At 47.8% G+C, this 57,671-nt stretch carries 53 protein-coding genes and 1 tRNA gene (1 of these 54 running past the window's edge); 38 read left to right on the forward strand and 16 right to left on the reverse strand.

What is annotated here, in order from left to right; all coding sequences use genetic code 11:
- Nucleotides 1–90 precede the first annotated feature (90 nt).
- The 3 genes from PUN32_RS05265 to map form a co-directional block, all read right to left on the reverse strand.
- Nucleotides 91–477 carry a DUF3461 family protein gene (locus PUN32_RS05265; RefSeq protein WP_274722117.1) on the reverse strand — a complete coding sequence of 129 codons (387 nt, stop codon included), beginning with the start codon at nt 475–477 and terminating at the stop codon, nt 91–93.
- 193 nt (nt 478–670) lie between these two features.
- Nucleotides 671–3,301, reverse strand: a complete 2,631-nt coding sequence (gene glnD, locus PUN32_RS05270; RefSeq protein WP_274722118.1) for a bifunctional uridylyltransferase/uridylyl-removing protein GlnD — start codon at nt 3,299–3,301, stop codon at nt 671–673.
- Nucleotides 3,302–3,405: 104 nt separating this feature from the next.
- The gene (map, locus tag PUN32_RS05275) at nt 3,406–4,248 is read right to left on the reverse strand and encodes a type I methionyl aminopeptidase (RefSeq protein ID WP_274722119.1); all 843 of its coding nucleotides are present in this window, start codon (nt 4,246–4,248) and stop codon (nt 3,406–3,408) included.
- 364 nt (nt 4,249–4,612) lie between these two features.
- Here map and rpsB point away from each other — a divergent pair, with 364 nt between their 5' ends.
- The 20 genes from rpsB to PUN32_RS05375 all read left to right on the forward strand — a co-directional run bounded on the left by rpsB (nt 4,613) and on the right by PUN32_RS05375 (nt 27,193).
- Complete coding sequence (rpsB, locus tag PUN32_RS05280; RefSeq protein WP_166013482.1) at nt 4,613–5,341, forward strand: 30S ribosomal protein S2; 729 nt, start codon at nt 4,613–4,615, stop codon at nt 5,339–5,341.
- Nucleotides 5,342–5,493: 152 nt separating this feature from the next.
- Nucleotides 5,494–6,336 carry a translation elongation factor Ts gene (tsf, locus tag PUN32_RS05285; RefSeq protein WP_274722120.1) on the forward strand — a complete coding sequence of 281 codons (843 nt, stop codon included), beginning with the start codon at nt 5,494–5,496 and terminating at the stop codon, nt 6,334–6,336.
- 184 nt (nt 6,337–6,520) lie between these two features.
- Entirely contained in the window at nt 6,521–7,252 is a 732-nt protein-coding gene (gene pyrH, locus PUN32_RS05290; protein WP_274722121.1) for a UMP kinase, read from the forward strand.
- A 53-nt stretch (nt 7,253–7,305) separates the two neighbouring features.
- The gene (gene frr / locus PUN32_RS05295) at nt 7,306–7,863 is read left to right on the forward strand and encodes a ribosome recycling factor (protein WP_166013479.1); all 558 of its coding nucleotides are present in this window, start codon (nt 7,306–7,308) and stop codon (nt 7,861–7,863) included.
- A 91-nt stretch (nt 7,864–7,954) separates the two neighbouring features.
- On the forward strand, nt 7,955–8,707 hold the full coding sequence (gene uppS, locus PUN32_RS05300; RefSeq protein ID WP_274722122.1) for a polyprenyl diphosphate synthase: 753 nt from the start codon (nt 7,955–7,957) through the stop codon (nt 8,705–8,707).
- Between the two features lie 17 nt (nt 8,708–8,724).
- Nucleotides 8,725–9,567 (forward strand): phosphatidate cytidylyltransferase, encoded by an 843-nt coding sequence (locus PUN32_RS05305; protein ID WP_274722123.1) that lies wholly within the window; start codon nt 8,725–8,727, stop codon nt 9,565–9,567.
- A 48-nt stretch (nt 9,568–9,615) separates the two neighbouring features.
- Complete coding sequence (gene ispC, locus PUN32_RS05310) at nt 9,616–10,824, forward strand: 1-deoxy-D-xylulose-5-phosphate reductoisomerase (RefSeq protein ID WP_274722124.1); 1,209 nt, start codon at nt 9,616–9,618, stop codon at nt 10,822–10,824.
- Nucleotides 10,821–12,179, forward strand: a complete 1,359-nt coding sequence (rseP, locus tag PUN32_RS05315; RefSeq protein ID WP_274722125.1) for a sigma E protease regulator RseP — start codon at nt 10,821–10,823, stop codon at nt 12,177–12,179. The genes ispC and rseP overlap by 4 nt, the downstream gene beginning before the upstream one ends.
- A 48-nt stretch (nt 12,180–12,227) precedes the next feature.
- On the forward strand, nt 12,228–14,642 hold the full coding sequence (gene bamA, locus PUN32_RS05320; protein WP_274722126.1) for an outer membrane protein assembly factor BamA: 2,415 nt from the start codon (nt 12,228–12,230) through the stop codon (nt 14,640–14,642).
- A 14-nt stretch (nt 14,643–14,656) separates the two neighbouring features.
- Nucleotides 14,657–15,166, forward strand: coding sequence for an OmpH family outer membrane protein (locus PUN32_RS05325; RefSeq protein WP_274722127.1), 510 nt, complete (start codon nt 14,657–14,659; stop codon nt 15,164–15,166).
- A gap of 9 nt (nt 15,167–15,175) precedes the next feature.
- A complete protein-coding gene (lpxD, locus tag PUN32_RS05330) occupies nt 15,176–16,228 on the forward strand; it encodes a UDP-3-O-(3-hydroxymyristoyl)glucosamine N-acyltransferase (protein WP_274722329.1) in 1,053 nt (350 codons plus the stop codon).
- Between the two features lie 108 nt (nt 16,229–16,336).
- Entirely contained in the window at nt 16,337–16,768 is a 432-nt protein-coding gene (gene fabZ / locus PUN32_RS05335; protein ID WP_206212105.1) for a 3-hydroxyacyl-ACP dehydratase FabZ, read from the forward strand.
- A gap of 1 nt (nt 16,769) precedes the next feature.
- Nucleotides 16,770–17,558, forward strand: a complete 789-nt coding sequence (gene lpxA, locus PUN32_RS05340) for an acyl-ACP--UDP-N-acetylglucosamine O-acyltransferase (protein ID WP_274722128.1) — start codon at nt 16,770–16,772, stop codon at nt 17,556–17,558.
- A gap of 160 nt (nt 17,559–17,718) precedes the next feature.
- Complete coding sequence (gene lpxB, locus PUN32_RS05345; RefSeq protein WP_274722129.1) at nt 17,719–18,867, forward strand: lipid-A-disaccharide synthase; 1,149 nt, start codon at nt 17,719–17,721, stop codon at nt 18,865–18,867.
- A 15-nt stretch (nt 18,868–18,882) separates the two neighbouring features.
- The gene (gene rnhB, locus PUN32_RS05350) at nt 18,883–19,503 is read left to right on the forward strand and encodes a ribonuclease HII (protein ID WP_274722130.1); all 621 of its coding nucleotides are present in this window, start codon (nt 18,883–18,885) and stop codon (nt 19,501–19,503) included.
- Between the two features lie 198 nt (nt 19,504–19,701).
- Nucleotides 19,702–23,181: a DNA polymerase III subunit alpha gene (dnaE, locus tag PUN32_RS05355; RefSeq protein WP_274722131.1), complete on the forward strand. Its 3,480-nt coding sequence runs from the start codon at nt 19,702–19,704 to the stop codon at nt 23,179–23,181.
- Nucleotides 23,182–23,235: 54 nt separating this feature from the next.
- Entirely contained in the window at nt 23,236–24,195 is a 960-nt protein-coding gene (gene accA / locus PUN32_RS05360; protein ID WP_166013468.1) for an acetyl-CoA carboxylase carboxyl transferase subunit alpha, read from the forward strand.
- A gap of 117 nt (nt 24,196–24,312) precedes the next feature.
- Nucleotides 24,313–25,620, forward strand: a complete 1,308-nt coding sequence (tilS, locus tag PUN32_RS05365) for a tRNA lysidine(34) synthetase TilS (RefSeq protein ID WP_274722132.1) — start codon at nt 24,313–24,315, stop codon at nt 25,618–25,620.
- Nucleotides 25,621–25,792: 172 nt separating this feature from the next.
- Complete coding sequence (glnB, locus tag PUN32_RS05370) at nt 25,793–26,131, forward strand: nitrogen regulatory protein P-II (protein WP_000717796.1); 339 nt, start codon at nt 25,793–25,795, stop codon at nt 26,129–26,131.
- 192 nt (nt 26,132–26,323) lie between these two features.
- Entirely contained in the window at nt 26,324–27,193 is an 870-nt protein-coding gene (locus PUN32_RS05375; RefSeq protein ID WP_274722133.1) for an endonuclease/exonuclease/phosphatase family protein, read from the forward strand.
- Here PUN32_RS05375 and PUN32_RS05380 read toward each other — a convergent pair.
- A complete protein-coding gene (locus PUN32_RS05380) occupies nt 27,190–28,779 on the reverse strand; it encodes a LysM peptidoglycan-binding domain-containing protein (protein WP_274722134.1) in 1,590 nt (529 codons plus the stop codon). The genes PUN32_RS05375 and PUN32_RS05380 overlap by 4 nt on opposite strands.
- 70 nt (nt 28,780–28,849) lie before the next feature.
- Nucleotides 28,850–29,626, reverse strand: a complete 777-nt coding sequence (gloB, locus tag PUN32_RS05385; protein WP_274722135.1) for a hydroxyacylglutathione hydrolase — start codon at nt 29,624–29,626, stop codon at nt 28,850–28,852.
- Nucleotides 29,627–29,662: 36 nt separating this feature from the next.
- Between gloB and PUN32_RS05390 the strand changes: the two genes are divergently transcribed.
- Nucleotides 29,663–30,400, forward strand: coding sequence for a methyltransferase domain-containing protein (locus tag PUN32_RS05390; protein ID WP_274722136.1), 738 nt, complete (start codon nt 29,663–29,665; stop codon nt 30,398–30,400).
- Nucleotides 30,401–30,450: 50 nt separating this feature from the next.
- Here PUN32_RS05390 and rnhA read toward each other — a convergent pair whose 3' ends face one another.
- The gene (rnhA, locus tag PUN32_RS05395; RefSeq protein WP_274722137.1) at nt 30,451–30,921 is read right to left on the reverse strand and encodes a ribonuclease HI; all 471 of its coding nucleotides are present in this window, start codon (nt 30,919–30,921) and stop codon (nt 30,451–30,453) included.
- 56 nt (nt 30,922–30,977) lie between these two features.
- On the opposite strand from rnhA, the gene dnaQ reads away from it, so the two are divergent.
- The 4 genes from dnaQ to PUN32_RS05415 all read left to right on the forward strand — a co-directional run bounded on the left by dnaQ (nt 30,978) and on the right by PUN32_RS05415 (nt 34,730).
- Entirely contained in the window at nt 30,978–31,721 is a 744-nt protein-coding gene (gene dnaQ, locus PUN32_RS05400; protein WP_274722138.1) for a DNA polymerase III subunit epsilon, read from the forward strand.
- Between the two features lie 8 nt (nt 31,722–31,729).
- A complete protein-coding gene (locus PUN32_RS05405; protein ID WP_274722139.1) occupies nt 31,730–32,989 on the forward strand; it encodes a TIGR03503 family protein in 1,260 nt (419 codons plus the stop codon).
- A gap of 307 nt (nt 32,990–33,296) precedes the next feature.
- Nucleotides 33,297–33,872, forward strand: coding sequence for a D-sedoheptulose 7-phosphate isomerase (gene lpcA, locus PUN32_RS05410; RefSeq protein WP_166013459.1), 576 nt, complete (start codon nt 33,297–33,299; stop codon nt 33,870–33,872).
- Between the two features lie 78 nt (nt 33,873–33,950).
- Nucleotides 33,951–34,730 carry a class II glutamine amidotransferase gene (locus PUN32_RS05415; RefSeq protein WP_274722140.1) on the forward strand — a complete coding sequence of 260 codons (780 nt, stop codon included), beginning with the start codon at nt 33,951–33,953 and terminating at the stop codon, nt 34,728–34,730.
- A 132-nt stretch (nt 34,731–34,862) separates the two neighbouring features.
- Here PUN32_RS05415 and purN read toward each other — a convergent pair whose 3' ends face one another.
- Together purN and purM are read right to left on the reverse strand one after the other, a co-directional pair.
- Nucleotides 34,863–35,501: a phosphoribosylglycinamide formyltransferase gene (gene purN, locus PUN32_RS05420; RefSeq protein ID WP_274722141.1), complete on the reverse strand. Its 639-nt coding sequence runs from the start codon at nt 35,499–35,501 to the stop codon at nt 34,863–34,865.
- Nucleotides 35,502–35,503: 2 nt separating this feature from the next.
- Nucleotides 35,504–36,544 carry a phosphoribosylformylglycinamidine cyclo-ligase gene (gene purM, locus PUN32_RS05425; RefSeq protein WP_166013456.1) on the reverse strand — a complete coding sequence of 347 codons (1,041 nt, stop codon included), beginning with the start codon at nt 36,542–36,544 and terminating at the stop codon, nt 35,504–35,506.
- 166 nt (nt 36,545–36,710) lie between these two features.
- On the opposite strand from purM, the gene upp reads away from it, so the two are divergent.
- Complete coding sequence (upp, locus tag PUN32_RS05430) at nt 36,711–37,337, forward strand: uracil phosphoribosyltransferase (protein WP_166013455.1); 627 nt, start codon at nt 36,711–36,713, stop codon at nt 37,335–37,337.
- A gap of 110 nt (nt 37,338–37,447) precedes the next feature.
- Here the strand turns inward: upp and rluF are convergent, their stop codons facing one another.
- A complete protein-coding gene (gene rluF, locus PUN32_RS05435; protein ID WP_274722142.1) occupies nt 37,448–38,449 on the reverse strand; it encodes a 23S rRNA pseudouridine(2604) synthase RluF in 1,002 nt (333 codons plus the stop codon).
- 340 nt (nt 38,450–38,789) lie between these two features.
- Here rluF and PUN32_RS05440 point away from each other — a divergent pair.
- Nucleotides 38,790–38,866: transfer RNA gene (locus PUN32_RS05440), tRNA-Pro, on the forward strand.
- Nucleotides 38,867–39,619: 753 nt separating this feature from the next.
- Nucleotides 39,620–42,271, forward strand: a complete 2,652-nt coding sequence (locus PUN32_RS05445; RefSeq protein ID WP_274722143.1) for a beta-N-acetylhexosaminidase — start codon at nt 39,620–39,622, stop codon at nt 42,269–42,271.
- A 97-nt stretch (nt 42,272–42,368) separates the two neighbouring features.
- Here the strand turns inward: PUN32_RS05445 and PUN32_RS05450 are convergent, their stop codons facing one another.
- Both PUN32_RS05450 and PUN32_RS05455 read right to left on the reverse strand, forming a co-directional pair.
- Nucleotides 42,369–42,809, reverse strand: coding sequence for a DUF411 domain-containing protein (locus PUN32_RS05450; RefSeq protein ID WP_274722144.1), 441 nt, complete (start codon nt 42,807–42,809; stop codon nt 42,369–42,371).
- A gap of 8 nt (nt 42,810–42,817) precedes the next feature.
- A complete protein-coding gene (locus PUN32_RS05455) occupies nt 42,818–45,538 on the reverse strand; it encodes a heavy metal translocating P-type ATPase (protein WP_274722145.1) in 2,721 nt (906 codons plus the stop codon).
- Between the two features lie 200 nt (nt 45,539–45,738).
- Between PUN32_RS05455 and gltX the strand changes: the two genes are divergently transcribed.
- Together gltX and PUN32_RS05465 are read left to right on the forward strand one after the other, a co-directional pair.
- Nucleotides 45,739–47,166: a glutamate--tRNA ligase gene (gene gltX / locus PUN32_RS05460; protein WP_274722146.1), complete on the forward strand. Its 1,428-nt coding sequence runs from the start codon at nt 45,739–45,741 to the stop codon at nt 47,164–47,166.
- A gap of 287 nt (nt 47,167–47,453) precedes the next feature.
- Nucleotides 47,454–48,410, forward strand: a complete 957-nt coding sequence (locus PUN32_RS05465) for an OmpA family protein (protein ID WP_274722147.1) — start codon at nt 47,454–47,456, stop codon at nt 48,408–48,410.
- Between the two features lie 104 nt (nt 48,411–48,514).
- On the opposite strand, the gene PUN32_RS05470 is transcribed toward PUN32_RS05465, so the two are convergent.
- Together PUN32_RS05470 and PUN32_RS05475 are read right to left on the reverse strand one after the other, a co-directional pair.
- On the reverse strand, nt 48,515–49,021 hold the full coding sequence (locus PUN32_RS05470; protein ID WP_274722148.1) for a Fe3+-citrate ABC transporter substrate-binding protein: 507 nt from the start codon (nt 49,019–49,021) through the stop codon (nt 48,515–48,517).
- 245 nt (nt 49,022–49,266) lie between these two features.
- Nucleotides 49,267–50,400, reverse strand: coding sequence for a flagellar assembly protein FlgT (locus tag PUN32_RS05475; RefSeq protein WP_274722149.1), 1,134 nt, complete (start codon nt 50,398–50,400; stop codon nt 49,267–49,269).
- 158 nt (nt 50,401–50,558) lie between these two features.
- On the opposite strand from PUN32_RS05475, the gene PUN32_RS05480 reads away from it, so the two are divergent.
- Together PUN32_RS05480 and flgP are read left to right on the forward strand one after the other, a co-directional pair.
- Nucleotides 50,559–51,194 carry a FlgO family outer membrane protein gene (locus tag PUN32_RS05480; protein ID WP_166013447.1) on the forward strand — a complete coding sequence of 212 codons (636 nt, stop codon included), beginning with the start codon at nt 50,559–50,561 and terminating at the stop codon, nt 51,192–51,194.
- 10 nt (nt 51,195–51,204) lie between these two features.
- A complete protein-coding gene (flgP, locus tag PUN32_RS05485) occupies nt 51,205–51,639 on the forward strand; it encodes a flagellar assembly lipoprotein FlgP (RefSeq protein ID WP_166013446.1) in 435 nt (144 codons plus the stop codon).
- Between the two features lie 109 nt (nt 51,640–51,748).
- On the opposite strand, the gene PUN32_RS05490 is transcribed toward flgP, so the two are convergent.
- The 3 genes from PUN32_RS05490 to flgA form a co-directional block, all read right to left on the reverse strand.
- Entirely contained in the window at nt 51,749–52,174 is a 426-nt protein-coding gene (locus tag PUN32_RS05490; protein WP_274722150.1) for a flagella synthesis protein FlgN, read from the reverse strand.
- 123 nt (nt 52,175–52,297) lie between these two features.
- Nucleotides 52,298–52,621: a flagellar biosynthesis anti-sigma factor FlgM gene (gene flgM / locus PUN32_RS05495; protein WP_274722151.1), complete on the reverse strand. Its 324-nt coding sequence runs from the start codon at nt 52,619–52,621 to the stop codon at nt 52,298–52,300.
- Between the two features lie 128 nt (nt 52,622–52,749).
- Nucleotides 52,750–53,493 (reverse strand): flagellar basal body P-ring formation chaperone FlgA, encoded by a 744-nt coding sequence (gene flgA / locus PUN32_RS05500; protein ID WP_274722152.1) that lies wholly within the window; start codon nt 53,491–53,493, stop codon nt 52,750–52,752.
- Nucleotides 53,494–53,572: 79 nt separating this feature from the next.
- Here flgA and PUN32_RS05505 point away from each other — a divergent pair, with 79 nt between their 5' ends.
- The 6 genes from PUN32_RS05505 to flgE all read left to right on the forward strand — a co-directional run.
- On the forward strand, nt 53,573–54,499 hold the full coding sequence (locus PUN32_RS05505; RefSeq protein ID WP_274722153.1) for a chemotaxis protein CheV: 927 nt from the start codon (nt 53,573–53,575) through the stop codon (nt 54,497–54,499).
- A 13-nt stretch (nt 54,500–54,512) separates the two neighbouring features.
- Nucleotides 54,513–55,340, forward strand: a complete 828-nt coding sequence (locus PUN32_RS05510) for a protein-glutamate O-methyltransferase (RefSeq protein ID WP_274722154.1) — start codon at nt 54,513–54,515, stop codon at nt 55,338–55,340.
- Nucleotides 55,341–55,623: 283 nt separating this feature from the next.
- A complete protein-coding gene (flgB, locus tag PUN32_RS05515) occupies nt 55,624–56,019 on the forward strand; it encodes a flagellar basal body rod protein FlgB (RefSeq protein WP_166013440.1) in 396 nt (131 codons plus the stop codon).
- A gap of 4 nt (nt 56,020–56,023) precedes the next feature.
- Entirely contained in the window at nt 56,024–56,440 is a 417-nt protein-coding gene (flgC, locus tag PUN32_RS05520; RefSeq protein WP_274722155.1) for a flagellar basal body rod protein FlgC, read from the forward strand.
- Between the two features lie 17 nt (nt 56,441–56,457).
- Nucleotides 56,458–57,165: a flagellar hook assembly protein FlgD gene (flgD, locus tag PUN32_RS05525; RefSeq protein ID WP_166013438.1), complete on the forward strand. Its 708-nt coding sequence runs from the start codon at nt 56,458–56,460 to the stop codon at nt 57,163–57,165.
- A 32-nt stretch (nt 57,166–57,197) separates the two neighbouring features.
- Nucleotides 57,198–57,671 carry the beginning of a flagellar hook protein FlgE gene (gene flgE, locus PUN32_RS05530; RefSeq protein WP_274722156.1) on the forward strand. The gene runs 831 nt beyond the window's last position, so only the first 474 of its 1,305 coding nucleotides appear in the window; the start codon lies at nt 57,198–57,200; its stop codon lies beyond the right edge, outside the window.

Consider the following 57,671-nt stretch of genomic DNA (forward strand, 5'->3'; position numbering starts at 1 on the left):
ATTTCCTTCTTGGTCGAAAGATCTGATCGCAGAGCCAGCTTTTAGTTCCCGCCTATTTTTATCCCGAGTTCAGGTTAAGTAGCTTTTAATTTAATTGGCTAACTTTTGTAAATCGGCTTCAATTTCGGCAATTTTGTGGGTGACGACCTGTTCTAAATGGCGTAAGTCATTGAGGATTTTCTTTTTTAAATCAATGTCATTCATCACTTGTGGTGAAGTGATCTTGTTCAGTTCATCGATCACCAGCGTCAAATTTCGATTAATCTCCGTCACTTGTTTGTAGTGCTGAGGGTTACTATCGATCAGTAGTTTTTTGATCTGCCGTGGATATTTAAACTTAACACTTTTTGCAAATAACTCGCCTTTTTGCTTTTTAAAATAAATCTTTAACACATCAGCGTGAGCCTCTTGGCGCAGGGAATAGCGTTCAATTTGGCTCGGGTCATTGATACCCAAGCCAAGCAAATAGGGATACATAGGCGACCTCTTGGTTAACATCAAACGGCATTAACATTTCAACTTACGGCACTGCACCTGATCGGGTTTAGTCATGTGCTCCATTGACTCTAGCAGTCAGCGAACGAGATCAGTGGTTTAATCGTCAAGTTGTGCTCAAGATCGCATCCAAACTCCGCTCACGTGGTGATGGCGAAGCTTGGGCTGGCTCTTCTTACTGAGCACTCGGCGCTAAATGAGCCACATTGTTAAACAGCGTTTCGCGTAGTTGCTGCTCTTCTGCCTCATTGAGACGGGTGCCTTGTGAGTTAGTCAGAATAAATAAATCTTCCGCTCGCTCGCCAATGGTGGTGATTTTGGCCGCATGTAGGTCAAGATTGAGCTCGGCAAAGGTGGCGGCGACCGTGGCCAGTAATCCCGGAGTATCGAGTGCAACAAATTCGATTAAGGTGCGTTTTTTGCTTTTAGTCGGCAGAAAATCGACCTGAGTTTTGACTTTAAAGTGTTGTAAATTGCGCGGAATACGGCGTGTTTTTTGAGTGGTTGGGCGGCCATCTTCTAGCACATGCACGAGGTGGCGGATCAAGGCTTGTTGGCGTGATTCTTCAATTGCCCGCCCGTTATGATCCAGCACCATAAAGGTATCGAGCACATAACCATCTTTACTGGCCATGATCTGTGCGTCATGCACGTTAAGATTGCGCCGATCAAGCTCGGCTACTACGGTTGCAAATAACGCCGCTTGATCTTTGGTATAGATAAACACTTCAGTCCCACCACGGGTGGCTTTTTTGCTTAGTAATACCAGTGGCTGGTTGGGGTCACTATGGCGTAATAAATGGGCGCAGTGCCAGGCAATTTGTTGGTGGGTATGGCGCAGGAAATAATCGGCCTTAAAGCGCTGCCACAACACTTCAATTTCACGGCTAGTGAAGCCCTCTTTGCGCAATTGTGCCAGCGCCATTTGTTGATTGTGGCGAATACGCTCACGCACATCGACCGGATTTTCTAAACCACGGCGTAGAGCCCGTTGTGTGGAGTAGAACAGCTCGGCAAGTAGGGTACGTTTCCAACTGTTCCACAGCTCAGGGTTGGTGGCGCAGATATCGGCCACGGTCAGACACACCAAATATTCCAAACGTTCTTCATCGCGCACCTTTTTGGCAAACTCGATGATCACATCCGGATCGTAAATATCACGACGCTGAGCGGTGACTGACATCAACAGATGATTTTTCACTAGCCAAGCGACTAGCTTCGCTTCCGGTTTTGATAGCCCGTGCTCAATACAGAAATCAAACGCTTCATTTGCGCCAATCTCCGAGTGATCACCGCCGCGGCCCTTACCAATATCGTGGAAGATTGCCGCGAGGATCAATAACTCTTTTTTCTGAATTTTGGGGTAAATTTCACAGCAAATCGGGTGGCGATCGTGATTGTTTATATCACTAAATAGATGAATATGTTTGAGTAGACGCATGCTGTGCTCATCTACCGTATAAACATGTAATAAATCAAACTGCATTTGGCCGACAATTTGATGCCATTGTGGCAAATAAGCGGCGAGTACCCCTAATTTGTGCATCTGGCTGAATGCCTTATGCAACGCATTGGGATGACGCACTAGCTCGATAAATTTTTCTCGTGCGGCTGGAATGGTATGCAAAAATTTATTCAAACGGCGGCGAGCCGTGCGCAGTTGGCGCAGGGTGGCAGGGGCAACGGATTCGATGCTTGAATCATTAGCCATGTGCAAAAACATATCCAAAATGGTTTCAGGGCGCGCTTGGAACAGGGCTGGTTTGCGCGCTTCAATCAGATTGCCTCGGCGTTGAAAATCGTCATCAATCACCACGGCAGGTGCTTCTTCACCATTATTTAAGATCGCTTTATCAAAAATTTTTAGCAGCATCTTGTTGAGTTCGGCGACCCGGCGTAGGGTGCGGAAAAACTCTTTCATCATCATTTCTACGCCACGGTTACCTTCACCAAAGTAACCGAGATGACGAGCGACTTGCACTTGATGAGCGAACGTTAAGCGATTGTCGTAACGTTTGAGTTCAATGTGCAGTGCAAAGCGTACTTGCCATAGGAAATTTTGACACTCAACCAACTCACGATATTCCGCATCGGTGAGAAAACCAAAGCGGCTCATTTCATACAGCGAGGTAGCACCAAAATGGCGACGAGCGATCCAGCTTAAGGTGTGAATATCGCGCAGCCCACCCGGAGTTGATTTAATATCCGGCTCTAAGTTGTAGGTGGTATCGTGATAGCGAGCATGACGTGCTTTCTGCTCTTGCACTTTAGCTTGGTAGAACATCTCACTTGGCCAAAAGGATTCCGAATGAATGACCATTTTTAGCTGATGAAAGGTGGCCGCACAGCCACAGAGTAAGCGTGCTTCTTGCAAATTGGTGGCGACGGTTAAATCGGTTTTGCCGATTTCCGCGCACTGTTCAACGGTGCGAACCGCATGGCCGATCTCTAATTTTAGATCCCACAACAGGGTTAAAAACTGACTGACTTTATTGGCGACCGGCTCACTGAGTGGCTGCTGTGAAAGCACCAGCAAGTCAATATCTGACAGCGGATGCAGTTCTCCGCGTCCATAGCCACCGACTGCAATCAGGCTGACTTCGAGCAGTTGATCGAAGCCAAAAAATTGCCACAGGCGGTGCAGCAATAAATCCATATATTCTGAGCGGCCAAGTACAAGGTCGGTGATCGGATGATGATTGAAAAAAGCCTGTTTTTGATACTCAGTAAAACTTTCCAACTGTTGCTTTAAACTGTCAACGGTGAGTTGGTCGGGTTGAAAGGTCAGTGGTGATTGATACGGCATAGCGCGTCCATGCAGGCGTTAACACGAATGGTGTCAATCTAGCAGATGAGAGCCAATAAAAAAATATCCCTGACTGAGCAGGGATATTTTTAAGCCAGCACGAATTAAGCGTTATTTAGCAGTCGTGGTAGCGTTTCATCTTGGCGCAGGGTGAGAATTTCACAGCCGTTCGCGGTGACCAAAATCGTGTGTTCCCACTGGGCTGACTTTTTGCCATCGGCGGTATAAACGGTCCAATTGTCTTGATCATCTAAGCGGCAACCAAACTTACCGGCGTTAATCATCGGTTCAATGGTGAAAATCATCCCTTCACGCAACACAGTGCGATCACTATTTTTGTAGTGCACCACTTGTGGCTCTTCATGGAATTCAGCGCCAATGCCATGGCCGCAATAATCACGGACGATAGAAAACTTAAAGCGTGGATTGTTTTTATTATTGGTCTTGATGTGTTTTTCGATTGCGGTACCAATCTCACCTAGTTGTAGCCCCGGTTTCACCAGTTTCAGCGCCAGATACAGACACTCTTGCGCGACATGGCACAGACGTTTGTCTTCAATCGAGGCTTCTCCAATTACAAACATTTTCGAGGTATCGCCGTGGTAGCCATCTTTAATCACGGTAATATCAATATTGAGAATATCGCCATCGCGCAATACCGCTGGACGCAATAGCTGGCCAAACTGGCTGTCTTGAGTAGCAGGAATGCCGTGACACACAATATGGTTGATTGAGGTACAGATCGATTTAGGAAAGCCGTGATAATTCAGTGGTGCCGGAATTGCGCCTTGCACTTCAGTAATGTACTGATGACATCTCTGATCTAATTCTTCGGTGGTTACGCCTGCTTGCACATAAGGTTCAATCATTTCCAGAACCTCAGCAGCTAAGCGGCCAGCAACGCGCATTTTTTCAATTTCTACGGCATTCTTGATTTTTATAGACATCAGCTTTCTCTACTCACGGGTGAGCACACAAGGTGCGAGTGGCGCTATTGTAACAATGGACAGATGAAGCGCAAGGAGACAGGCTGAACTGAGCCAAAATCCTTGGTTAACTGAACGATGATCGCGAGTTAAAAAGTACTATTCAGCTTAACGGACGACAATTTTTACTAGCCACATTAGGCCAAAATATGGTATAAAGCGCGCCGGAATCCGGGTCCTTATTCTCCAGATTGGCGAAAAGGGTCGGGAGCCACAAACCTAATTATTTAAATCACACACATTTCGACACGCGTTCCGGGGTGCTCCAATTAAGGGGTCGGATACGTGGGGAATGTGGAGGCCTAACCCCATAGAGGATTTTAAAATGGCATCTGTATCAATGCGCGATATGATGAAAGCGGGCGTACACTTCGGTCACCAAACTCGTTACTGGAACCCAAAAATGAAGCAATTCATTTTCGGTGCTCGTAACCGCGTACACATCATCAACCTAGAAAAAACTGTACCTATGTTCAACGAAGCTCTGGCTGAGTTAGTAAAAGTTGGCGACAAAAAAGGTAAAGTTCTGTTTGTAGGTACTAAGCGCGCAGCGTCTGAGTCTGTTAAAGAAGCAGCTCTAGCAAGCAACCAATACTACGTTAACAACCGCTGGTTGGGCGGCATGCTGACTAACTGGAAAACAGTTCGTCAGTCAATCAAACGCCTGAAAGAGCTGGAAGTTCAATCTACTGACGGTACTTTTGAAAAGCTGACTAAGAAAGAAGCTCTAATGCGCACTCGCGAAATGGAGAAACTGGAAAAGTCTCTTGGTGGTATCAAAGATATGGGCGGCCTGCCTGATGCTCTGTTCGTTATCGATGCTGATCACGAGCACATCGCTATCAAAGAAGCGAACAACCTAGGTATTCCAGTATTTGCTGTTGTTGATACTAACTCTAACCCAGATGGCGTTGACTACATCATCCCAGGTAACGACGACGCGATCCGCGCTGTTCAACTGTACCTGAATGCAGCGGCTGAAGCGATCAACGAAGGTCGTAACAAAGACGTAGCTGCTGTAGCAGAAAAAGACGGTTTCGTAGAAGCGGAATAATCTCGGCTCTGAGTCAAACTTAGGTGCTATCTGCCACATTCGGCGTTATTCGCCATAATAGTGCAGCATAGACCAAGTTATAGTTAGCATTGGGGGCCGATAATGTAGGCCCTCAAATTTTATCCAATCCAGAATTAACTGAGGAATAGAGAATGGCTGTTACTGCTGCTCTAGTAAAAGAACTGCGCGAGCGTACTGGCGCGGGTATGATGGAATGTAAGAAAGCCCTTGTTGAAACTAACGGTGACATCGAGCTGGCAATCGAAAATATGCGTAAGAGTGGTGCTGCTAAAGCTGCTAAAAAAGCGGGCAACATCGCTGCTGAAGGCACCATCATCATCAAAGAAGGCGAAGGCGTTGCTGCTCTGGTTGAAGTTAACTGCCAAACTGACTTCGTAGCCAAAGACGGTAACTTTGTTGCATTTGCTAACCAAGTGGCTGACGCGGCTCTGGCTTCTAAAGCTTCTATCGAAGAGTTACAAGCACAATTTGAAGAAACTCGCGTTGCTCTAGTTGCAAAAATTGGTGAAAACATCAACATCCGTCGCGTTCAGTACGTTGAAGGCGCTGCTCTGGCAACTTACCGCCACGGCGATCGTATTGGTGTTGTAGTTGCAGGCTCTGCGGATACTGAAACTCTGAAACACGTAGCAATGCACGTAGCGGCTTCTCGTCCAGAATTCCTGACGCCAGATGACGTTCCTGCTGAAGTGGTGGCTAAAGAGCGTGAAGTTCAAGTTGGTATCGCTATGAACGAAGGCAAGCCAAAAGAAATCGCAGAGAAAATGGTTGAAGGCCGTATGAAGAAATTCACTGGCGAAGTTTCTCTGACTGGTCAACCATTCGTTATGGAACCAAAGAAAACTGTTGGCGAAATTCTTGCGGATAAAGGTGTAACTGTTTCTGCATTCGTACGTCTAGAAGTAGGTGAAGGCATCGAGAAACAAGAAGGCCTAAGCTTTGCTGAAGAAGTAGCGATGGCGGTAAAAGGTTAATCCTAGCCGATTGCTCACTAAAAGACCGTGGCCATGGCTGCGGTCTTTTCACGACTATCTTTTCACGACGAATTGGTCGATGGTTAGCTATGATGTCGCGATTAATCGTGATGAATAGATTTAAGCGCTGGCTCAAGTCTATTCATGACTGTTAATCCTCAACTCTCTTTGGAAGGAAACTCCCATGACAACGAATCCTAAACCCGCTTATCAACGTATTCTGTTAAAACTCAGTGGTGAAGCGCTACAAGGCACGGAAGGTTTTGGTATTGATCCTACCGTACTTGATCGTATGGCTCAGGAAGTAAAAGAACTGGTTGAACTGGGCGTGCAAGTAGGACTGGTGATTGGTGGGGGTAACCTATTCCGTGGTGCTGGCCTGGCTAAAGCGGGAATGAACCGCGTGGTGGGTGACCATATGGGGATGCTGGCGACAGTAATGAATGGTTTGGCGATGCGTGATGCACTGCACCGAGCTTATGTGAATGCGCGTTTGATGTCAGCGATCCCACTCAATGGTGTGTGTGACGACTACAGCTGGTCTGATGCGATTCGTGAACTGCGTCAAGGCCGTGTGGTCATTTTTGCTGCAGGAACCGGTAACCCATTTTTCACCACTGACTCTGCGGCGTGTTTGCGTGGGATTGAGATTGAAGCAGATCTGGTTCTCAAAGCGACCAAAGTGGATGGGGTTTACAGTGCTGACCCGGTAGCCAACCCAGAAGCACAACTGTATGATAAGCTGACTTACAACGACGTGCTTGATAATGAGCTGAAAGTGATGGATTTGGCGGCGTTTACTCTAGCGCGTGACCATAAAATGCCGATTCGTGTGTTTAACATGAACAAGCCTGGCGCGCTGCGTCGTGTCGTGATGGGTGAAGCGGAAGGCACACTGATCAGCGATGCACAGTAATTGTCTTTGCAACCCAACGCTCTCAAAACGAAAACAAGAATTAAGGTGATATTGTGATTAATGAGATCAAAAAAGATGCGCAGCAGCGTATGGAGAAAAGTGTTGAAGCACTAAAAAATGGCCTATCGAAGATCCGTACTGGCCGTGCTCATCCAAGTTTATTGTCGGGTATTTCGGTTGATTACTACGGCGCTCCAACTCCACTTAATCAGGTTGCTAACGTGATTGCAGAAGATGCACGAACGCTGGCGATCACCGTGTTCGATCGCGATTTGACGCAAAAAGTTGAAAAAGCGATCTTGATGTCTGATCTGGGTTTGAACCCAATGTCAGCCGGTACCCTGATCCGTGTACCACTGCCACCACTGACCGAAGAGCGTCGTCGTGATCTGGTAAAAATCGTGCGTGGTGAAGCGGAAGGTGGCCGAGTTGCGGTGCGTAACATTCGTCGTGATGCGAACAACGATCTGAAAGGTCTACTGAAAGATAAAGAAGTTTCAGAAGATGATGAGCGTCGCGCACAAGAAGAAATTCAGAAGCTGACCGATGCGGCAGTGAAGAAGATTGATGAAGTTCTTGCGGCTAAAGAAAAAGAGCTGATGGAAGTTTAATCGTCTGATCTAGCGAACAAAACGCTGTGCTCGCAGCCCAGCGTTTTTTTATGCTACTCTTGCGCCTCTTTGATTGTTTATTGTGTTTCTTATGCAAAATCTATCTATTCCCAAGGAATTATTGCCTAAGCATATTGCTGTGATTATGGACGGCAATGGCCGCTGGGCGAAAGCACAGGGAAAACCGCGGATATTCGGTCATAAAAATGGCGTTACTGCGGTACGTAAAACCATTTCAGCCGCCGCTCGCCTTGGTATTCAAGCTATCACTCTATTTGCTTTTAGCCGTGAGAATTGGCGTCGCCCTGAGGAAGAGGTTGGGGGGCTGATGGAGCTCTTTATCACGGTGCTTTCCTCCGAGATTAAGAAACTGCATAAGAACAATTTGCGTCTGCGTGTGATTGGCGATAAAAGCCGCTTTAGCGAACATCTACAAGCCAAAATCGCGCAAGCTGAAACGTTAACCGCCAATAATACTGGCATGGTGGTCAACATCGCCGCTAACTACGGTGGTCAGTGGGATATTTTGCAAGCCACTCAAGCGTTAGCCAATAAAGTGGCGAAAGGCGAGCTGATGCCGACTGAAATCGATGAGGCGATGATCCAGCAACATTTAACCATGGCCGATCTGCCAGAGGTTGATTTGCTGATTCGTACCAGCGGTGAGTGCCGAATTAGCAACTTTATGCTTTGGCAACTCGCTTATGCAGAATTGTATTTTACGCCAGTCTTCTGGCCTGAATTCGATGAAAACTGCCTAATTGAAGCAGTGACTTGGTTTGTTAACCGTGAGCGCCGTTTCGGTTGTACTGGTGAACAAATCAAGGCATTGATGGAAAACTGAATATAGGACTTCTCAATTTGAAGCAGCGAATCATTACTGCGCTTGTTCTCGCGCCTTTGGTGATCTTGGGCATTATTTATTTGCCTTTATCGTGGTTTATGGTGGCACTTGCCGTGGTCACGTTACTTGGATTTTGGGAATGGACGCAGTTCGTTAACCAAACTTCGCGCCCATTATCTATGCTGCCTGCTTTGCTGTTTGGTGGACTTAGCCTTGCTTTGATCAATGTTGAATTACCGAGCATCAGCCAGATGGCCACTCCCCATTTGACCCTGTTGATGATCGGCAGTGTCTGGTGGGTAGTCTCGAGTCTTCTCGCGTTGACCTATCCTCGTTCGCGTCCCTGTTGGGAACCTTCGAGCAGTGTACGGCATGTATTTGGCCTGCTCACCCTGTTGCCTTTTTTCTGGAGCGTGGTGTTTTTACGCGCGCACTCTTACCTCAGCGATCCCTTTTATGGCGCGAAGTTAGTGCTGTTCGTCTGTTTTCTGGTCTGGGCGGCTGACAGTGGTGCTTATTTTGTCGGCAAAAGCTTCGGTAAACATAAAATGGCTCCCGCAGTCAGCCCGAATAAGACTATTGAAGGCTTAATCGGTGGGATTGTGATGGCGATGCTGGTCGGTTATTGGGCCGCCCAATGGTTTGCGATCCCATTCAGTTCCACTGTTAGCATGTTGCTGATCATTTTAATCACCGTAGTGATTTCGGTATTGGGTGATTTGGTTGAAAGCATGTTTAAACGAGTGTCTGGTATTAAAGACAGCAGCAATATTATTCCTGGGCATGGCGGCATTTTGGATCGAATTGATAGCCTAACGGCCGCGTTCCCAGTGTTTGCTCTACTCTATTTTTTATTCTAATCATCAGGCTGCTTAAGCAGCCTGCTGTGAATAACAGCGATCTTCACTATGCGTAAACTCACCATTTTAGGTGCCACCGGTTCAATTGGAGCCAGCACCCTCAAAGTGCTAGCACAAAATCCACAGCAGTTTTCGGTCGTCGCCTTAGTTGCTGGCGGCAATGTGGCCAAAATGTACCAACTGTGCTGCCAATGGCAACCTAAGTACGCAGTGATGGCCAGCGCCCAAGCGGCTGCAGAGTTACAACAATTACTCAAATCACAGCCGATGGCCACCGAGGTGTTGTACGGTGAATCCGCGATGTGCCAAGTGGCCGCGCTGGATGAGGTGGATACCGTGATGGCAGCGATTGTCGGCGCGGCGGGGTTATTGCCGACCATGGCGGCGGTCAAGGCGGGCAAGCGGGTACTGTTAGCCAATAAAGAAGCGTTGGTGATGTCTGGCCAACTGTTTATTGATGCCGTCGCTCAATTCGGTGCGGAGCTGATCCCGGTTGATAGCGAGCACCATGCCATTTTCCAATGTCTACCGAGTGAGATTCAAGTTGAGCTCGGACGCTGTGATTTACAGCAGCACGGTATTGAACATATTTTATTGACCGGATCGGGTGGCCCATTTCGCTATAGTGATGTGGCACAGCTTGATCAAGTCACGCCAGAACAGGCGATCGCGCATCCAAACTGGTCCATGGGACCGAAAATCTCCGTCGACTCAGCGACCATGATGAACAAAGGTCTTGAGTATATTGAAGCGAAATGGCTGTTTAATACCTCGCGTGAGCAGCTTAAAGTGCTGATCCATCCTCAATCGGTGATCCATTCGATGGTACAGTACAAAGATGGCTCGGTACTGGCGCAGATGGGAGAGCCGGATATGGCTACGCCGATCGCTTATGCTTTAGCCTATCCGCAGCGCATTGCTGCCGGAGTGCCAGCCCTTGATTTCACCCGCATACAACAATTGACGTTTATGGAGGTGGATTATGCTCGCTACCCTTGCTTGCAACTGGCGATGGAGGCTTGCTTTATCGGCCAGCATGCGACCACTACACTTAATGCCGCCAATGAAGTGGCGGTAGAGGCTTTTTTAAAGCAGCAGATTCGCTTTACCGACATCGCGCGGATCAATGAGCAGGTTTTATCTAAGGTTTGTGCAACCCACACGCCGTTCGATTACCGAGACTTGGAAAGCCTACTTGAGCTAGATACAATGGCCCGACATTTTGCCCACCAAGCCATAACAGAGCGCCAAGTATGAACGATATCCTCTGGAACTTTATCTCCTTTATCATCGCGTTGGGTATTTTAGTCGCGGTGCATGAATTTGGACATTTTTGGGTCGCGCGACGCTGCGGCGTTAAAGTGGAAAAATTTTCAATCGGCTTTGGTAAATCGATTTGGTCACGAACGGGTCGTGATGGTACCGAATATTCGCTGGCGATGATCCCACTCGGTGGCTACGTCAAGATGTTGGATGGTCGAGTGGATCAAGTCGCGGCAGAACAGCAAGGCATGGCGTTTGACCAACAATCGTTGTGGAAGCGCTCTGCGATTGTCAGTGCTGGACCATTGTTCAATTTTCTATTTGCCATCTTTGCCTACTGGCTGATGTTTATGATTGGTGTGCCCGCGGTGAAACCTGTGATTGGTGAAGTCACACCTTACTCAATCGCTGCGCAAGCGGGTCTCGAACCCGGCATGCAAATTAAAGCCGTTTCTGGTGTCAATACGCCAGATTGGGAGTCGGTCAATATGGGGCTGATCGGCCATATTGGCGATGCCAGTTTGACCTTAACCGTGACCAGCGCACAAGAAGTGGGTCATGAGCAAATCAAGACAATTAATCTGCGTGATTGGAACTTTGACCCTGAAACAGAGTCTGCTATGAGGGCTCTTGGTTTTAAGCCGTTTACGCCGGAAATTTCTAACCAATTAGCCAATGTGACTGCCCAAGGGGCAGGTGAGCGGGCTGGGCTGCAAGCTGACGATATCTTGTTGCAAATTAATGGTCAGACGATCAGTGAATGGCAACAAGTGGTGACGGCTATTCAAAGCCACCCGAATACACCGATCGCCGTATTGGTACTGCGGGCGGGGCAGCAAGTTGAACTGTGGCTCACCCCCGATAGTCGAGAGCTTTCGCAAGGAAAAGTGATCGGCTTTGCGGGAATCGCACCAAAAGTCGCAGAATGGCCGCAAAACTATCGATTTGAATTGCAATTTGGTGTATTTGAGTCGCTTGGCAAAGCGGTTGAGAAAAGTGGCCAAGTGATCAATCTCACTGTTAGCATGTTAAAAAAACTGCTGGTCGGTGATGTGGGGTTAAATAACCTCAGCGGGCCAATTTCCATCGCCAAAGGGGCGGGGATGACCGCAGATTTTGGTTTTGTCTACTTTTTAGGCTTTTTAGCCCTGATCAGTATTAACCTTGGCATTATTAATTTGGTGCCGCTGCCGATGCTCGATGGTGGGCATTTGCTGTTTTTCATGATTGAAGCGGTGATCCGTCGCCCAGTACCAGAAAAGGTGCAGGAAATGGGTTACCGGATTGGTGGTGCTATCATTTTCTCTTTAATGGCCGTAGCAATCTTTAATGATTTTACTCGCCTGTGATCGATAAACATTAGGCAACCGTTGCAGTAAGGAATAACTCAAAACAATATGGCGATGAAACAGATTCTACTCGCGACATTGCTCGCTACCAGCGTGTCAGCCAATGCGGCCGAAAAATTTGTGGTACAGGATATTCAAATCAACGGTCTACAGCGGGTCGCCTTGGGTGCGGCTTTGCTGAGGATGCCGGTGCGGGTTGGCGATAGTGTCGATACGCAAGATGTGGCGAATATCATTAAAGCGCTCTATTCCTCTGGTAACTTTGAAGATGTCAAAGTGCTGCGTAATGGCGATATTTTGGTCGTGCAAGTCAAAGAACGCCCGACGATTGCCAGCGTTTCATTTTCTGGTAACAAGGCGATCAAAGAAGAGCAGCTTAAGCAAAATTTGGAAGCTTCCAGCATTCGGGTTGGCGAAGCGTTAGATCGCACGACCTTGAGCAATATTGAAAAAGGCCTAGAAGATTTCTATTACAGTGTCGGTAAGTACAATGCAACGGTGCAAGCGGTGGTTACGCCACTACCGCGTAATCGTGCCGACCTTAAGTTTGTCTTTACCGAAGGGGTTTCTGCCAAGATCCAGCAAATCAACTTTATCGGCAACCAAGTGTTTAGCGATAAAGAGCTGCTGTCACGCTTTAACTTGAATGTGGATATTGCGTGGTGGAATTTCCTGTCCGATGACAAATATCAAAAGCAAGTGCTGGCTGGCGATATTGAAGCACTGCGCACCTACTACCTTGATCGCGGCTATCTAAAATTTCAGGTCGATAGTACGCAAGTGGCGATCTCGCCAGATAAGAAAGGCGTGTATATCACACTCAACCTCAATGAAGGCGAACCATACACAGTAAGCCAAGTACAGTTCCGTGGTGAACTGAAAGGCAAAGAGGCGGAGTTTAGCGCACTGATCCCGTTTGAGATCGGTGAAACTTATAACGGTTCGGCAGTGACACGTTTAGAAGAGAGCATCAAGAAAGTGCTTGGTGAGGCAGGTTATGCATACCCACAAGTGCGGACCATTCCTGAATTTGATGATCAAACCCAGCAAGTCTCACTGGTAGTCGATGTTGAAGCCGGTAAGCGTATTTATGTGCGTGATATTCGGTTTGTCGGTAATAACAGCACTCGTGATGAAGTGTTGCGCCGCGAAATGCGCCAGATGGAAGGTGCGTGGCTCAACTCTAAAGACATTGAAACCGGTAAAGCGCGGATTAACCGGTTAGGTTTCTTTGAAACGGTGGATGTACAGACGGTCCGTGTGCCGGGCAGTGAAGATCAGGTTGATTTGGTCTACAGCGTTAAAGAGGCGAACTCAGGCAATATTAACTTCGGCGTCGGTTACGGTACCGAATCTGGGATCAGTTTCCAAATTGGTTTAGAACAAGACAATTTCTTAGGTTCAGGTAATCGGGTCGGCGTGAACGCGATGATCAACGATTATCAGAAAAACTTAACCTTAGAGTATCGCGATCCGTACTGGAACCTTGATGGGGTCAGTTTGGGTGGTAAGGTTTTCTACAATGAGTTTGAAGCTTCTGAGGCGGGAATTGTTGACTACACCAATGAAAGTTATGGCACAAGCTTAACCTGGGGCTTTCCATTTGATGAATTGAACCGCTTTGAGTTTGGCATAGGTTATACCCACAACAAGATCGGTAATTTACCCAGTTATGAACAAGCGGAAAAATTCCTGATCGCGCAAGCCAGTAATCTGGATGATGATGGTAATTTACTGACCAACGATTTTGATTTTAACTTGGCTTGGACACGTAACAACCTCAACAGTGGTTACTTCCCGACTGCCGGTAACTATCAGCGTCTGTTCTATAAAATGACCGTACCAGGTTCGGATGCGCAGTATTTCAAATTGCAATACGATGTGCGCCAATACTTCCCGCTGACTAAAAAGCATGAGTTTGCTCTGTTGCTGCGCGGTCGGTTAGGGTATGGCAATGGCTATGGACAGACCGATGGTCAAGATAACCTATTCCCATTCTATGAGAACTTCTACGCCGGTGGTTTTACCTCTTTGCGGGGTTTTGGCTCAAACTCGGCAGGGCCGAAAGCGGTTTACCGTGATCATTCCGGTTCCAACAATGGTAGTGATACCGCAACCGATGATTCAGTCGGTGGTAATGCGATTGGCTTAGCCAGTATCGAGCTGATTGTACCAACCCCATTTGCCTCTGATGAGGCGCGCAACCAAATTCGTACCAGTGTGTTTGTTGATGCGGCTAGCGTATGGGATACCGAGTTCGATTATCGCGAGCGTGGTGCCGATTACGGTAACCAGTATTACTATGACTATTCAGATCCCACGAATTATCGCGCCTCGTATGGGGTGGCGCTGCAGTGGGTCTCACCAATGGGGCCGTTAGTGTTTGCATTGGCTAAACCGATTAAAAAGTATGAAGGCGATGACGAAGAATTCTTCACCTTCACGATTGGAAGAACCTTCTAGGAGAGGAACATAATTTGAACAATATGATGAAAGCAGCCGGATTGGGTTTGGTTATTTTGAGCTCATCGATGTTGGCGAATGCGGCGCAAGCGGCACAAAAAATTGGTTACATTAACACTGCCCAAGTGTTTCAGGCCCTGCCGCAGCGTGAAGTGGTTTTGCAAAAAATGCAAAATGAGTTCAAAGATAAAGCGGCAGAACTGCAATCTATTCAAGCCGATGCCAAAACCAAAATTGAAAAGCTCAAACGTGATGGTCAGTTAATGGGCCAAGATGAAATTGAAAAATTGCGGATTGAAATTGGTCAGTTAGACAGCAAATACAAGATCAAAGCCCAAGCGTTGGAAGAAGCATCAGCGCGTCGCGAAGCAGAAGAAAAACAAAAGCTGTTTAAAGTGATCCAAGATGCAGTAACCAAAGTGGCAGAGCAAGAAGGCTACGATGTGGTATTGGATACCAGCGCGATGCAATACGGTAAGCCAGAGCACAATTTGTCTGAAAAAGTTATTAAAGCCATTAAATAATCGAGCATGATGATCACACTAACTTTAGCCGAATTGGCTACTATCACCGCAGGGGAACTGTTCGGTGATCCGAATGCACAAGTCAGTGCCGTTGCGCCAATGGATAAGGCTCAGCAAGGTGATGTGACATTTTTGTCTAATCCCAAATACAGTAAACATTTAGCCGACTGTAAAGCGACCGTGGTCATGGTGAAAGCCAGTGAGCGTGAATTGTGCCCGAGTAACGCTTTAGTGGTGGCCGATCCTTATGTCGCGTTTGCCAAAGTGACTCAGGCGCTGGATTCGACCCCAGCGCCAGCCTGCGGAATTGCGCCGAGCGCGGTGATTGCCGAAGATGCAAAGTTAGGCCACAACGTTTCGATTGGAGCCAATGCGGTGATTGAATCCGGCGCTGAGCTTGGTGATAACGTGGTGATTGGCGCAGGCTGTTTTATTGGTCAGCAAGCTCGCTTAGGGGCGAACACTAAACTGTGGGCGAATGTCACCATCTATCATAAGGTAGAGATTGGCGCTGACTGTTTAATTCAGTCCGGCACTGTGATTGGTGCTGATGGCTTTGGTTACGCCAACCAACGTGGTGAATGGATCAAAATCCCACAGCTTGGCTCAGTGCGAATTGGTGATCGAGTCGAGATCGGCGCTTGTACTACGATTGACCGCGGTGCGTTAGACGATACCGTGATTGAAGATAACGTGATCATCGATAACCAACTGCAAATCGCTCATAACGTGCACATCGGATATGGTAGTGCTCTAGCTGGTGGTACGATTATTGCTGGCAGCACTCGCATCGGTAAGTATTGCATTATTGGTGGCGCGAGTGTGCTCAACGGGCATATCGAGATTGCGGATGGTGTGACCATTACTGGCATGGGTATGGTGATGCGTAGCATTGAGCAGAAAGGCATGTACTCTTCTGGTATTCCGCTGCAAACCAACAAAGAGTGGCGTAAAACTGCCGCTCGAGTGCATCGCATTGAAGATATGCATAAACGACTGAAAGCTTTGGAAAAAATTCTGGAACAATCCGCTGAAGAGCAGCCCGATAACTCCCAAGCTTAAACGGTTGGTTACTAAGGCTCGCAGATTGCGAGTCTTTTCGCTGTTGGGTATCCCCCTATTTATCTATTTATACACAGGATGATGATTTTGAATACTGATAAGAAAACGATGAATATCACTGAAATTCAATCGCTTCTGCCGCACCGCTATCCATTTTTGCTGATTGATCGTGTGACCGACTATCAAGAAGGTAAGTACCTAATTGGCCTAAAAAATGTGTCAGTGAATGAGCCTCAGTTTACCGGTCATTTTCCACAACTGCCGGTCTTCCCCGGAGTTCTGATTTTAGAAGCGATGGCGCAAGCTACCGGTCTTTTGGCGTTCAAAACCTTTGGCGCACCAAAAGAAAATGAACTGTACTATTTTGCTAGCATTGATGACGCCAAATTCCGCAAACCCGTTACCCCTGGCGATCAACTGATGATTGAAGTTGAATTTGTCAAAGAGCGCCGTGGTATTGCGCTGTTTAATGGTATTGCCAAGGTTGATGGTGATGTGGTTTGTTCCGCTCAACTTAAATGCGCACGTCGAGAGTTTTAATATGATCCACGAATCTGCCCAAATTCATCCTAGTGCGGTAGTCGAGCCTGGCGCGATTATTGGTGCCAACGTTAAAATTGGCCCATTCTGTTTTGTTGATAGCAAAGTAGAAATCGGTGAAGGTAGCGAATTGCTCTCCCATGTAGTGGTCAAAGGCCCGACCAAAATTGGTTGTTTCAACCGTATTTTCCAGTTTGCCTCGATAGGTGAAGCGTGTCAGGACTTGAAATACGCAGGTGAAGATACGCAACTGATTATTGGTGATCGCAATACTATCCGTGAAAGCGTGACCATGCATCGCGGTACAGTGCAAGATCAAGGGATCACCGTGGTGGGTAGCGATAACCTGTTTATGATCAATGCCCATGTGGCCCACGACTGTGTGATTGGGGATCGCTGTATTTTCGCCAATAATGCAACGTTAGCCGGACATGTCAAAATTGGTAATCAAGTGATTGTTGGTGGTATGTCGGCGATTCACCAGTTCTGCCAAATTGGCGACCACTGTATGCTTGGTGGTGGTTCGATTGTGGTGCAGGATGTGCCACCGTATGTAATGGCCCAAGGTAACCACTGTGCGCCATTTGGCATCAACGTGGAAGGCCTGAAGCGGCGTGGTTTTGAAAAAGCGGAAATTCATGCGATTCGTCGAGCGTACAAATCTTTGTACCGCAATGGCCTGACCTTAGATGCAGCTAAGGCAGAAATTGCTCAAGACGCTGAACAATATCCTAGCGTGCAGTTGTTCCTTGAGTTTCTGCAACAGTCACAGCGTGGCATTATTCGCTAACTCAACCGTTTGTTAGCTTAACCGCTTGCTAACTCGTGCTCTGTCATGAGTTGCACACTCTCACCGAGCTATAAAAAGATCGCTGCTTTGCTGCGGTCTTTTGCCTTTTTAGTCGGTAGCGAATAGGGTGTGGTATAGATAAAACGCCAGAGGAAATAGGATGAACAAACCATTACGGATCGGCATCGTCGCGGGTGAACTCTCCGGTGATACCTTAGGTGCCGGCTTGATCCAAGCGATACGTGCACGTTATCCAGAGGCTGAATTTGTTGGCATCGGTGGGCCGAAAATGATCGCGCTTGGCTGCCAATCTCTATTTGATATGGAAGAGTTGGCGGTGATGGGGCTGGTTGAAGTGCTGGGGCGTTTGCCACGGTTACTAAAAGTCAAAGCTGAATTGGTCAAATATTTCACCGCTAATCCGCCAGATGTGTTCGTCGGCATTGATGCACCGGATTTTAATTTACGCCTTGAGCTGAGCCTCAAACAAGCGGGCATTAAAACCGTGCATTACGTCAGTCCATCGGTGTGGGCTTGGCGACAAAATCGGATCCACGGTATTGCGGCAGCCACCGATTTAGTCCTCGCGTTTCTACCGTTTGAGAAAGCGTTTTACGATCGTTTTCAGGTGCCGTGCGAGTTTATTGGCCACACCTTAGCTGACTCGCTTCCACTACAGCCGGATCAATCAGCAGCGCGTCAGTTACTCGGCTTAGATCAGCAACGTCGTTGGTTAGCCGTATTGCCCGGCAGTCGTGGTGGTGAAATGAAGCTGCTGGCTGAGCCCTTTATCGCCACTTGTCAAAAACTGCATGCCCGTTATCCTGATCTTGGCTTTGTGGTCGCCTTAGTGAATGCCAAACGGCGTGCAGAGTTTGAACAGGCTTGGCAGCAAGTTGCCCCAGAGCTTAATTTTGTGTTGGTGGATGATACCGCGCGGGATGTGATCACCGCGGCTGACGTGGTGATGCTGGCTTCCGGTACTGTGGCCTTGGAGTGCATGTTGCTCAAGCGGCCAATGGTGGTCGGCTATCGTGTGAATGCCTTGACGGCCTGGCTGGCGAAACGGCTGCTGAAAACGCCTTATGTCTCATTGCCGAATATTTTGGCCGGTGAAGCGTTGGTCAAAGAGCTGCTGCAAGAGAATTGCACGGTCGACAATCTTTACCATGAAGTGAGCCGTTTGCTCGACAGTGATAATCAAGCTTTGATGAACAAATTTACCGAAATGCATCAATGGATCCGTAAAGATGCCGATCAACAAGCTGCGCAAGCCGTACTGCATTTGATTGAGCAACAAAATTTATAAGATTGAGAAAACAACATGGCCAAACAACCAAGCATTGAACTGCCTCCATTTCAGATCCCCACCGGCTATACCTTGATTGCTGGGGTAGACGAAGTTGGGCGTGGCCCTTTAGTCGGGGATGTGGTCACTGCCGCGGTGATCCTCGATCCCAATCAGCCGATCATCGGCTTGAATGATTCGAAAAAACTCAGCGAAAAAAAACGCTTAGCGCTGTTTCCTGAGATTCAGCAAAAAGCCTTAGCTTGGTCAATTGGTCGCTGTTCGCCGCAAGAGATTGATCAACTTAACATCTTGCAAGCGACGCTGGTTGCGATGCAGCGTGCAGTGGCAGGGTTGGCGCTGCAGCCGGATTTAGTGTTGGTGGATGGTAATAAAGTGCCACAACTGCCGATGGATGCTCAAGCGGTGGTCAAAGGTGATTTGCGCGTAGCACAAATCAGTGCCGCTTCGATTTTAGCCAAAGTGATCCGCGATCAAGAGATGCAAGCGCTGGATGAGCAATATCCGCAATTTGGTTTTGCTCAGCACAAAGGCTACCCGACGGCTGCACATTTAGCCGCGATTGAGCAGCATGGCGTAATTGCCCAACACCGTACAAGCTTTGGTCCGGTAAAACGAGCCCTTGGCCGACAATAAGCAACTGAAAGCCAACGCAGATTAACTTATCCCCTGGCTATTTGAAGCGGCAGCGGTGTTGGCTAGATTGGTTCACCCCAATCACATAGTTTATCGATGCTCATGGGGATTCACTCTCTTGCCGCCTATCTGCAACTCCAAGTCGTTTTGGTATAGAATAGGGCGCAATTGCGTTTCCCAAATTTGGATATTGCTTGCATGTCAGACCCAAAATTCATCCACTTACGTACCCACAGTGATTTTTCGATGGTGGATGGTTTGTCCAAAGTTTCGCCGTTGGTGAAAAAAGTCGCCGCCATGGGCATGCCCGCCATGGCATTGACCGACTTCACCAACCTATGCGGCTTAGTAAAATTTTACAGTACCGCCCATAACTGCGGGGTTAAGCCGATCATTGGCGCGGACTTCATGCTGCAATCGCAAGAGTTTGGTGACGAGCTGACCAAACTGACCCTGATCGCCAAAGATAATCTCGGTTATAAAAACCTCACATTATTGATTTCTAAAGCCTATTTACGAGGCCATGTCCAGCATCAACCCGTGTTGGATAAAGCGTGGTTGGTGGAACACGCCGCAGGGCTGATCGTACTCTCAGGGGGTAAAAATGGTGAGATAGGGCGCGCGTTACTCAAAGGCAATCAACAGCAAGTTGCACAGTGTGTAGCGTTTTATCAGACTCACTTTGCCGATCATTTCTACCTCGAGCTGATCCGTACTGGGCGTGCCGATGAAGAGAGCTACCTACACTTTGCGCTAGAAGTGGCTGAACAGTATCAGTTGCCGGTGGTTGCGACCAACGAAGTGGTGTTTATCAGCGAAGAGTCGTTTGAAGCGCACGAAATTCGTGTCGCGATCCATGATGGCTACACGCTGGAAGATCCACGTCGCCCGAAAAATTACAGTCCGAAACAGTATTTGCGCAGTGAAGCGGAGATGTGTGAGCTGTTTGCTGATATCCCTGCCGCGTTGCAAAACAGTGTCGAGATTGCTAAGCGTTGTAACGTAACTGTCCGCTTAGGCGAATATTTCCTACCTAATTTCCCAACCGATGGTATGGCGATTGAAGATTTCTTAGTGATGAAATCTCGCCAAGGGTTGGAAGAGCGGCTCGAATTTCTGTTCCCGGATCCGCAAGTGCGTGCCGAGCGTCGCCCAGAGTATGATGAGCGATTACAAATTGAGCTGGATGTGATCAACCAGATGGGCTTTCCCGGCTACTTTTTGATCGTAATGGAGTTTATCCAGTGGTCAAAAGATAACGATATACCAGTGGGGCCGGGGCGCGGCTCGGGCGCGGGTTCATTGGTGGCGTATGCGCTGAAAATTACCGATCTGGACCCATTGGAATACGATCTGCTGTTCGAACGTTTCTTGAACCCTGAGCGGGTATCGATGCCTGACTTTGACGTCGATTTCTGTATGGATAAGCGTGACCAAGTGATTGATCACGTTGCCGAAATGTATGGTCGTGATGCGGTATCACAAATTATTACTTTCGGTACTATGGCTGCCAAAGCGGTGATCCGTGATGTGGGACGCGTGCTCGGTCATCCGTTTGGCTTTGTCGATCGGATTTCCAAATTAGTCCCGCCCGATCCGGGCATGACGCTGGAAAAAGCCTTTATCGCCGAGCCCGCGTTGCAAGAGCTGTATGACGCGGATGAAGAAGTTAAAGAGCTGATCGATAAGTGTCGCATTCTGGAAGGCTGTACCCGTAACGCCGGCAAACATGCTGGTGGGGTGGTGATTTCGCCGACTGCGATCACCGATTTTGCACCGATTTACTGCGATGCGGAGGGCAATTTCCCGGTCACTCAGTTTGATAAAAACGATGTTGAAACTGCAGGATTAGTCAAATTTGACTTTCTAGGCTTACGCACCCTGACCATTATTGATTGGGCGCTGGGCTTGATTAACCCACGCTTGCAAAAAAACGGTGCGGCACCAATCCGGATTGAAGCGATCCCACTCGACGATGCGCGTTCGTTCCGCAATCTGCAAGATGCTAAAACCACCGCGGTATTTCAGCTTGAATCACGCGGCATGAAAGAGCTGATCAAGCGGCTACAGCCGGACTGTTTTGAAGATATTATCGCTCTAGTGGCGCTGTTTCGTCCCGGGCCGCTGCAATCGGGGATGGTGGATAACTTTATCGACCGTAAACATGGCCGCGAAGCGATCTCGTATCCGGATGAAAAGTGGCAACATGAGTCGCTCAAAGAGATCTTAGAGCCAACCTACGGCATCATCCTCTATCAAGAGCAGGTGATGCAGATTGCTCAGGTCCTGTCGGGTTACACTTTGGGTGGGGCAGATATGCTGCGCCGTGCGATGGGTAAGAAAAAGCCAGAAGAGATGGCCAAGCAGCGGGCAGTATTCCAAGATGGTGCTGAACAAAATGGTGTCGATGGCGAACTGGCAATGAAAATCTTCGATCTGGTGGAGAAATTCGCCGGATATGGATTTAACAAATCGCACTCAGCCGCTTATGCTTTAGTTTCTTACCAAACCTTATGGTTAAAGACCCACTACCCGGCAGAATTCATGGCGGCGGTAATGACCGCCGATATGGACAACACCGAAAAAGTGGTCGGTTTGGTCGATGAGTGCAAAAACATGGGCTTAACCGTGTTGCCCCCCGATATTAACTCTGGTTTGTATCGTTTTAACGTCGATGATAATGGGGCGATTGTGTATGGTATCGGCGCGATTAAAGGGGTGGGTGAAGGTCCGATTGAAGCGATCCTCGCTGCGCGTCAGCAACAGGGTTATTTTAAAGATTTATTTGATTTCTGCGCGCGGATTGATCTGAAAAAGGTCAACAAGCGGGTGATTGAAAAATTGATTCTGGCAGGCGCGTTAGATAAATTAGGCCCGCACCGTGCGGCGATGATGGCATCGGTGGATGATGCGGTACGCGCAGCCAGCCAACATCACCAAGCCGAAGCATTTGGACAAGCGGATATGTTTGGCGTGCTGACCGATGCGCCAGAAGAGGTTGAGCAAAAATATACCCAAGCACCCGAATGGCCAGAAAAAGTGCGCTTAGAAGGCGAACGGGAAACACTGGGTCTGTATCTGACTGGGCATCCGGTGGATGAGTATCTCAAAGAGCTGAGCCAATACACCAGTTGTCGCTTGAATGAAGCGGCACCAACTCGCCGTGATCAGTCATTAACCGTCGCCGGTTTAGTCATAGCCGCGCGGGTGATGACCACCAAACGTGGCACGCGGATCGGTTTACTAACCTTAGATGATCGTTCTGGACGTATGGAAGTGATGCTGTACTCTGAAGCGTTGGATCGGTATGCAGATTGGTTAGAAAAAGATAAAATTCTGGTGGTTAGTGGACAGGTCAGCTTTGATGACTTCAATGGCGGGCTTAAAATGTCGGCGCGTGAACTGATGGACTTGGGTGGTGCACGTGAAAAATTTGCCCGTGGTTTATCGATTTCGATTTTACAGTCGCAGATTGATCCACTCTTTTTTGAGCGTTTTAGTCAGATACTGGAACCTCACCGCGCCGGAACTGTACCGGTCAATGTATACTACCAGCGCCCAGATGCACGAGCGCGCCTAACCTTAGGCACAGAGTGGCGAGTCACGCCCAGCGATACATTGTTAGACGAATTAAAGCAGCTACTTGGTCAGGATCAGGTAGAACTCGAATTTAACTAAAATTCAGCCAGTGCGCACTAAAGGTGGCCTGGCTGAGTCAGAAAGGATCGATAGATGAGCCTCAATTTTCTTGATTTTGAAAAACCGATAGTCGAACTGGAAACGAAAATTCAGGCGCTGCGTGATGTGTCTCGTCACAGTACGAGCCCATCGGTGGATCTCGACAAAGAACTCGAACAGCTTGAGAAAAAAAGCCTTGAGCTGAAAAAGAAAATTTTCAGTGATTTAGGGGCTTGGCAAGTGGCGCAATTAGCGCGTCATCCACAGCGTCCTTACACGCTGGATTACCTTAACCATATTTTCACTGAATTTGATGAGCTGGCTGGTGATCGTGCTTTCGCTGATGATAAAGCGATTGTCGGTGGCATTGCGCGGCTGGATGGTCGTGCGGTGATGGTGATTGGTCACCAGAAAGGCCGTGAAACCCGTGAAAAAGTGCGTCGCAACTTTGGCATGCCAAAACCGGAAGGTTACCGCAAAGCCCTGCGTTTAATGCAGATGGCTGAGCGTTTCAATATGCCGATCATTACCTTTATCGATACTGCGGGTGCATACCCTGGGGTGGGCGCGGAAGAGCGCGGTCAATCGGAAGCGATTGCGAGAAACCTCAAGGTGATGTCTGGTCTTAAAGTGCCGGTGATTTGTAACGTAGTTGGCGAAGGCGGCTCTGGTGGCGCGTTAGCGATTGGGGTTGGTGACTATGTGAATATGCTGCAATATTCGACCTATTCCGTTATTTCCCCCGAAGGTTGTGCCTCAATCTTATGGCGTGATTCTGATAAAGCCCCGCAAGCTGCCGAAGCGATGGGCTTGATTGCGCCACGCCTGAAAGAGCTGGAATTGATTGATGAAATTATTGCTGAACCACTGGGTGGCGCGCATCGTAACCATGTACAGACGGCACAAAATGTCAAAGCGACTTTGCTGCGTCAGTTAGCCGATCTCGATCAGCTGAATCCGCAAAACTTGCTTGAGCGCCGTTATCAGCGTTTGATGAATTACGGTTACTGTTGATGGCCGAGCCGTTAAGGCATCGCGTCTATAAACACAAGGGTTGGCGAGTGCCAGCCCTTTGGTTTTTCTAGGCTCAAGCGATACACTTGCGCCACGGTTTGGAATTCGGTGTAGCTTATGAGCGATCTCTATCTTCATTTTGTACAGCAAATGGCCCGTTATCCCTTTCGCCAATTGGTGCTGGCATTAAGTGGTGGGGTGGATTCTCGCGTGTTACTGGCACTTTTGGCCCGTGGGCGGGATGAATTTGGCTGGCAAGTGGCCGCCGTGCATGTGCATCATGGTCTGAGTCCACATGCCGATCAATGGGCGAAAAACTGCCAAATGTGGGCGCGTGAAGTGGCTGTGGAATGCCAAGTTGAATATGTGCAACTGGCGATGAATAGCGGTGATAGCATTGAACAGATGGCGCGTGAAGCGCGTTATCAAGCGTTGACTCCGTATATCGATGATAATGACACGTTGCTGTTGCTTGGCCAGCATGCCGATGATCAACTGGAAACCGTTTTGCTGGCCCTAAAACGTGGCAGTGGTCCGAAAGGGTTAGCGGCGATGGCTGCTTATGCCCCCTTTGGATTGGGACATCTAGCGCGTCCATTATTGATGGTGAGCCGTGAGCAGATTGAAGAGTACGCCGTGCAGCACTCATTGAGCTGGGTGACGGACGAAAGTAACCTTGATATTCGCTATGAGCGTAATTTTTTGCGTCATCAGGTAGCGCCGCTGCTGAGTCAGCGCTGGCCTGCGATCCGCCAAGCGGTGCAGCGTAGCGCCGAACTGTGTGCTGAGCAAGAGTCACTACTGCAAGAGCTGCTGCAGGAAAGGTTACACCAAGCGCAGGCGGCGGATGGTTCACTGGTGATTGCCGATTTGCTGAACTGCAGCCCAGCCATGCGCCGTCAACTGCTCCGTGCGTGGTTTGCTGATCAGCAATTGCCGATGCCAAGCCGGCAGCATACTGAACGACTGTGGCATGAGGTCGCGTTGGCCCGCCAAGATGCCAACCCACAATTAAAGCTTGATCATATCGAAGTGCGCCGTTTTCAGCAGCGCTTGTATGTGGTGCAACTTAGGCTTGATGTGACGGCTTGGCGCAGTGCCATCGTCGCCGATCAAGCGCTGAAGTTGCCACATGATTTAGGTTGGCTTACCTTGCAAAAAAATTCTGCGGGTTATCTCAAATGGCCGGAAGAGGTGAGTCAGTTGTGGGTCAGTTTTGACCCGCAGGGTTTGCAAGCTTGCCCGGTGGGGCGAGTGGGTGCTCGAAAACTGAAAAAACTGTATCAAGAATATGGGGTGCCGAGTTGGTTGCGGCGTCAAATCCCGATCTTGATGTATCAACAGCAAGTGGTTTGTGTCGCGGGCTTATTTGTCGATCGGGCGTGGAGTGGGCAAGAGGGTGAATTGATTTGGTCTAAGTCTTGAACTGGGATCTTTGAATCTATTGCTGTGATTGAAGAGCATCGCATAAGAGGCGAGGCGTGAATCAGACCATGCAGAGCATTGCAACACGAGCTAACCAGTATGGGCTTTTTATTGATTGTTGAGAATAGCTGACAGATAATGCCGAGCAGTGACAGTCGTTTAAGGGATGAACATGAAAAAAATTGAAGCCATTATTAAGCCATTTAAACTCGATGATGTGCGCGAGGCATTGGCCGAAGTTGGCATTACCGGAATGACCGTGTCTGAAGTCAAAGGATTTGGCCGTCAAAAAGGGCACACTGAGTTGTACCGTGGTGCAGAGTATATGGTGGATTTTCTGCCCAAGGTTAAGCTTGAGATCGTGGTGACGGATGATGTCGCGGATCGCTGTGTGGATACCATTATTGAAACCGCGCAAACCGGTAAAATAGGTGACGGTAAAATTTTCATCACTAGCGTTGAGCGTGTGGTACGTATTCGTACTGGTGAAGAAGATGAGGATGCGATCTAACCTTTCATCACCCGTTGATCAGATTGAGAATAAGGAGCTGCGGCTCCTTATTCTATTTTTCAGCTCCTACCATTTGAAAATCAGCTAAGTTTTGAACATAAGTTCAGTTTTTAAAATCGGTTGATTGGAAAATAAGCGCTGTGGCGATGGACAGTGTATTCTTGAATACCGGCTGTATTTTGAGGGCAAGATTTGAGCAAGCAATGCTACACGCGAGTATCGCTAGGGCTGTCACTGTTGGTGGCGGCAGGTGTGCTGGCTTTTTATCGCCTATTCACCATTCCTAACCAGCCAGAATTACTGGTGATCCAGCGCGATCAGATCAGTGAGTCGCTGCACTGTTATCAAGATGTTCAGCCACACAGCTTAGATCAACAGGGGCAGCTCAATCTTTTAGTTTGGAATATCTATAAGCAAAATCGCCCTGATTGGTCAACTGAGCTCAGCGCGCTGAGTGTTGATCGACAACTGCTTTTGTTACAAGAAGCCAATCTTAGCCCTGCATTCGAACAGTGGATCCGCCAACATGGTTGGGCGGGTACCCAAACGCGAGCATTTACCGTGTTTGGCGAAGCGGCTGGAGTGATCAATTTAGCCCAAGTTATGCCGAGCCTTGCGTGTGCTTATACCCAGCAAGAACCTTGGTTACGGCTACCGAAATCGGCGATTTATGCGCGTTATCCGCTCAGTAACCAGCAGCAGTTAGCGGTGGTGAATTTACATGCGGTGAACTTCAGTTATGGCACGAAGGAGTATCAGCAGCAGCTTGCCACGCTGCTGAAGCAGCTCGAGGCTTGGAGTGGGCCAATGATTGTGGCGGGGGATTTTAACAGTTGGAGTGAAGCACGCATGGCACTATTGCGCGCTAAATTACCAGTGCTTGGGTTACAAGCTGTCGCTTTTACGCCAGATCATCGTAGCCAATTTATTAATGGCTTGGCGTTGGATCATATTTTTTATCGTGGCTTGGTGCTTGAAAACGCACAAGCGCCCAAATCGGGCGCTTCTGATCATAATCCACTGCTGGTCAGTTTCCGTTTAGTCGATTCACCGAGCGACTAGGCACTGATTTTCGTGACATCAACATACAGTTTGAGTTGTTGGCCTGGGCGGAGATATTTTTGGTTGTTTAAGCCATTCCATTTAACAATATCGGCGGTTTTGACTTTGAATTTATTGGCAATGCTGCTCAACGAATCACCAGAGCGCACTTTATAGTTTACGGTGCGCATCACGCCAGTCGGTTTGGTATCCTTCCAAATCACCAATTTTTGTCCGCTACGCAGCGCATCTTTCGGTGCCATACCATTCCACTTGGCGAGCGATTGATAAGAGACATTGTATCGTTTGGCAATCGCCCACAGGCTTTCACCAGTATTGACGGTATGCGTAACTTGATATTGGCCACGTGGAGCGGCTTGAGTTTTTGCCAGCCGATTATTGACACTCAGCGCGTAAGCTTTTTCATCTTTGACTGAGGTTGGCACCAGTAAATGATCACCAATCCGAATTTGTGGGCTGGTCATTTGGTTGGCGGTTTTAATCACTTTGCTGGTGGTGTGGTATTTATTGGCAATGCTGCTGAGTGTGTCGCCCGCTTTTACCTGATAGCGCACCACCTTGATGCCCTTGCCACGGTTCTCTTCGATCGCTTGATGAAAGCGTTCAACGTTTTCAATCGGGATCAGTAATTGATGCGGCCCATTAGGGGCGGTGGCCCATTGATTATAGGCAGGGTTAAAGCTTTGCAGCTCTTTGACGGTCAGCCCGGCATATTGCGCGGCAATCGCCAGATCCAATTGCTCTTTCGGATCCACCAAACTCAACACTGGGCGGTTTGCGATGGGTGGAATCGAAAGGCCATAGCGCTCTTGATTGGCAATCACATCGGCTAATGCGAGCAGTTTTGGCACATAACTGCTGGTTTCTTTCGGTAAATTAAGTGAGAAAAAATCGATGGATTTTCCTGCTTGTTGATTGGCTTTGATCGCGCGCGCTACACGCCCTTCACCACTGTTATAAGCGGCAATCGCATGTTGCCAATCACCCTTAAAATGTTGATTGAGGACAGTCAAGTAATCGAGCGCTGCATCAGTAGCCGCTGCCACATCTCGTCTTCCGTCATACCAGAAATTTTGGGTCAGTCCATAGCGCTTGCCGGTGGCAGGCACAAACTGCCACAATCCGGCGGCACTGCCATGTGAATAGGCAAATGGGTCAAATGAGCTTTCGACAATCGGCAACAGAGCCAATTCCATCGGTAGGCCACGCTGCTCGACTTTTTCGGTGATCAGATACAAAAATGGCTCGGCACGGCTGGCAATGGCCTGCAAGTGACGGGGATTTTTAATAAACCATTCGCGGTAAGTATCGACACTCGGATCTTTTGGTATGCCAAGTGTTAACTGCATGGCAATACGTTGCCACACATCAGATTGTTGTTGTGGTGATAGCGTCACTTCTTCAACCACACTCTCCGTCACCTCAATCGAGAGCGAAGGATCGTGTGCTGGACGTACTTTTTTCACCTTGACCGCTGGCGCCGCTGGGTTTACCGCTTGCGCATCGGATGTGGTGGTATCCACTGGTTGGGGGGTTTGACAGCCGACCAGCAGCAATGCCAATACCCAACTGAATTTAACTCGCATGTAACACAGCCCTTATTATTCATGGCTGCTGATGATACTTGCCAGCCGCTAGGGGTGACAAGCGTAAACGTTAAAATTCATTCTTCCATTCACGCAATGCGCTAAAGATTGCGAGCGGATCGGTGCTGGCGGCTCGGTTGGCGACTGCGCGCATGACACTGGGCTGCTCGGTGCGCAAGAATGGGTTGATCAATTTTTCTCGGGCTAAGGTAGTGGGAAGTGTCGGTTGATTATCGGCGCGTAATCGACTGACTTCCGCACGATAAATACGCAAGTTTTCGTTATCTGGCTCTACGGCTAGAGCAAATGCCAGATTAGAGGCGGTGTATTCATGCGCGCTATACACTTGGGTTTGTTCGGGTAGCGCGAGTAGGCGGTTGAGCGAGGTAAACATCTGTTGCATGGTGCCTTCAAAGACCCGGCCACAGCCAGCGGAAAATAGTACATCACCACAAAATAGGTGCTCCTGACCAAGATAACCAAGCTGGCTAAGATAACCAAGGTGACCTAAGGTATGCCCCGGCAAGCCAATCACCGTAAAGGGGTGATCCAATAGTTCAATTTGATCGCCATCTTGCACTGGATGAGTTAAGCCTGCGATCGACTCCTGCTTTGGGCCGATGACAAGCGTATTGGGGAATAGCTGCACTAACTGGCTGATCCCCCCCATATGATCATGATGATGATGGGTAATTAATATCGCTTTTAGGTGTAATTGATGCTGGCTCAGATAGGTGATGACGGGCGCAGCGTCTCCCGGATCAACCACAATGCAGTCGCGTTGGTTATTTTGCAGCAGCCAGATGTAATTGTCGTTAAATGCGGGTATGCTTTTGATCTGTAACATGAGTTGTCTCCGGTTACCTTGATGAGGCGGTGAGCAATGAAACCAGCACGCAGTGATAAAGCGCTTGAAACTCCACACTCATGGTCGCAACTAAAAAATGGCGATTGGGTGAGCGAGTCAATCCAGACCCGTTTAGATGAATGGTGCCCTAAATTGTTTGGTTACCACATGTTAAAGCTCGGCGGTCTGAGTTGTGAGCTTGCCAGTTGTACCTGCAATATTCAACATCAAGTCCATCTCGATGTGAACAATCCACTGCATACCGTGATCGCCGATCGCTACCAATTGCCTTTTTTAGAAAAGAGCATTGATGTGGCGATTTTGGCCCATCAACTCGATTACAGCCATGACCCGCACGGTTTATTACGTGAGGTTGACCGAGTGTTGATTGATGATGGTTATATGATTATCACCGGTTTTAATCCGATCAGTTGGATTGGTCTGGCGAGTTTAATGCCTTGGCGTAAAAATAATTTACCGTGGAGTGGGCGGATGTTCACCCCTAATCGGATCAAAGATTGGCTGAGTGTGCTCAACTACCAAGTGGTGGCCTGTGAGCAATATGCCTTGTTGCCGATTCATAAATATCGCCCATTATGGACTTGGTTAGAAAACGGTTTGGGCGAGTCGAGCAGCGTATTGGGCAGTCTCTATTTTATTGTGGCCCGCAAGCGAACCTGTCCGCTCAAACCGCTGCGATCTCAATGGCGCTTGAAGCGTCGGTTGACTCCGCTTGGCGTCAATTACCGAGTCGACAGCAAATTGCAACAATGAGTCGTGACTCACTTTGATTGGTACGGTTTTAATTCAGTCAGTGTGGCGCATTATTTGGCTTCTGGCTGATAGCCGGTATCGTCGTCAGTGGGATTTTCCGCGGCTTGGCGAGCAAGCTCATCACACATTTCATTTTCGCGATGTCCCGCATGGCCTTTGACCCAGCGCCACTCAACTTGATGGCGTGCTGTTTCACGATCAAGGGCTTGCCACAGGTCGGCATTTTTAACCGGCTTTTTGTCCGCGGTTTTCCAGCTGCGCAGTTTCCAATTGTGGATCCATTGCGTAATACCTTGGCGAACATACTGACTATCCGTAGTGAGAATCACGCGGCAGGGTTCTCTAAGCGCTTGCAATGCCATGATCGCAGCCAGCATTTCCATCCGATTGTTGGTGGTGAGGCGATAACCGCCAGCCAGTGTTTTTTCAATTTGCTTATAGCGCATAACGACGCCGTAGCCGCCAGGTCCCGGATTGCCAAGGCAGGAGCCATCAGTGAAAATTTCCACCTGTTTGTTCATGATTTGATACTATTGGGTCACGCAAAGAATTGGCATAGTCTGACATAGATATCCTCATGAATACTAGCAACAATGCAGAATACCAACGCATCGTAGTCCTCGATACCGAAACCACCGGTATGAACCGCGAAGGCGGCCCCCATTATGAAGGGCATCGCATCATCGAAATTGGTGCAGTTGAAATCATCAACCGTAAACTGACCGGGCGGCATTTCCATGTCTATTTAAAACCGGATCGTGAGATCCAACTGGAAGCGATTGAAATTCACGGTATTACCGATGAATTTTTGCGTGATAAGCCACAGTACAAAGAGGTTCATGCCGAGTTTCTAGCCTTTATCAATGGCGCGGAGCTGGTGGCGCATAACGCACCGTTTGACGTCGGCTTTATGGATTATGAATTTGCCAAACTCGGTCCAACGACGGGCAAAACTAGCGATTTTTGTAAAGTGACCGATACCTTGGCGATGGCCAAGCGAATTTTTCCGGGTAAACGCAATAACTTAGATATTCTGTGTGAACGCTACGGGATCGATAATTCGCACCGAACGTTGCACGGCGCTTTGCTCGATGCGGAGATTTTGGCTGACGTTTATCTATTGATGACCGGTGGACAAACCTCATTGCAATTTTCATCAGCCACGCAAAATAGTGGCGATCTGAGCGCAGAATCACTAACCCGAGCTCGTACAGCACAAAAAGCATTAAAGGTTTTGTATGCCAGCGCCGATGAATTACAAGCACATCAAGATCGTTTAGATCTGGTGGCCAAAAGTGGCACTTGCCTGTGGCGTAATTAGGAGTGGTTATGTTGAGGATCCTCGCGTTAATAGTGGGATGTTGGATCAGTTTCAGTGGTTTTGCTAACCAGTCGTCGAGTCTGTCGCTGCTTGATAACCGATTTCGCGTCGATCCAAACATTTCGCAAATCACTTTTGTGATTTACCGCGAAAATAATTCACAACCTGTGGTGTTAGTACGCCCTGATGGGCGCAAATATTATCAGTGGCGTAATCCAGACCATGTCCGTTGGTATCAAGAGCCATCGATGGACATTATTTCGATTGATGATCCGATGCCAGGACCTTGGCAAGCGATTGGTAAAGTGACACCTAAAAACCACATCAAACTGATTTCAGATCTGCAATTGACCAGTGATGTCTTACCCAGCCGCGTGTTTCAAGGAGAAGAGCTAAAATTCACGGCTCGCTTAACCTCGAATGGGCAACCGCTATTGCTGCGGGATTTTTTAGATCGAGTACATCTTAAAGTCACCTTTACTAAATATATCGATAATGAAGAGTCATTGGCTAAAGAGGCGCGGCCGATCCCAGTTGTGATTGGCGAATTTGCCGATGATGGCCAGTTGCTGGATGAAAAGCCCGGTGATGGCGTGTTTACGGTTGCACTAATGATGGCGGTTGAACCGGGTAAATATCGGGTGCGTATTACCTCTGGTAATGGCGTATTCCTGCGCGCTCAAGAGCAACAAGTGTTGGTCTATCCTAATCCTATATTGACTACCTTTATTCAATCACGGGTCAGCGGCACGCCGCATCAAGTGATGCTCACCGGAGAGCAAGGTATGATTGAGCCCGGCTCATTATTGGCGCATATTGTTCATCGTCATCCTTACCAAGATGACTATCTGGTACAGGCTCAAGCGGAGAAAAGTGCCCTGACCACCAAGGTGACGATTCCTTATCAAGGGGAATTGGGTCATTATGCTTGGCATGGCAAAGTTTGGGCTACTGAGTTAGCTGCGCAGCGTGAACTCTATTTTCCGATCGCCGATCAGACTTACAGTGTGGTGGATGAGTTAAATCTGGCTGAGGTTCGCCGGATCCAGCAACAGGAAGAGGCGCTGCGTCTACAGCAGGAACAAGAGCTGCGCATGCTGCAAATGCGTGAAGCACAGCGCAGCCGTACCATCATCTACATTATGCTCGGAAATCTTGTAGTGTTGATGTTAGCCCTAACCGGCTGGTTTGTACTGCGCAAAATCAAACGTGAAAAAGTACAGCAGCCACCGATGCAATTGAATATGCCCAATAAAAACAGCAAGTGATGCTACCCATCGAGTTATCAGTGGGGCTGATCGGGTATCCCCTTTCTACTTGAAGCGGTAGCGGTGTTGGCTAGGTTCGTTCACCCTAATCACAACAGGGAGAGGTTATCTCCCTGTTGTTGTTTCAGCGGCTTAATCTCAACTGATCCGTGATGGATTGCCAGCTCGTGGTCAATCTTACCGTTTGATGCTCGACAGCTTGGCTGGTTTGGGTAAACTCATGTCAATTGAATCGCAGGACTGATTGTGCTTGGTTCGGATCAGCCTGAATCACTAAAAATGAAAATCACCATAAGAGAGATGCGTTATGTACCAGGATTTAATTCGTAATGAACTGAATGAAGCTGCTGAGGTTTTACAGCAATTTTTAAGCGATGATCATAACATTGCCCAAATTGCCGCCGCGGCGAAACTGATTGCGGATTCGTTTAAGCAAGGTGGCAAAGTGCTGTCTTGTGGTAATGGTGGATCCCATTGTGATGCCATGCATTTTGCGGAAGAGTTGACTGGCCGCTATCGTGAAAATCGCCCCGGTTATCCTGGGATCGCGATTTCAGATCCGAGCCACATCTCTTGTGTGAGTAACGATTTTGGATACGACTTTGTGTTCTCTCGCTATGTTGAAGCGGTTGGTAGCAAAGGCGATGTGCTGTTTGGTCTGTCGACGTCAGGCAATTCTGGCAATATTCTAAAAGCGATTGAAGCTGCACAAGCCAAAGGGATGAAAACCATTGCTCTGACTGGTAAAGATGGTGGCAAGATGGCTGGCGTGGCGGATATTGAGATCCGGGTTCCCCATTTTGGTTATGCTGACCGTATTCAAGAAGTGCATATTAAGATCATTCACATCATCATTCAGTTGATTGAAAAAGAGATGGCATAAGACTGAGCCGTGCTCAGCCATCATCGCTGGGTGCTTGGTTAAAGAAAGGATCAATTTTCATCAGGAGTGGTTTAAACCATGTGTGAATTGCTCGGCATGAGCGCGAATGTACCCACCGATATCTGTTTTAGTTTTAAAGGCTTAGTGCAGCGTGGTGGAAAAACTGGCCCACATCGTGATGGCTGGGGGATCACTTTTTATGAAGGCAAAGGTTGTCGTACTTTTAAAGATCCGCAACCGAGCTGCCAATCCAAAATTGCCGAGTTAGTTTTGCAGTATCCGATCAAAAGTTGTGCGGTGATCAGCCATATTCGTCAGGCCAACCGTGGGGGCGTGAGTCTTGAAAATACTCATCCATTTACCCGTGAGTTATGGGGACAATACTGGACATTTGCCCACAATGGCCAGCTCACTGATCACCAAGCGTTACTGACTGGTCGGCATCGTGCGGTTGGTCAAACCGACAGTGAATGGGCGTTTTGTTGGTTGCTCAATCAGATGGAACAACAATTCCCAGCCGGTCCTACGAATTGGTTAGAGATGTGGCGCTATGTGGCGCAGTGCTGTGATTCACTGCGTTCGCTAGGCGTGTTCAATATGCTGTTGTCTAATGGTGAATATGTGATGGCGTATTGTAGCAATCATCTGTACTGGATCACGCGCCGAGCGCCATTTGGCCGAGCCACATTGCTCGATGAACAGGTCGAAATCAATTTCCAAGAGGAAACTACACCGAATGATGTGGTGTCAGTGATTGCCACTCAGCCGTTAACCGGCAATGAGAGCTGGCAGCGTATGAAACCGGGGCAATTTGCGCTATTTCATTTGGGAGAGCGAATCGCCGACAATACGGATTGACTGGCCGAAGTCGCCTTAGTCGATCTGCATGCTAGGTCGATCCGCATGGCTGATGGGTGGTCAAAGCATTTGCCGTGCTAGATAAAACAAGGGTTGCACGATGGCAACCCTTGTTTGGTTTTTACTTGGCGATTATTCGCTGGCGTAGCCATGCATGCCAAGCACTTCACCATCGAGATAGGCTTTGCCTTGTTGCATGGTTAAGCGACCTTCGACAAACCATTTCACCACGAGAGGGTAGATGCGGTGCTCTTGATCTTGCACCCGAGCCGTCAGCTCTTCGACACTATCTTGCTCGAAAATCGGTACCTTGGCTTGCAAAATCACTGGGCCACCATCAAGCTGCTCAGTTACAAAATGCACACTGGTGCCATGTTCTTCATCACCGGCATGAATCGCTCGTTGATACGTATTCAAACCCGGATATTTAGGCAAAAGTGAAGGATGAATATTGATCATTCGGCCTTGGTAGTGGCGAACAAATTCACCACTTAGGATGCGCATATAACCCGCCAACACCACTAAATCAGGCGCAAACAGGTCGATTTGCGCCATCAATGTGTCATCAAAGGCATCGCGGGTTGGATAAGCTTGAGGATCAATAAAACAGGCGGCAGCGCCAGCCTGTTTGGCGCGTTCTAAACCGTAAGCTGTTGCTTTATTGGAAAACACAGCCGTTACTTTGCCACCTTGAATACTGGTTTCACAAGCATCCATGATCGCCTGTAGATTGGTTCCGTTTCCCGAAATTAAAACAACAATGCTTTTCATGATTAGTTGATCTCTACCTGCGCTTGATCGCCATGTGCGGCTGCGATTTCACCGATCACCCAAGCGTTTTCGCCTTCGGCTTGCAGTAGAGCGACGGCCGCTTGTGCTTGCGCTTTAGGCAGCGCAATGATAAGGCCAACCCCACAGTTGAAAGTGCGGTACATTTCGTGAGTGGTCACGTTACCTTTTTGTTGTAGCCATTGGAAAATCACTGGCCATTCCCAACTGTTACCATCGATCACCGCTTTGGTGCCTTCCGGCAGCACGCGAGGAATATTTTCCCAGAAGCCGCCACCAGTAATGTGTGAGATGGCGTGAATATCGTGCTCGGCGATCAGTTTGAGGCCTGATTTGATATAAATCTTAGTAGGTGCGAGTAAGTGCTCACCAATGGTTTTACCGGCGAGTAGTTCATTTTTGTCCGCTTTAGAGACTTCAAGGATCTTACGTACCAGTGAGTAGCCGTTAGAGTGTGGGCCGCTTGAGCCAACCGCGATCAATGCATCACCGATTTGTACTTTACTGCCATCGATGATCGCTTCTTTTTCCACCACGCCGACGCAAAAGCCAGCTACATCGTAATCTTCGCCTTCATACATGCCCGGCATTTCTGCGGTTTCGCCACCAATCAGGGCACAACCTGCTTGTAAACAGCCATCGGCAATCCCAGTAATCACTTCTGCGGCAGTATCGACATCCAGCTTGCCGGTCGCATAATAATCGAGGAAGAACAGCGGCTCTGCGCCTTGTACGATTAAGTCATTGACACACATGGCGACCAGATCGACACCGATGGTGTCATGTTTTTTCATATCCAGTGCGAGACGCAATTTGGTGCCTACGCCGTCTGTACCAGAGACTAAAACTGGATGTTTATATTTGGTTGGTAGCTCACATAGTGCGCCAAAACCGCCTAGGCCACCCATAACTTCAGGGCGACGGGTACGCTTCACTGCACCTTTAATTCGTTCAACGAGTGCATTACCTGCATCAATATCGACACCTGCATCTTTATAGCTGAGAGATGGATTATTACCGTTCACGGGGAAGTTCCTCGGTCTAGTTGGATATGAAAACGGCGCTATTCTACAGGGCTTAAAACAAAAAGGAAAACGTTTGCGTAAGGTTTTTATCCGGTTTTAGCATCGAAAAAAATCCATAAATCAGTGTATAATCCGCAGGTTTAAATTAATGAAGCCGGAGTTGGACATGAAAATTGTTGAAGTTAAGCACCCTCTTGTAAAACACAAACTTGGCCTGATGCGTGAAGGCGACATTAGCACTAAGCGTTTTCGCGAGCTGGCGACCGAGGTTGGCAGCCTGCTGACTTATGAAGCAACGTCTGACTTTGAAACTGAAAAAGTGACGATCGAGGGCTGGAATGGTCCCGTTGAAGTGGATCAAATCAAAGGCAAGAAAGTCACCGTAGTGCCGATTTTGCGTGCGGGCCTTGGCATGATGGATGGTGTTTTAGAACACATTCCTAGCGCGCGGATCAGCGTAGTTGGGATCTATCGTGATGAAGAGACTCTTGAGCCAGTTCCTTACTTTAATAAACTGGCTTCGAACATTGAAGAGCGTATTGCACTGGTGGTTGACCCGATGCTGGCTACTGGTGGTTCGATGATTGCCACCATTGATCTACTAAAAGAGAAAGGTTGCCAGCAGATCAAAGTGCTGGTGCTGGTCGCGGCACCAGAAGGGATTGCTGCATTAGAAAAAGCTCACCCGGATGTTGAACTGTATACCGCAGCGATTGATGAAAAGCTCAATGATAAGGGTTATATCGTACCGGGACTCGGTGACGCAGGCGATAAGATTTTTGGAACCAAGTAATCCTATCAACGGGTTGAGTTAACAATGCGCTACTGAAGCTTGGATAAGTATCGAATACAAACCAAGGGAAGCCATGGCTTCCCTTGGTTGTGTTCGTGGTGCATGACGAGTTATTTGGACTTTCTTAGGCTCAACGTGCCCCCGGTACGTGGTGCGGGTTTGGCAGGCGTGGAACTGTTGCCGCTGGCATGCGTCGTCGTTGCGCGCTCTGGACGGTGCTGCGCTTTTTTCGAGTTTGGCGCATGGCGAAATTGTTGGGCATTGTTACCGTGATAGGTTTTTGGATTGCGGCGTGCTTTTGATTCACGATTGGCATCTCGACTATCAAACAGTTTGGCGTCGGTGGCGCGTTTAATCACCTCACCATTTGAGGCGACTTGAGATGCTTCTTCAGTACCACTGGAGCCTTCACACATTGCCAGAATTTCGCTCACTTCCGTTTCGGTTAAATAGCGCCATTTTCCGTTCGGGATCCCATCTAAAGTGATGTTCATGATCCGTACCCGCCGTAGTTTAAACACCTCATAGCCTAACGCTTCACACATACGGCGAATTTGGCGGTTAAGCCCTTGGGTCAGCACGATCCGAAACGAATAAGGTGTTTCTTGGGTGACTTTACACGGCAGGGTAATGGTATCGAGGATGTTGACGCCTGCCGACATCTGCTGGATAAATTCAGCGGTGATCATCTTATCTACGCGTACCACGTACTCTTTCTCGTGGTGATTACCGGCGCGTAGAATTTTATTGACGATATCGCCATCATTGGTCAGGAAAATTAATCCATCAGAAGGTTTATCTAAGCGACCAATTGGAAAAATACGCTTACGGTGGCCAATGAAATCAACAATATTACCAGCAATATCACGCTCGGTAGTACAAGTGATCCCGGTTGGTTTATTTAATGCGATATAGATCGGGCGCTCTTTGGCTCGTAGCGGTTTGCCATCAATACAGATCTCATCTTGCTCAGTGACTTTACTGCCCACTTGTGGGGGTAAGCCATTTAGCATCACTCGGCCTTGTTCAATCAGTTTGTCTGCTTCTCGGCGTGAGCAGTAGCCCGTTTCACTAATGAATTTGTTCAGGCGTTTTTCGGTGGGTTGCGACATACAATTTCCTCACGTTTCACAACGGATGGTAGCGCAGCATCTGCTGCACAAAATCCGCGCATTCTAGCAGCTTTAGTCGTGTAGCCAAGACGTTTCTGCTTAAGTTTAGTGTGTTATTCATGGTGGGGGCTTTTTCGGTGCGCAGTACCAGCTTGTAGCTAAATGGTGGTCTGTAAGATGATTGTCCAATCCTTTGCTATTATTATGGGCTGAAAATTAAGTCGCAACCCACTAGCTTGAGTTGTAGTGCTGAACTTTTGAGCAAACGCGCTGACTTGCAGAGAAAGTATAGCCATAAGGGTTGCGCTTCCAATCATAACGAGTAATATACCCAACGTTCCGGTGAATAGCGCAGCTTGGTAGCGCATCTGGTTTGGGACCAGAGGGTCGGGGGTTCGAATCCCTCTTCACCGACCATATTTAAGGCCTCAGCATTTATGCTGGGGCCTTTTTGCTTTTTACTTTCCTGTATCCTGCCTGTTACCTAGAATGGTCCGTTCCTTCATCGGCAACCCCCGCTATGCATTAGAGCTATCCCATTAGATCTGTTGAGTTGGTTATTTTGCTAGTGGCGATTTTCATTTAGCCATTGCTGCTTGGCCGATACGCTAATCTGTCTAGTTATCATCACTCGCTGACGAGTAAATCAATCGCTCAATCCGGTATATCACTATATCAAATGGTGGTTATCGCTGTGGTTGTGGAGTGAATGATGGTATTTGCATCGTGGTATCCCCATTCTTGCGTTGCGACAAAAACGTCATTTTTGCTCCAAATTAACGTTTTTGACGGAGTGCGAATGATGATAATGATCACGTTTTGCTGATTTGTTCGAGCGATTTCACGCATTGTTCGGATTACTCGGTGTGATTTGTCTCACTATTTTGCGTGGGGATGAGATTTTAAAGTGTGATCTAGCTTGAGTAAAACTCGTCAAAAATGAAGTTCCGTTTTTGACGAGAATCGTATCTTATTGACAATGTTGATTTTTATTTTAATGTCAATTTGTAAAGTTTGAACAAGATCACTGGCGTAAAGGATTAATTTTGCGCTTAGAAAAAAGTACCGCTAAATATCCCTGAATTTAAGGTAAAGCCATTGGCTGATGTCGTTTTGAGATTGGGTGCAGGCAGAGCACCCATCATCATTCACTAATTTAGGGTAACTATTATGTTGAACAAGAGTCTTATCTCTCTCGCTGTACTCGCCTCATTAAGCGGCTGTGCGCTGACTACCTCTTCACCACAAGATGTGGTCAATGCTCTGGCCAACAATCTCGATGTTCGTTATCAGGTGATTGACAATCATGGCGCGGATAATGGCCTTGCTTGTCAAACTCTGGAAGCGGAGTGGGCCTCTTGTAACCAAGTTAATATGACTTTGGTCAATCGCGGTGAAGCAGTTAACTCAAAAGATTGGGCGATTTATTTCCATAGCATTCGTCTTATCCTCGATGTGGGCAACGATCAGTTCAAAATTACTCGTGTCACCGGCGACCTGCACAAACTGGAGCCGACCGAAAAATTTGCTGGCTTTGCTGCTGGTGAAACAGTGACGTTACCGCTGATTGGCGAATACTGGACACTGTTTGATACCGACTTTATGCCAGGTGCTTTTGTGACCGCACCTGATGCTGAACCAAAAGTGATTGCTTCGCTGAATACTGAAGATGTGGCGAGCTTTGTCTCTGGGCTTGAGGGCGAAAATCTTAAGCGTACGCCAAGTGATAACAACGTTTTTGCTCAAGCGGTATCTCGCTTTGAAAAGAACAGTGATGTAGCGATGCAAGATGTTGCGAGCGCGCTGATCCCAACTCCACTACAAGTCAAAACCCAATCCGGCTCAGTATCGATTGCCAAAGGGATTGCGCTGCCAAGCCAAGCGTTTGATGCCGAGCAAACTAAGGCGCTCAATGCACGTGCCGAGCTGCTGGGTGTCAACCTAAAAGGAGTGTTACCGACTCAAATCGCGATCAGCCCGAAAACATTCAAAGGTGATCTGGCCAAGTCTGGTTCTTACCGTTTAGCGATCACCGACAAGCAAATTAAAGTCACCGCCTTTGACCAAGCTGGCGCGTTTTATGCCATGCAATCACTGCTTGGTTTAGTCGATATGGCCAATGCGAGCCAACTGCCTAAAGTTGAAATTGTCGATGCGCCACGCTTTGCTTACCGTGGTGTGATGGTCGATGTAGCGCGTAACTTCCATTCTAAACAAGCGATTCTTGCGACCTTAGAGCAGATGGCGGCTTACAAAATGAACAAGCTGCATCTGCATTTAACCGATGATGAAGGTTGGCGTCTTGAAATCCCTGGCTTGCCAGAGTTAACCGATATTGGTGCGCAGCGCTGTTTCGACCTGAGTGAAACCGAATGCGTGTTGCCACAGCTCGGCTCTGGTCCAACAAGCGATAACTTTGGTTCTGGCTATTTCACCAAGCAAGATTATGTGGAGATCCTGCAGTACGCTAAAGCGCGCCATATTGAAGTGATCCCAGAAATTGATATGCCAGCCCACGCTCGCGCAGCATTAGTCTCGATGGAGGCTCGCTACCAACGTTTGATGCAACAAGGCGATGAAGCGGCAGCCAATGAGTTCCGCCTGCTTGATCCGCAAGATACTTCGAATGTCACCACGGTCCAGTTTTACGATCGCATGAGCTTTATCAACCCATGTTTGGATTCGTCAAAACGCTTTGTTGATAAAGTGATCACAGAAGTCGCGGCGATGCACCAAGAAGCGGGTATGCCATTGACTACTTGGCACTTCGGTGGCGATGAAGCGAAAAACATCAAACTCGGTGCCGGTTTCCAAGATGTGAATAGCCAAGAGCCAGTCAGTTGGAAAGGTAACTTGGATCTGAGCAAGCAAGATAAGCCATTTGCCCGCTCACCACAGTGTCAAAACTTGATTGCTAATGGCACTGTGAGCGATTTTGGTCACTTACCAAGCTACTTTGGTGAGCAAGTGTCTAAGTTGGTGGCCGAGAAAGGCATTCCTAACTTCCAAGCTTGGCAAGATGGCTTGAAGTACAGTGAGGGTGAACAATCGTTCGCAACGGAAACGACCCGCGTTAACTTCTGGGATGTCTTGTACTGGGGTGGCTCTGCCTCTGCGTATGAGTGGGCAGAGAAAGGTTACGATGTGATCATCTCTAACCCAGATTATGTCTACATGGATATGCCTTATGAAGTGGATCCGAAAGAGCGTGGTTACTACTGGGCAACTCGTGCGACTGATACACGTAAGATGTTTAGCTTCGCACCAGAAAACTTACCACAAAATGCAGAGACCTCACTGGATCGTGATGGCAATGGTTTCAGTGGCAAAGGCGAAGTGAAAGGTAAGCCTTTCTACGGCTTGTCAGCTCAGCTTTGGTCAGAGACGGTACGTACCGATGAGCAATATGAGTACATGGTGTTCCCACGTGTTCTTGCTGCCGCTGAGCGTGCATGGCACCGTGCTGAGTGGGAAAATAGCTATAAAGTAGGGGTTGAATACTCACAACAGACCCAACGTGTCAACCATAAAGCACTTAATGCGGATTGGAACCGTTTTGCTAACGTGATCGGTCAACGTGAGCTGGCTAAACTTGAGAAAGCAGGCATTGATTACCGCCTCCCTGTTCCGGGTGCGAAGATCGAGAACGGTCATTTGGCCATGAACGTTCAGTTCCCTGGTGTCGCGCTGCAATACTCATTGGATGGTCAAACTTGGTTGAATTATGACGCACAACAAGCGCCAGCCGTAGCGGGAGAAGTTTGGATCCGCTCGGTATCGGCAACCGGTGAGCGTACCAGCCGAGTGACTTCGCTGAAATAAGCTCAGCGAGATCGACATTTCACTTAATGGATAGTCAAAGCCTCCGCATGCGGAGGCTTTGCTTTATCGTCCAATCAAACCCTATTCTCAGCGTTGATTAATTACCTTGATGGAAGCGGTACTCAAATACTTGGCCGTGTTCATTAAAAGCGTAAACCGCATAGCTGTCTTTCTTATCACCATATTCCATGCCCGGTGAGCCCATCGGCATACCCGGTACCGCTAGCCCTTTGGCATTTTTCGGTGGGTTAGCCAAAAAGTCTTGAATATCTTGCGCCGGAATATGGCCTTCAAATACATAGCCACCGATTTCCGCGGTGTGGCAAGAAGCCAACTTGGGGGCTAAGCCAAGTTGTTGTTTGATGCCATCCATATCTTCATGGATAACTTCCTTTACGCTAAAGCCATGTTGCTGCATATGTTTCGTCCACTCGCTACAGCAGCCACAGTAAGCGGATTTATGGTTGATGACCTCGACAGCCAGCGCTTGCCCTGCAAAGGTGGTAAGCAGAGCAAAGGTCAATAGTGATCGTTTCATGGGTTTCCTCATTGAGAGTGTTGATTGAAAGAGATGTGGCACCAGCGCAGGCGATTGGCATTACTGACCACGGTGATCGAGGAGAGCGCCATTGCCGCACCGGCAATCACTGGGCTCAGCAAAAATCCAAAAGTCGGGTACAGTACACCTGCCGCAATCGGAATGCCAAGCGTGTTATAAATAAAAGCACCAAATAGGTTCTGTTTCATGTTGCGCACCGTTGCCTGTGATAGCTCGATTGCACTGACCACGCTGGTGGGGGCTGAGTTGAGCAGGGTGATTTGTGCACTTTCAATCGCGACATCACTGCCACTGCCCATCGCCATGCCAATATCTGCTTGAGCGAGTGCTGGCGCATCGTTAATGCCATCACCAATCATTGCAACTTGATGCCCTTGCTGCTGCAACGCTTGAATATGCTGCGCTTTTTGGTCGGGCAGCACTTGCGCAATCACTTGAGTGATGCCGAGTTGCTGCGCGATAGCGTTGGCGACCGAGGCATGATCGCCAGTCAACATCACGGTATGGATCCCAAGTTGATTGAGCTTTTGTACCGCAAGGGCTGAGCTCGGTTTAATTGGATCGGCAATTGCCAATACGCCTTGCAATTGCCCCGCATACGCGATGGCAACCGGAGTCCAAGCTTGGGTGGCAAACTGGTGCAAATATGGTTCAGCTACCGATAAATCAATGCCTTGTTCTTGCATCAATGCTAAAGAGCCGATGAAAACGCTGTGCTGCTGGTAGATGGCGGATAGACCACGTCCACGTCGGTTGGTAAATTCCGTGACCTCAAGCGGAGCAATCTCACGCTGCTTGGCATAATCACACATTGCTTTGGCAAGAGGGTGCTCCGATTGCTGCTCAAGCGCATAGAGTAAACCAAGCAACTGCGCTTCATCCCCTTGCAGCACATGCAGTGCTTGCACGGTTGGTTTGCCTAAGGTGAGCGTGCCAGTTTTATCAAATACTACGCAATTGATGTGACTGGCGGTTTGCAGCACATTGGCATCGCGGATCAAAATCCCCATTTCGGCCGCTTTGCCGATGCCAACGGTAATCGACAGTGGCGTGGCTAAACCTAAAGCGCACGGGCAAGCGATGATCAGCACCGTGGTGGCGACCACCAGCATGTAACTGGCTTTGGGATCGGGGCCATACCAGTACCATAGCGCAGCAGACAGCAGTGCGATACACAGCACCACGGGAACAAACACCGCGGAAATTTGATCGGCCAAGCGAGCCATGGCGGGTTTGCTACTTTGGGCTTGGCGTACCATTTGAATAATCCGCGCGAGCATGGTTTGTGAGCCAATTCCGGTGGCGTGAATCACTAAGCTACCGTCTTGATTGAGCGTTCCGGCCGCGACTTGCGCGCCGATTTCTTTGAGCACTGGGATCGGCTCGCCGGTTAGCATCGATTCATCCAGATAAGAGTGGCCTGAGTAGACAACACCATCAACCGGGATTTGCTCTCCCGGTTTGATACGCAGTGCCATACCTAACTGAATATCCGCGACGGTAATTAACCGATCGCCTTGCTCGGTTACTTGTGTCGCGTGCTGAGGTTGTAAATTAAGCAAAGCTTGCAACGAGCGGTTAGTGCGGCTTTTGGCTTTGGTTTCAATGTGATGGCCCAGTGAAATTAAGCCAATGATCATGGCCGTCGCTTCAAAGTACACATGCCGTGCTGCTTCAGGAAAAACATGCGGCCAAATCACCACCAGCATGGAGTAAACCCACGCTGCACCGGTACCTAGTGCAACTAGAGTGTCCATAGTGGCTCGGCGGTGAGTGAGTGCTCGCCATGCATTGACAAAAAAGTGACGCCCAGCCGTGACTAATAGGGCGAAGCAGAGCATACCGATTCCGCCCCAAAGCCACTGATCATGGCTGTTGCGGATCATCATATTACCGCCCAAGATGCCCCACAGCATTAAAGGTGTACCCAGCGCCATACCGAGTAAGGCACTCTGCTGATGCTCTTTTTGTAACGCATCCAGTTGTGCTTGCTGCTTGGCTTGCTGTTGTGCGGGGTCATCTAAGATCTCTGCTTGGTAGCCAGCACTTTGAATGGCGTTAAGCAGTGATTGTGGATCGGACAAACTGGCTTTAACCAACGCGCTTTGCTCGGCTAGGTTAACTTGTGCACTGTGTACCCCCTTAATCGAGAGCAGCGCTTTTTCCACCGATGCGACACAACTGGCGCAGGTCATGCCTTTAATAACAAGAGAGAATGTTTGGCTGGAGGCCTCGCTTTGTTGTGTGTTCGAGGAGTTCTCAGCATCAGGCGTGTCAGTTTTTTTCTCATCAATCGAGGCTGCTGGTGCTAGTGTGGATTCTTGTTCTGCTGCTATAGCTAGATAACCCACTTCGGCCACCAGCGCTGTTAGCTGTTCTGTGGTTAAGGTGGTGACCAAAGCAAGCTGATCTTTACTGATTTGTAGCTTGGCAATGTCTGGTCGTGCGCTGAGGTGCGTGGTGAGTTTATTGACACAGCGCGCGCAGTTTAAGCCCTGTAGGCGATAAGTTTGCTCGCAGCCGGCTTGATAACCCAGTGCTTCAATGTGAGTGAGCACTTCACTTAAGCTGGTATCAGTATACAGCTCAATCGAGGTTGGGCTCAGCGCGGTGATCTCGATAGTGAGATGCTGAGCGAGGTGGCGCTGCAGTTTTTGTGCACAGCTCATGCAATGCAGGCCACGCAGTGGTAAAGCAAAGTGGTTCATAATCGCTCCTCCTAGCGGAATGTCATCAAGCATAAACCTTGCCCTTAAGGTAAGGTCAAGCCTTCCTTACCACACTTATATTGCTCAGTATGAATTTGCAAAAAATCGTGCGTAGCATCGTGTCAGCTCGGATGTTAGAATACCGCCCAAAATTTCGCAGGCTGAGCACTCAGCAAAAGAATCTCATAAAGGTAATTGAAATGACGGTTAAAACTCGTTTTGCGCCTAGTCCAACTGGGTATCTGCACGTAGGTGGTGCGCGTACAGCACTCTATTCTTGGTTGTATGCAAAAAGCCAAGGCGGCGAATTTGTGCTACGTATTGAAGATACGGACTTAGAGCGCTCAACTCAGGCGGCAGTAGATGCCATTATTGAAGGCATGACGTGGTTAGGCTTGGAATGGGATGAAGGCCCATACTACCAAACCAAACGTTTTGACCGTTACAATCAAGTGATCGATCAACTATTGGCGGAAGACAAAGCCTATCAATGCTATGCCTCAAAAGAGCTGCTGGATGAAATTCGCGCCGAGCAAGAAGCCAATAAAGAGATGCCGCGTTACGATGCGAACCATCCCAAAATCCAAGCGGTCAATGCAGCGGCTAAGCAAGGCGATCCTTGCTGTATTCGTTTCCGTAACCCGAAAGAGGGTAGCGTAGTTTTTGATGACCAAATCCGTGGCCGGATCGAAATCCGTAATGACCAACTCGATGATCTGATCATTCGTCGTACTGATGGCACGCCAACCTACAATTTCTGTGTTGTTGTAGATGATGTCGATATGGGGATCAGTCATGTAATTCGTGGTGAAGACCACATCAACAACACGCCGCGCCAAATCAATATTTACAAAGCCATGGGCGCTACCATCCCAACCTTTGCCCATTGTGCAATGATCTTGGGTGACGATGGTGCCAAATTGTCTAAGCGTCATGGCGCGGTTTCTGTCATGCAATATCGTGATGAAGGCTACCTGCCTGAAGCGCTGCTGAACTACTTAGTGCGTTTAGGGTGGGGACATGGCGACCAAGAGATTTTCTCACGTGAAGAGATGATCAACCTATTCAGCCTTGGTGCGATTTCAAAATCTGCATCAGCGTTTAACACTGACAAACTGCTGTGGTTGAATAATCACTACATCAAAACGTCAGAGCCGGAGTATGTGGCGAAACACCTTGAGTGGCATTTTGATCATCAAGGCATTAACAAGACGACTGGGCCAGCATTGGCTGAGGTGGTTAAGTTAGTGGGTGAGCGTTGCAATACCCTAGTCGAACTGGCTCAGCAATCGCGTTACTTCTACCAAGATTTTACTGAGTTTGATGCGGATGCAGCGAAGAAACATTTGCGTGGTGTCGCGAAAGAGCCATTGATGCTGGCACTGAGTAAGATTGAAGCGCTGAGCGACTGGAATACCGAAGTTCTGCACCAAGTCATTGCACAAGTGTGTGAAGAACTTGAGATTGGTATGGGTAAAATCGGTATGCCACTGCGTGTGGCAGTGACGGGCGGCGGTCAGTCACCATCGGTAGATGCCGTGATGAACCTGATCGGTCAATCGCGGGTGATTAGTCGTATCAAAATGGCGTTAGCGTATATTGAAAATCGTGAAGTAAACGCACAGTAACCATTAATCTTCTTCATAACCAGAAAGTCGCAGCATAAACTGCGGCTTTTTTGCATCTCATTATTTCGATTTAGTGTTATACACTAAAGTTAATTTGTTGTGCTTTTGTTTTTCAAAAAGATAGCAAAAACGTGACAAATTATTAACTTAATCACCTTTTGCTTTTTGTTTTATCCACTATAGTTACTTTAACAAAAAGGTTGGCTCTCAGCAGAACTAAGCTTTTTGAATGGTCGTAGCGCGGTGAATCGCGAGCGACGATAAGCATAAAGATAAAAGGGAATACTATGAAAAAGCTAGCGGCAATTATTTCAGCGACGTTATTTCTGGCCTCTTCTGCAGCAGTAGCAGAATTATATGTTGGGGGTAAAGTCGGTCAAACTTGGCTAAATGATGCATGTCTGACTGGTCAGCCTTGTGATGATGATAGTCAGATGCTAGGTGCGATTATGGGCTATCAAGCCAATCAATGGCTATCTTTAGAAGGTGGATTTGATTACTTAGGTAAATTCACTGGTGCAGGATTGAATGATAGAAAAACCAAAGCGATCACTTTGGCACCCAAATTGAGCATCCCTCTTTCAGAAAAATTTGCATTATACGGTAAACTGGGTGGTGCTTTTGTCGATTACGGCAGTAAGGATGATTACTCATACCTTGGTGCGGCAGGTTTGGAATTTAATGCCAACCACAATGTGACTTTACGTCTGGAATATCAAAATATCACCGATATCAACAATGATATAATCCGTGCGAGTGCGGAGAGTGCCACTCTTGGTATGGTGTATAAATTTGGTGCTGTTGAGCAACCTGCACCGGTGATTGAGGCGCGTCCGGCCGAACCGGCTCCTGTGGAAAAAGTTGCGGTGACCAAAACCTTTACTTTCCAACGCCTTGATAGTAGTAGTACCTTCGCCAGCGATAGCGCCGAGTTAAAACCGGATGTGATGCCAAAACTGGATAAAGTGGTTGGTTATCTCAACCAATACCCACAAGCGAAAGTTGAAGTGGTTGGTCATACTGACTCCACCGCTTCCGAAGCTTATAACCAAAAACTCTCTGAGCGTCGCGCGCAATCAGTTGCTAAGGCATTAGAAACAAAAGGGATTGAGCAATCACGGATTACCGCAAAAGGTGAAGGTGAGCTAAAACCGATCGCGACTAACAAAACCGCTGAAGGTCGTCAGCAAAACCGTCGGGTTGAGTTGGTGATCCCTGAGTTTGAATATCAAGTGACTGAATAACGTTTCACTTCATCACTGATGTTGAATCAACAAAGGCCCGAATGGGCCTTTGTTTTTCTGGCTCGGCTAGCTTCGGTTTGGCTAACCTTTGTAAGGTAACCTGTTTATTTGAGGTCAATACTGTTTAGGCGCCCCATAAACACTAACAGTTCTAAGCAGTCTTGGTGTGCTGCCAGTAGTGCTTTTTTGGTTTTGGCATAAGCGGCGAGTTTGCCATGCTTGTTGATGGAACACACTACGCTGCGAAAAACGCATCTATCTTGGTTGTCATACTCACGCCACGCTGCAATATAGCAGGCATCTCTTGCCTTTGGATCTTCAAGAGTGGGTCTGGGCTTATAGATAATTTTTGGCTCTAAGCTATGGGGTAAACGCGTCATTAAATAAGGATCTTTGAGAATTTGCCGCCAAAACTTGCCCCACATTGCTAAGCCGAGTTGATTACGCAGCACAATGGCTTTTTTCAGCCCTTTTTGTTCACCCAGCCGTATAAAACCGACCGAACGGTGTAGCACAGTGTCGTCCGGTGTATGAATATGAATTTTATAGGCAGTGTTGGCTTTGGAAATGAAACGATGACCCGTATTGGTCGATAAGTTACTTTTCGGCATGATCAATCAATATCAATGAAACTATTGATAGTAATAATAGAATCTTTTCGCTAGCACGAGAAGAAATGTGCAGCAGGAATGACCAAAGCTTGACATCCAAGCTTGTTTGTTCGGCTGCATCGCAATTAGCCATCCAGTAAAAAGTCCAGTCAGTTATGATTATCACTGGATGAGCTCGGCCGGATTAATTTGCGTGCGGCGGGTGATTAAGCATGAAGTGCCAGTTCGACACTTCATCAAATCGCTTATAGCTGTTTATGCATCACATCGCCAATTTGAATGCTGTAAGCAAGTTCAGGCTGATCAATAGTCACTTCCGCTTCATGCTCATAGACGCGAGAGACGGTTAAGCTAATCTCACTTTGAGTCACTTTATTACGCGGTAATCCTTGCTGATCAATAAAGGCACCAGTATGCCACAGGCTAAGTTTATCTCCGGTCTGCACCCCGTGGATCCGTCCGAGATCAATAGTGGCAGTGCTACCAAACTTAGCAATAATTTGCGGTAAGGTTATTTTGCAGGAAATTTCAGATTCCAGATCAAGCATGATATTGCGGCTAACACGCAGCATCATTTCACCATAGGTCGATGCCCAGAAGCGCGCACTGCGCGTATCAATTTGGCTGGTTTTAGGAAATGGCCAGCGCGCTACCTCACGGTAAGTACGGCTCATCACTTCATTACCGGTTTTGCCATCAAATACACTCAGTTGCATGGCAAACTGGCGATTGATGATGTCATCTTGCAAGGTTTTCTGCTCGATGGTGGCGGTTAAATCATTGATCACTCCACCAATAATGTATTGTGCACCGGCATCTTGAGCGATCATCTTGATCCGATCTGGCGCTTTAGGGTCAATATCGTATTGGGTGGTGCCAACGGAAACAAAACTGCGAGACTCTTGTTCTAAGCGGCGATTGATCACTTGCGCAAAATCATCGCCGACTTGATAAATTTGTCCCATTACCGCTTGTTGGGGTGAGGCGAGATCAATATTGCCGATCAGCATGGTTTTTTTGTATTGCTCAATATGGCAAGCGTTTGCCGATGGGTAAATATCAATTCGAGCACGGACATACATCACGTTTTTGATGGTTTTGCGCTCTTCTATCTGGATATAGCGCACTTCATGATTGGAGAATAAATACTCTTTACGTTCTGATTCTAAAAGCGGCATTAAATTGCTGATACTGCCAATATCTGCCCCGGCAAAATTTACCGCCTTATACAGTGCATCTTCTAATGCGTGTAAACGCGCCACCTCTTTGGAAGAGACGATGGCGGCAGAGCCTGTCACCTCATACCATGCAGCATAGGCAGGTTGTAGATAAAGGCTTAGCCAAAGCATTGAAATTATGCATAAAATATTTTTTTTCATCGTAACTTCCCAAGTGGGTATAAATTTTGCTTTTCAAATCCTAACTGATGTAGGCATTGCTGTTCTGAATAATACCGATTGAGAAAAGCAAGGAGCGTTCCAGTTTAATCGAGTGAGAGGCTGAAATGCGCGCCATAGTATATCTGGAGATGAATAAAATGAAAAAATGGCTTTCCTTAGTACCGGTAGTTTTATTAACTTCGTGTGCCTATGCCCCAGTTTATAACGGCAAAGAGCCATACAATGGTTCACAGTTTATGTTGATGGAGAGTCCACGCCATACCTTGGATTTCTTTGTTGAGAGCTTGACCGAAGATTTGATGCTCTCCAATACCAGCATCACCGCTCGTACCCCGATTGCCGTAACTTCATTTGTCGATTTACAAAATATGGATACCACCAACTGGTTGGGTAATTCGGTTTCTGAAGGGTTTATTCATCAATTTCAGCGACGTGGATTTAAAGTGGTTGATTTTAAAACCACCGGCTCGATCCAAGTGACCCAGCAAGGTGATTTTGCCTTTAGCCGCGATTGGAAAGATCTGTCCCAAGAGCAAGAAGTGCAATATGTGCTCACCGGAACCATGCTCCGACAAGAAGGAGGGGTAATGGTTAATGCGCGTGTAGTCGGGATGCAATCGCGAATTGTGGTGGCAACAGCACAAGGCTTTTTGCCGGCAGATCGGATTGGGCGAGACTTAGATACTCTCAATAGTATTCGCACTCAAGATGGTGTGTTGATCCGCTCTGATCCCACCATTACTCAACCTTATACGGTTATTCTGCGTCCATAGGAGCTGAGCAATGAAATCGAGTCTATTTCTGCTGATCGCAGTGGTGATGATGGTGGGATGCCAACCGTTGCAAACCATGCGTCCTGACGATTGGTTAAGTGCGGTTGGCTATGCCAGCATTAGTGAGCAAAAAGGTCGCAATGATGAAGAGAAACAAGTGCGAGCGATGCGTGCTTCAAAAATCGATGCATACCGTGAACTGGCAGAACAAGTATATGGCATGCGAGTCAGTGGCCGTGCTGAGTTACAAGATCAGCGGCTCGGCACTGAATTGACTGCTGGAGCAGTGGATGGGGTGATCCGTGGGGCGGAAGTGATCCGCAGTTATAAAGTCGGTGACAGCTATGTGACTGAACTGCGTCTCGACATCCGTAAGATGGATAAGATGCGCAATTATGGTGAAGTCCAACAGGTTCCAGAAAAGCGTCAAATGACCTTGTTTTAAACGGCACTCTTGCGTTAATCCCATCAAAAAAGCGGCAATGATTGCCGCTTTTGCTTTATCTGTTCTCTTGACTTACCACGCTGGATTGATCACTTTGTGGCGAGGGATATTAGGCTTTGATATTGGTGCCTAATGTTGAAATCGTGTGGGTTTTACCGGTAGCACTATAAGTCATCCCGATTTTGCCATGGCTTTGCTGCATCATATTATTCAGCTTATTAAAGCTCAGCTGTGCGCGAGCCAAAGCATCACCATTAATTTGGTTCGCTTGTTGGCAATCAAGAATAATACGGCGGATTTCACTGACCAAGTCGCTGAGATAAACATCTTCAGTCAGGCTCACGACATGTGGATGCTTAGCAATGCGTTGATCAGTTTGTTGTAATTGATTGATCAAGGTGAGTTTGTGTTTCGCGATCGATTCGATATCAGTAGAAATTCGACGGGTAATCGCAATCTTTTCCGTTTCGAGAACCACTACTAATTGCTGGGCATTTTTCAGTTGAAACTCGATTAAGTCTTTTAATACCGCCATTACCAGATTGCCTGTGAGTTACATCATCGATCATATCGTGGATCAGAAAAACGTTTATTAAAGCGTAAGGCTAAACTTTTAGGCTTAAAAATGATGCCATTTTTTAAAAGCCATTAAATGGTTTTAAAAACTGCCGAGCTCTTTTTCAAATTTGATCATGTTATCTGCCAGTTTATCTGGATCCACTACATAGGAACCATTGGCGATCGCTTCTTTGATGGCGGCAACTTTAGCGCTATCAAAACTGGGTCTAGATGCCATCTCATGGTGCATTTCACCAATCGCTTTGCTTTGTAAGCTAAGCGATACCGCATCTTGCCCACTGGCCGATGAGCGCAAGGTTGCACCGGATTGTGATGACGAGCTGCTGGCATCTGAAGAGCGCAGATTGGTACGGTTGGTCGTATTTAACGACTGTCCTGCGCGAATGTTATCAATACCTGCCATAGATGAGCCTTTTCCATAAACTTTAATATGTACCATCAGTATCGACCATAGCGGTCAGAACTTTAGCGTTTTTTCACTCAATCAGCGCCTCAATGATATGGTGCTTGTTGGTTAACGGATGTGATCCATCAAAATACCACGCTAACTTCGCCCACTGCGCTGACTTGGGCATCGATTATACGGTTAGATTTGTCGTTTTTCACTTTTATCTGTTCGCCGACCACCCCATCTGCTAGCGCCGTGCCTTTAGTTGTGATCGACATACCAGATTTTCCTGCTCGAATCACAACGCTTTCATTACGACACACAATACAAACATCATTTTGTTCAATCACATCGCCTAGGCGAATATTTTTTTTGATTTTTGCACCAATCACGTTTTCTGGATTGGAAAAACCTTGCCGCCGGAAACGCAGCAGATCTACCATACTGACAGTGACATCGGAGGCGGCAATCATTTGTCCGCGGGTCAGTGGAGTGGCGGCGATGACCAATGGAATGGTCATAGTTAAACGGACGGGCACATAAATGCGCCAATTATCGCTTTTGCATTCAACCAATACGGTGATATTAGCCGACGATCCCTTGCTTGAAGAGGCATGGGTAGTGAGTGGTTCAGCACAATCGGTTGCGAATAAGCGATCATCTAAGTTGGCAGCATTTACCACTAACTCCCCGTTAGAGGGCATATCAACGGTGTTCAACACATGATTTTCCGCCGCTTGCCTGATGGCTAACAGTTGTTCAATGGTTGCAGAATTGGCCGCTAGACTAAAGAAAAACAGTAGCAAGCCGATACAGCTATAAAATATTGCATAGAAAGCTCTACACTTAGTTATGAAATGTGAATGGATATCGATCTTCGGCAGCATTTTTGTTTCTCTAGATTCTTCATAGCTTGTAGTAGACTATCACTTTTTTTGGGTAAAGGTTTAAGATGGAGATGAGCTCATGACGGGTATTCTGGATTCTGTGAATCAGCGTACACAACTGGTCGGGCAAAACCGATTAGAACTATTAACTTTCCGTCTGAACGGTCGTCAACGTTATGGCATTAACGTTTTCAAAGTAAAAGAAGTCTTGCAATGCCCTCGATTGACCGTGATGCCTAATTTACACCGTTTGGTGAAAGGGGTGGCGCATATCCGTGGTCAAACGGTTTCGGTGATTGATCTGAGTTTGGCGATCGGTGGTCGTCCAACGGTCGATGTGGCGAAAAGTTTTGTGGTGATTGCGGAATTTAACCGTACCATCCAAGCATTCTTGGTTAGCTCAGTTGAGCGTATTATCAATATGCGTTGGGAAGCGATTTTGCCTCCGCCGGATGGTTCGGGTAAAGCTAACTATCTTACCGCGGTCACTAATATCGATAATGAGCTGGTGGAAATTATTGATGTAGAAAAGATCTTGGCGGAAATCGCGCCGGTTAATGAAGCGATGACCCAAGATATTGGCCAAGAAATCGCTGAAGTGGAACAGGAAAAACCGATCGTACGCCGGATCTTGATTGCGGATGATTCGAGTGTGGCACGTAAGCAGGTTCAGCGCGCGATAGAATCGATCGGCTTTGAAGTGATCTCCACCAAAGATGGTAAAGATGCTTACGAAAAACTGTTGGAAATGAGCAGTAATGGTCCGATCCTCAGTCAAATCTCGCTGGTCATTTCAGATATTGAAATGCCGGAAATGGATGGCTATACCTTGACCGCTGAAATTCGTCGTCATAATGAGCTGAAAGATCTCTATGTCATTTTGCACTCTTCATTGAGTGGGGTGTTCAACCAAGCTATGGTTGAGAGAGTCGGGGCTAATGCATTTATTGCGAAATTTAATCCTGATGAGCTTGGTAATGCAGTGAAAGCTGCGCTAGTTAAATAATAAAGAGAAATGAATGACCGCCATAACGATTAGCGACCAAGAGTATCGCGACTTTTGCCGATTTTTAGAATCTCAGTGCGGGATCGTGCTGGGTGACAGTAAGCAATATTTGGTACGAAGTCGTCTTAGTCCACTGGTCACCAAATTCAAGTTAGCTTCATTGTCTGATTTGCTGCGCGATGTGGTGAGTGGACGCAACCGCGACCTGCGAGTCGCGGCGGTCGATGCGATGACCACTAATGAGACCTTATGGTTTCGAGATGGCTACCCATTTACGGTATTAGCCGATAAATTGCTGCCGGAAATGGCGGCCAATAAACGACCGATCAAAATCTGGTCTGCAGCCAGTTCATCTGGCCAAGAGCCGTATTCGATGGCGATGACCATTTTGGAAGTGCAGCAAAAACGGCCGGGCTTGCTACCGAGCGTATCGATTACCGCGACCGATATTTCGACCAATATGCTGGATATGTGCCGCGCGGGTATTTATGACAATTTAGCGCTAGGGCGTGGTTTATCACCAGAGCGGCGGCGAGTCTTTTTCGAAGATACCAACGATGGCCGTATGAAGGTCAAAGATAACGTAAAACGATTGGTGAATTTCCGAGCGCAAAATTTAATGGAAAGTTATGCACTGTTGGGTAAATTTGACATTATTTTTTGCCGTAACGTACTGATTTATTTCTCGCCAGAGATGAAGTCAAAAGTACTCAATCAGATGGCGGCGAGCTTAAATCCTGGCGGTTATTTGCTACTGGGCGCTTCGGAGTCTCTGACTGGTTTGACGGATAAATTTGAGATGGTGCGCTGTAACCCCGGAATTATCTACAAGCTCAAATAATCAATCGTTAATCGCTCATTTGGCCCAGCATGCGCTGGGCTTTTTTGTATTTAAAGCCAAGCGATGAGTACGATGATCAGCAATATGACTTGGCGTTCACGGCGCGCGACTGAATGGTTCTCGCTGAGTTTGGCCTAGAGTTTGCTTGCTCATCGGAAATTATGTGGTTGGTCGGTCACCACTGATGGACATCGGTGAGCGGTTTTCCGTGAATGCTTTAAAGTTGGTACGCTAATTGCAGATAATCTGATTCATAACGGTCAGTTCTTATCGAAGAGGCAATATGGCTATTTCTTTTGGCAATGCTCTAGGCATTCACCAGCATACGGTGGGCGTGCGTGAGCGCAATTCTGAGCTAATGGCCACCAATATTGCGCAGGCCAATACGCCGGGCTTTAAAGCTAAGGGAATGGATTTCAAAAAAGCGTTGCAGGCGGCAAGCTCGGGGGCAAGTATCAACCTTAGCCGTACCGATGGTCGGCATATTCCTGCCTCTTCGACGATGAGTGGGGAAATTCTTTACCGCTTACCGACACAACCTGATACCGGTGATGGCAATACGGTCGATGTCGATTTAGAGCGTAATTTATTTATGCAAAACCAAATTCGTCATCAAGCATCATTGGATTTTCTTGGTAATAAATTCAAGAATTTAACCAAATCGATTAAGGGGGAGTAGTGAGATGAGCTTATTTAGCGTGTTTAACGTCACAGGATCTGCGATGAGTGCCGAAGCGGTACGTCTCAATACTACCTCTAGCAACCTGGCCAATGCCGATAGTATTAGCAGCTCTGCCAAAGAGACTTATAAAGCTCGCCATGCGGTATTTGGTGCCGAGCTAAGTAAAGCGGGTTTCAAGCGTGATCCTAACGTGCCGGTTAAGGTGCTGGGGATCATCGAGAGTGATAAACCGCTGGTGGCTGAATTCAATCCTGAGCATCCGTTAGCCAATGATGAAGGGTATATCTACAAGCCTAACGTCAATGTCATGGAGGAGATGGCAAACATGATTTCAGCGTCTCGCTCTTATCAAACTAACGTGCAGGTGGCCGATGCCAGTAAACAAATGCTGCTGCGTACGCTGCAGATGGGTCAATAAGGGTAAGGAGTTAACGTATGGCCGGAATCAATAATGTTGGTCAAAGCGGCTTGTCCTATATTGATCAGCTAAAAGCTCTACAAGAGCAGAAAAAATCTGATGAAACGACTGGGCAGAAAGCCCTCAAGCAAGAAGATTTTCTTTCTCTGCTAACCAAGCAGTTAGCTCAGCAAGATCCGTTTAAACCGGTTGGCAATGATCAAATGATTGCTCAGATGGCTTCGTTTGCCACGGTAGATGGGATTGGCAAGATGAACACTCAGTTTGAGAGTCTCAACTCGTCACTGACCTCTAACCAAGCGTTGCAAGCGTCATCACTGGTTGGACGTGATGTACTAGTGCCCGGTGCGGCAGGTATGAAAAGTGCTGAGGGTGGCATGGCGGCAATGGTTAAGTTGCCGCAATCTCTCGATAACTTGTTCATCCGGATTGAGAATGAAGCGGGTCAATTAGTACGCACCTTTGATGTCGGAGCCAAATCAGCTGGTGATAACCGGGTTGAATGGGATGGCAAAGATCAGAGCGGTAATCCATTGCCAAGCGGCAAATATAAAGTTAAAGCGTCGGGTTTGCTGGATGGAGCGAGTAAAGAGTTTGGTGTCTCCACCTATGCGAACGTCAACAGCGTGTTATTAGGTAAAGGCGATGGCAACGTTCTACTCAACCTCGCCGGTTTTGATGGCCCAGTTCGACTGGCTGAAGTCCTCGAAGTAGGCAAAGCGTGATAGCGCTAGCTAGATAGATAGGAGAATTACTTATGTCATATATCTCTCTTAGTGGTTTATCCGCCGCGCAGATGGATCTCAATACCACCAGTAATAACATCGCCAACGCCAACACCTTTGGTTTTAAAGAGTCGCGTGCCGAATTTGGTGATGTCTATTCCACCTCGCTGTTTACCAATGCCAAGACTACCCCTGGACAAGGTGTGCAAGCCTCCAAAGTGGCACAACAGTTTCACGAAGGCTCGAGTATTTACACCAATAATCCAATGGATTTGCGTATCTCTGGTACCGGTTTTTTTGCGGTCGCGAAAGATCGTCTAGTGCCACAGCAAAATGAATTGACCCGTAATGGCGCATTTCATCTAGACAAAAACAGTTACATGGTTACCGCCAATGATCAGTTTTTGCTCGGTTATGAAGTGAATCCAGATACTGGTGATGTGCTCTCTTATGAGACTAAACCGATCAATATTCCGCCTCAGTTTGGTAAACCCAAACAGACCTCG

Source organism: Vibrio chanodichtyis (genome assembly GCF_028863985.1).
Lineage (GTDB): Bacteria > Pseudomonadota > Gammaproteobacteria > Enterobacterales > Vibrionaceae > Vibrio > Vibrio chanodichtyis.

Excerpts from the sequence above, each read along its gene's own strand:
- bamA (WP_274722126.1), top strand. The coding sequence starts at position 12,228 with ATGGCGATGAAACAGATTCTACTCGCGACATTGCTCGCTACCAGCGTG.
- flgB (WP_166013440.1), top strand. The coding sequence starts at position 55,624 with ATGGCTATTTCTTTTGGCAATGCTCTAGGCATTCACCAGCATACGGTG.
- gltX (WP_274722146.1), top strand. The coding sequence starts at position 45,739 with ATGACGGTTAAAACTCGTTTTGCGCCTAGTCCAACTGGGTATCTGCAC.
- lpxB (WP_274722129.1), top strand. The coding sequence starts at position 17,719 with ATGAACAAACCATTACGGATCGGCATCGTCGCGGGTGAACTCTCCGGT.
- PUN32_RS05390 (WP_274722136.1), top strand. The coding sequence starts at position 29,663 with ATGAAACCAGCACGCAGTGATAAAGCGCTTGAAACTCCACACTCATGG.
- lpxA (WP_274722128.1), top strand. The coding sequence starts at position 16,770 with ATGATCCACGAATCTGCCCAAATTCATCCTAGTGCGGTAGTCGAGCCT.
- rluF (WP_274722142.1), bottom strand. The coding sequence starts at position 38,449 with ATGTCGCAACCCACCGAAAAACGCCTGAACAAATTCATTAGTGAAACG.
- fabZ (WP_206212105.1), top strand. The coding sequence starts at position 16,337 with ATGAATATCACTGAAATTCAATCGCTTCTGCCGCACCGCTATCCATTT.
- pyrH (WP_274722121.1), top strand. The coding sequence starts at position 6,521 with ATGACAACGAATCCTAAACCCGCTTATCAACGTATTCTGTTAAAACTC.
- PUN32_RS05480 (WP_166013447.1), top strand. The coding sequence starts at position 50,559 with ATGAAAAAATGGCTTTCCTTAGTACCGGTAGTTTTATTAACTTCGTGT.
- PUN32_RS05490 (WP_274722150.1), bottom strand. The coding sequence starts at position 52,174 with ATGGCGGTATTAAAAGACTTAATCGAGTTTCAACTGAAAAATGCCCAG.
- dnaQ (WP_274722138.1), top strand. The coding sequence starts at position 30,978 with ATGAATACTAGCAACAATGCAGAATACCAACGCATCGTAGTCCTCGAT.
- rpsB (WP_166013482.1), top strand. The coding sequence starts at position 4,613 with ATGGCATCTGTATCAATGCGCGATATGATGAAAGCGGGCGTACACTTC.
- map (WP_274722119.1), bottom strand. The coding sequence starts at position 4,248 with ATGTCTATAAAAATCAAGAATGCCGTAGAAATTGAAAAAATGCGCGTT.
- gloB (WP_274722135.1), bottom strand. The coding sequence starts at position 29,626 with ATGTTACAGATCAAAAGCATACCCGCATTTAACGACAATTACATCTGG.
- upp (WP_166013455.1), top strand. The coding sequence starts at position 36,711 with ATGAAAATTGTTGAAGTTAAGCACCCTCTTGTAAAACACAAACTTGGC.
- lpxD (WP_274722329.1), top strand. The coding sequence starts at position 15,176 with ATGATCACACTAACTTTAGCCGAATTGGCTACTATCACCGCAGGGGAA.
- PUN32_RS05465 (WP_274722147.1), top strand. The coding sequence starts at position 47,454 with ATGAAAAAGCTAGCGGCAATTATTTCAGCGACGTTATTTCTGGCCTCT.
- glnB (WP_000717796.1), top strand. The coding sequence starts at position 25,793 with ATGAAAAAAATTGAAGCCATTATTAAGCCATTTAAACTCGATGATGTG.
- rseP (WP_274722125.1), top strand. The coding sequence starts at position 10,821 with ATGAACGATATCCTCTGGAACTTTATCTCCTTTATCATCGCGTTGGGT.
- PUN32_RS05445 (WP_274722143.1), top strand. The coding sequence starts at position 39,620 with ATGTTGAACAAGAGTCTTATCTCTCTCGCTGTACTCGCCTCATTAAGC.
- rnhA (WP_274722137.1), bottom strand. The coding sequence starts at position 30,921 with ATGAACAAACAGGTGGAAATTTTCACTGATGGCTCCTGCCTTGGCAAT.
- lpcA (WP_166013459.1), top strand. The coding sequence starts at position 33,297 with ATGTACCAGGATTTAATTCGTAATGAACTGAATGAAGCTGCTGAGGTT.
- uppS (WP_274722122.1), top strand. The coding sequence starts at position 7,955 with ATGCAAAATCTATCTATTCCCAAGGAATTATTGCCTAAGCATATTGCT.
- PUN32_RS05505 (WP_274722153.1), top strand. The coding sequence starts at position 53,573 with ATGACGGGTATTCTGGATTCTGTGAATCAGCGTACACAACTGGTCGGG.
- PUN32_RS05415 (WP_274722140.1), top strand. The coding sequence starts at position 33,951 with ATGTGTGAATTGCTCGGCATGAGCGCGAATGTACCCACCGATATCTGT.
- PUN32_RS05380 (WP_274722134.1), bottom strand. The coding sequence starts at position 28,779 with ATGCGAGTTAAATTCAGTTGGGTATTGGCATTGCTGCTGGTCGGCTGT.
- PUN32_RS05475 (WP_274722149.1), bottom strand. The coding sequence starts at position 50,400 with ATGAAAAAAAATATTTTATGCATAATTTCAATGCTTTGGCTAAGCCTT.
- PUN32_RS05405 (WP_274722139.1), top strand. The coding sequence starts at position 31,730 with ATGTTGAGGATCCTCGCGTTAATAGTGGGATGTTGGATCAGTTTCAGT.
- PUN32_RS05455 (WP_274722145.1), bottom strand. The coding sequence starts at position 45,538 with ATGAACCACTTTGCTTTACCACTGCGTGGCCTGCATTGCATGAGCTGT.
- tsf (WP_274722120.1), top strand. The coding sequence starts at position 5,494 with ATGGCTGTTACTGCTGCTCTAGTAAAAGAACTGCGCGAGCGTACTGGC.
- flgC (WP_274722155.1), top strand. The coding sequence starts at position 56,024 with ATGAGCTTATTTAGCGTGTTTAACGTCACAGGATCTGCGATGAGTGCC.
- PUN32_RS05450 (WP_274722144.1), bottom strand. The coding sequence starts at position 42,809 with ATGAAACGATCACTATTGACCTTTGCTCTGCTTACCACCTTTGCAGGG.
- accA (WP_166013468.1), top strand. The coding sequence starts at position 23,236 with ATGAGCCTCAATTTTCTTGATTTTGAAAAACCGATAGTCGAACTGGAA.
- PUN32_RS05510 (WP_274722154.1), top strand. The coding sequence starts at position 54,513 with ATGACCGCCATAACGATTAGCGACCAAGAGTATCGCGACTTTTGCCGA.
- rnhB (WP_274722130.1), top strand. The coding sequence starts at position 18,883 with ATGGCCAAACAACCAAGCATTGAACTGCCTCCATTTCAGATCCCCACC.
- flgD (WP_166013438.1), top strand. The coding sequence starts at position 56,458 with ATGGCCGGAATCAATAATGTTGGTCAAAGCGGCTTGTCCTATATTGAT.
- flgP (WP_166013446.1), top strand. The coding sequence starts at position 51,205 with ATGAAATCGAGTCTATTTCTGCTGATCGCAGTGGTGATGATGGTGGGA.
- tilS (WP_274722132.1), top strand. The coding sequence starts at position 24,313 with ATGAGCGATCTCTATCTTCATTTTGTACAGCAAATGGCCCGTTATCCC.
- glnD (WP_274722118.1), bottom strand. The coding sequence starts at position 3,301 with ATGCCGTATCAATCACCACTGACCTTTCAACCCGACCAACTCACCGTT.
- dnaE (WP_274722131.1), top strand. The coding sequence starts at position 19,702 with ATGTCAGACCCAAAATTCATCCACTTACGTACCCACAGTGATTTTTCG.
- PUN32_RS05470 (WP_274722148.1), bottom strand. The coding sequence starts at position 49,021 with ATGCCGAAAAGTAACTTATCGACCAATACGGGTCATCGTTTCATTTCC.
- flgA (WP_274722152.1), bottom strand. The coding sequence starts at position 53,493 with ATGCTGCCGAAGATCGATATCCATTCACATTTCATAACTAAGTGTAGA.
- flgM (WP_274722151.1), bottom strand. The coding sequence starts at position 52,621 with ATGGCAGGTATTGATAACATTCGCGCAGGACAGTCGTTAAATACGACC.
- ispC (WP_274722124.1), top strand. The coding sequence starts at position 9,616 with ATGCGTAAACTCACCATTTTAGGTGCCACCGGTTCAATTGGAGCCAGC.
- purN (WP_274722141.1), bottom strand. The coding sequence starts at position 35,501 with ATGAAAAGCATTGTTGTTTTAATTTCGGGAAACGGAACCAATCTACAG.
- PUN32_RS05265 (WP_274722117.1), bottom strand. The coding sequence starts at position 477 with ATGTATCCCTATTTGCTTGGCTTGGGTATCAATGACCCGAGCCAAATT.